Here is a 57,040-nt window from a genome sequence, read left to right as displayed (position 1 = left end):
CGCCGCCCGAAGACCCAGACCGGAACGATGACGATCGGCAGTCCGGCCAGCACCAGCCCGGTGAGTCCGGGGCTGGTGATCGCCAGCATCAGCACGCCGCCGACGATCAGCAGTGTGGTGCGGATTGCCATCGCCAGGGTCGAGCCGACCACCACTTGCAGAATGGCCGTATCGCTGGTCAACCGCGAAATGACCTCGCCGGTGCGCGTGGTCTCGAAAAAGGCCACATCCAGTGCCAGCACCCGCTCGAAGACGGCCTGACGGATGTCGGCCACCACCCGCTCACCGAGCCAGTTGAGCAGATAGCTGCGCACCATCATCGCCGCCGCCGTGAGCACGACCACGAACAGAAACAGCAGCAGCGATCGATCGAGCGCCTCGACCGAGCCGGTGCCGAGTCCCGAATCGACCACCACCCGGATCACCTGACCGAAGGCGAGCACCGAACCGGCCGCGATCAGCAGCGCGACCAGCGCCAGCGCCAGCCGACGCCGATAGAGCCAGGCGAACTGGAGCAGCCGCTTGAGCGCGGCCAGATTGCGGGTGGCGGGTCGGTCGACGAGGTTGGCTTTGATGTCGCGCATGGATGGGTCGAGAGGTTCGCGGGTTGTTGGGTCAGGCTCCGGGCGGTCGACGGGAGATGGGGGCGACCGCCCGAAGGCTCAAAGCCACGCCCGACGCGCCTCGACCGTTTCGATGGTCTCGCGGTTGGTCCAGGAGCCGGTCAGCTCGGCGGCCTCGCGGGCCGGGAGCCAGCGGTATTCGAGATGCTCGCGCGGGTTGAGCCGCACCAGCCGCCGCGAGTCCAGCACCAGGGCGAAGCGATATTCGCGGTTGAAGCAGACGTTGGGCGCATAGCGATGACGCCAGGCGGGGATGATCGGAAACAGCACCGACTGACGCAGATCGATCAGCGCCCCGCCGGCACGCAGTCCGGTCTCTTCCCAGACCTCGCGCACGGCCGCGTGCCGGGGTGTCTCGCCGGGCGCGAGACTGCCCGTGACCGACTGCCAGAACCCGACCGGGCGCGTGCGGCGCATCAGCAGGAAGTCGCCGCCACGGGTGCAGACGACGACCAGCGCCGACTGCGCCCGCTTGCGTTCGGTGCGGCTCAAGCGCGTGTCCGCAGCCGCAGCGACAGTTCCTTGAGCTGGGCCTCGTCGACGGTCGAGGGGGCGTCGGTGAGCAGACAGGCCGCCGTCTGGGTCTTGGGGAAGGCCATGACGTCACGGATGGAGCTGGCGCCCGTCATCAGCATCACCAGCCGGTCCAGACCGAAGGCCAGACCACCGTGCGGCGGGCAGCCGAAGCGCAGCGCCTTGAGCAGGAAGCCGAAGCGTTCCTCGGCCTGTTCGTCGCTGATGTTCAGGAGCTTGAACACCTGACGCTGCACCGCATCGCGATGGATACGGATCGAGCCGCCGCCCAGCTCGGTGCCGTTGAGCACCATGTCATAGGCGCGCGAGAGACAGGCGCCCGGATCGCTCTCCAGCAGGCCGAGGTGCTCGTCCTTGGGCGCGGTGAAGGGATGATGCAGCGCCACCCAGCGCCCGTTGGCCGGGTCGTGCTCGAACATCGGGAAATCGACCACCCACAGCGGACGCCACTCGCCTTCCAGCAAGCCGCGATCCTGGCCGAGCTTGACGCGCAGCGCGCCGATCGACTCGTTGACCACACGCGCCTTGTCGGCGCCGAAGAAGATCAGGTCGCCGTCCACGGCCCCGGTGCGTTCCATGATGCCCTGCAGCGCGCTGTCGGGCAGGTTTTTGACGATCGGCGATTGCAGCCCCTCGCGCCCCTTCGCCGCCCACTCGTTGACCTTGATATAGGCCAGACCCTTGGCCCCATAGATGCCGACGAACTGAGTGTAGCCGTCGATCTCCTTGCGCGAGAGTTCGCCGCCCTTGGGCAGACGCAGCGCGACCACGCGCCCCTCGGGATCCTTGGCCGGACCGGCGAAGACCTGGAAATCGACCTCGTCCATCAGATCCGCGACATCGATCAGTTCCAGCGGCACGCGCAGATCGGGCCGGTCGGAACCGAAGCGGCGCATGGCCTCGGCATAGGTCAGACGCGGGAAGGGATCGGGCAGTTCGACGCCGATCACCTCACTGAACAGGCTACGGATCATGCCCTCCATCAGCTCCATCAGCTCATCTTCGCTCATGAACGAGACTTCGATGTCGAGCTGAGTGAACTCGGGCTGACGGTCGGCGCGCAGATCCTCGTCGCGGAAGCAGCGCGCGATCTGATAGTAACGGTCCAGGCCCGACATCATCAGCAGCTGCTTGAAGAGCTGGGGCGACTGGGGCAGGGCGAAGAACTCGCCGGGATGGGTGCGGCTGGGCACCAGATAGTCGCGCGCGCCCTCGGGCGTGGACTTGGTCAGAATGGGCGTCTCGATGTCGAGGAAGCCGCGCTCGTCGAGAAAGCGGCGCATCGCCTGGGTGACGCGACTGCGGGTGCGCAGACGCGCCTGCATCTCGGGACGGCGCAGATCCAGATAGCGATAGCGCAGACGCAGTTCCTCGGAGGCGTCCGCCGCATGGCTGTCGAGCTGGATCGGCGGGGTCTCGGCGGCGTTCAGGATCTCCAGGTCGAGTCCCAGGATCTCGATCTCGCCGGTCGGCAGATCCGGGTTGATGGTTCCCTCGGGACGCGGACGCACCCGGCCGGTGATCTTGAGCACGTATTCGCTGCGCACCTGTTCGGCGCGCGCAAACACCTCGGCGCGATCCGGGTCGAACACCACCTGAACCAGACCCTCGCGGTCGCGCAGGTCGATGAAGATGACCCCGCCGTGGTCGCGCCGGCGCTGCACCCAGCCGCAGAGGACGACCTCCTGGCCTGTATGCTGGCTGTTCAAATCCCCACAATACTGCGTGCGCATCGCTCTATCGCCCCGTCTTGTTCAAGGTGGACGGACCCGGCGCAAACAGGGCCGGAACCATCATGAAAAAGCGTGAAAGATTACTGGTCGCAACGGTTTAGCGCAAGGGCGGACCGGAATCGATCACCTGTATGGGATCATGAACGCATGAAGTCATCGAACCAACTGGATCTGTTCGCGGGCACGCCGGACGCGGCACCCGAGTCGGTATCCGTCGAGCCGGCGCGCGACGCCTGGACCCAGGCGCGCGAACTCGCCTGTGCCCTACCCGACCGGCTGAGGCTCGGCACCTCGTCCTGGTCGTTTCCGGGCTGGCTCGGCCTGATCTATGCGCCGACGGCCAATCCGCGCGCTCTGTCGCGGCATGGATTGAGTGCCTATGCCCAGCATCCGTTGCTGCGCACCGTCGGCGTCGACAGCGCCTACCACGCGCCGGCGCCGACCGAACGTCTGCGCGCCTATGCCGAGCAGGTTCCGGAGGATTTCCGTTTTCTGGTCAAGATGCCGGCGGCGATCACCGATGCGGTCATACGAGCCGGCGGCGGGCGTCCGGTCGAAGCGAATCCCGGTTTTCTCGACCCTGGGCGGGCGACCGAGCAGTCGGTCCGGCCCTTCGTCGAGGGGCTGGGGATGCGTGGTGGTGTGCTGCTGCTCCAGTTTCCGCCGCTCGGCGAGACGATCACCGCCAACCCACGCCGCTTTGCCGAGGATCTGTACCGCTTCCTACGTCGCTTGCCGACCGGACCCTGTTATGCCGTCGAGGTGCGCGATCGCGAGCTGCTGACGCGCGATCTGGTGGAGGCTCTGCGCCACGGCGGCGCCCAGGCCGCGCTCAGCCTGCACCCGCGCCTGCCCGCGCTCGATCGTCAGCAGGCGCTGTTCGCCGATCTTCCGCCCGGCCCGTTGGTGCTGCGCTGGATGCTGCGCGCCAATCGCGGCTACACCGAGGCCCGGAATCTCTATCAGCCCTTCGACCGACTGCGCGAGCCGGACGCGACCGCACGCGATCAGATTGCCCGGCTCGTCTCCGAAGCGCTGAGCGCCGGACGCGAGGTCTATGTCATCGCCAACAACAAGGCCGAGGGCTGTGCGCCGCTGAGCCTGATCGGGCTGGCCGGAACCCTGAGCGAACAGCGTGACTGAGTACGTTCGGCAATTGGTTTCAAGCAGCCCAAAGCCGCTCACATGCCGGCGTTGACCGACAGAATCTCCAGACAGCTCAAATCGTGCCGCTCGATCAATGCCTCGATCGTGGCATGGTGATTGATGAGAGTCTCCAGGACCATCTGATTGCTGACATTCCCGAGTCGGAGCCAGATGACCTTTGGCGGACTGCCTCGGACCAGCGTCATTTCCTCGAAATCCGCGTCCTTGGTCACGATCGTGTAGCCATGCACCGAAGCGTAATCCCAGATCGCTGAGTCAGATGCACGATCCAGTCCCAGCAAGGCCACCTGACTGGAGCCTGGGTATTGAGCTTGCAAGCTCGGCACGATGCGCCGAGAGATATTCTGATCCAGCAGGAGCTTCATGCGACGCACAGATTCGCCACACGGTGCTCGCGGTCAGCGGCAAAGGCCAGACAGGCCAAAACATCTTTGCGCTCCAGCTCCGGGTACTCTTCCAGCACCTGTTCGATCGTCAGCCCACTGGCCAAAAAATCCAGCACGTCGTAGACCGTGATCCGCATGTGGCGAATACAGGGTTTACCGCCCCGTTTGCCTGGCTCGATGGTAATTCGCTGCCTGTCGATCATGCTCGTCTCCCGTACACATGTACTCACTGCACGCCCACTCTCCAAACGGCGCTTTGGCCAGCGCGTGGCGCCAAGGCTACTCAGGCGGCGCTCTTGGCCGCGCCGCTACCGCTGGAGCCGGAGGAACCCGCACTGTCCGTCTTGGCCGCCGACTCCTTCTTCTCGCCGCCGCCGTCGTGCAGATTCTTCTTTTTGTCGCCGGACTTCTTGAAGTCGGTCTCGTACCAGCCGCCGCCCTTGAGGCGGAAACCGGCCGCCGAGATCAGCTTCTTGAGGGCAGGCTGGCCGCACTCCGGGCAGTCGGTCAGCGGCGCGTCGCTGATCTTCTGCATCTTCTCCAGCTCATGACCACAGTGTTCGCAGCGATATTCGTAGATCGGCATCGTTTTTCCTCACAATTCGAAATGGATGATGACATGACGTTTGCGACGGCGCCCCAGATGTGGATTGCGCCATCGAAATCAAATCCGGTTGCGTGACGGGGCCGGATTGGCGTTAATGCCGACCCCAGGAGCCTCCAGCCGCACTCGACGCTCGGTCGCGCGCCGCACGGACGCCCGCCCGGTCCCTCGTCACTCAGGTTCAGACCTTTTTCAGATGCACGCGAACGCAACCACCAGCCCCAGTTCCATCCTCATCACCGGCTGCTCCAGCGGCATCGGCCACCACTGCGCGCATGAACTGGCACGGCGCGGCTGGCAGGTGATCGCTTCGGCGCGCCGTCCCGAGGACGTCGCCCGACTCGAAGCGGAGGGACTGAGCGCGGTGCGACTGGATCTGGACGATCCGGCGAGCATCGGCGCGGCGCTGGAACGCACGCTGGAGCTGACCGGCGGACGGCTCGATGCGCTCTTCAACAACGGCGCCTATGGTCAGCCGGGCGCGGTCGAGGATCTGAGCCGCGATGTGCTGCGCGCCCAGCTCGAAACCAACCTGCTCGGCTGGCACGACCTGACCTGTCGCGTCATCCCGCTCATGCGCCGCCAGGGGCGGGGACGAATCGTGCAGAACAGCTCCATCCTCGGTTTCATCCCCCTGCCCTATCGCGGCGCCTATGTCGCCAGCAAGTACGCGCTCGAAGGTCTGACCGACACCCTGCGGCTGGAACTGCGCGGTTCGGGGATCTCGGTCTCGCTGATCGAGCCGGGGCCGATCCTCAGCCGCTTCCGCGACAACGCGCATCGCGCCTTCCGCTCCAACATCGACCGCGAGTCGAGCGTCCATCGCGACGCCTACCGCCGGGCCGAATCGCGTCTGACCAAGGAGGGTCCGGCCCAGCCCTTCACCCTCGGGCCGGAGGCGGTCTGCGCCAAGCTCATCCATGCCCTGGAGAGCCCACGCCCGCGGGCGCGGTATTATGTCACCTTCCCCACCCATCTGCTCGGCACGCTCAAGCGTCTGCTGCCGACCAGCGGGCTGGACTGGTTCCTCGCGCGGGTGTCGCGCGGTGGAGAAGGCTGAACCAGGAACACCGGACCATGACACGCACGCAGAGATCCGAATCCACAGGCCCCACGCCCGAGATCGTCGCTGTCTTCGGTCAGCGCGCGGGCGTGGGCGCCACCACGACCGCCGTCAATCTCGCCATGGGACTGGCCGCCGCCGGACGCTCGGTGCTGCTGCTGGATCTCGACCCCGAGGGCGGCGCCAGTCGGGCCATGGGCGTGGCGGGACGGGAACGCGGCGGCACCGAGCGCGTGCTGCGCGAACGGGCCGTCACGCGCGACATGATCGCCGCCACCAAGATCCCGCAGTTCTATCTGGCCCCGGCCGACCCCGAGCTGGCGGCACTCGACACAGATCCCGCTGAGGACGAGGATTCGCTGACCTGTCTCTATCAGGCCCTGGCGACCCTGCCGGCGCTGTCGCTCGATTTCGATCATGTCATCCTCGACTGTCCGCCCTCGCTCGACGTCCTGACCGGCAATGCCCTGATCGCGGCGCACCGGATCCTGCTGCCGCTCGCCGCCGATGCCCCGGCGCTCGATACGCTGCCGCAGTTGCTCAAGCAGGTCAACGAGTTGCGCGCCGGTCGTCCGCAACCGCTCTACGGAGTCTCGCTGCTGATCGGCAGACGGGCCGCGACCGCGACCTCCAGGAATCTGAGCGCTCAGGCGCGACACGAGCATGGTCGCATGGCGCTCGCCACCGAGATCCCGTTCGACTCAAGGCTCACCAAGACCGAGACACCGACTCAGCCGCTGTTGATGTCCGCCCTGACCCGCGAGATCAGCCAGGCCTATCTGAGTCTGGCCGCCGAATGGTTGATGCTGGGCGAACGTGGCGATCGTCCGGACGGCGGCTGGCGCCCCAGTGCGCGCGCGGAGCGTCTGGAACACCATCGCGCCCGTCTGACCCAGGGCATCGAGAACTGGCGGCTCGACCCGCTCTCAAAACTCTACGACCCCGAGCAGGCCATGCGTCATCAGGATACCGAGGCGCTCGGCGCCCTGTTCGATGCCGCCGCGCCACGGCACCGTTTCTCGCTCGACCGGCGTCCGGGCCGCGCGACCTGGCTGACGCTGGTACTGATCCTGCTGGCCGGGGCGCTGTCGGTCTGGCTCCAGCCCTGGCGGATCGACGAACAGCGCCGTCTGGATCTGGCGGCGCGTCTCATCGGCTCCGAACGGCAGTGGGAGGCCGGCAGCCAACTCCTGGCGCGCGCCGACGAACGCGCCTATCGTGAACTGCTCCTGGCCGCGCGCCTGCTGGAGACCAATCGCGCGCGCCTGATCGAATGCGCCGGGCACGCCACGTCAAGCAGACCAGCCGAGTGCCTGGTCGTATTGCCATCGATGGAGGTCGACCCATGACACGCGACAACACACTGAGCCGAGGCGTCATTGGCAGTCTGGCACTGACCCTGACGTTCGGCGTCTCCCTGACATCGGTCTGGGCCGATGTGGTTCAGCCGCTCCCACGCCCGACAGCCGCATCCGCTGGCGATGAGGCGCGCTGGCTGGAGCGTCTGCCGCCGGCGACTCAGCCGCTGCCCCGCTCCATCGACGTGGCGCAGTCGGACGCCAGTTCGCTCCAGGAGGCGCTGAAGCTGCTGGAGTCGCGCGTCGAGTCGGGCGCCTTCGAATCCGCACCGCGCACCGCCAAGGACGACAAGACGCCGGCACGGGAGGTTGAGCCAGTCGAACCGAACGAGAAGACCGAGATCCCGATCTCGGCGCCTCAGCCTCCCGCCTTGCCCGCCCCGCCGGTCGCGCCGGCTCCACCAGCCATGCCCGTCGCGCCGGAGCCGATCGAGACACCGGCGGCCAATCCATCGCTGATCCCTGAAGCAGCCGAGAAGGCTTCGCCTCCGGCGCCGGAGACGCCACCCGCGACGTCCATGGAGCCAAGTCGCGATGGATCGAGTGAAGACGCGGGACGAGCGCCCCAGGAGACCGCGCCGGAAACGACAGCCGAACCCGTCGATGAACGGGTCGCCGACACGCCGGCCCCCATCGAACAGGCGGCGAACACCGGACGCTGGCAGGTGCAGCTCCTGGCCGGTCGCTCGCTGTCCAGGGTCGAGCGCGACCGCGACGACCTCCGGCGTTTCCATGGCGACAAGGTCTCAGGTCTGACCCTGACGATCAGCCAGGCGAGTCCCAACGGCCTCTATCGCCTGCGCGCGCTCGACTGGACGAGCCAGACGGAGGCCGGCGCCTGGTGCCAACGTCTGCGCGCGGCGACCGGACTGAAGTGCATGGTCGTGCGTGGCGACGAATCGCCGGCTCCAGGCGCCGCGTCCGTCGACGCACTCCCATCCTCAGCGACGAGATAGTCAAGCAGGCTCCATGCGTACCCTCTGTGTCACATCCGGCAAGGGCGGGGTCGGCAAGACCACGCTCTCGATCAATCTGGGCATCGCGCTCGCGCGCTCGGGCCGCAAGGTGCTGCTGCTCGACGGCGATCTGGGGCTGGCCAATCTCAACGTGATGCTGGGGATCATCCCCAAGCACACCATCCATGACGTCATCCGGGGCCACAAGACCCTGGCTCAGATCGTGATCCCGACGCCCTATGGTCTGGATCTCATCGCCGGAGCCAACGGCATCGCCGAACTGGCGGATCTGGGGGAACGCGAGCGCGTGCAGGTCATGCAGGATCTGGAGGCGCTCAATGGCTACGACTTCCTCATCATCGACACAGGGGCCGGTATCGGCGACAACGTCGTGCGCTTCGTGCTGGCGGCCGATGACGTGCTGGTCGTCACCACGCCGCATCCGACCTCACTGACCGATGCCTACGGCATCATCAAGACCATCCTGGCGCAGGAGTCCAAGCCGCTCAAGCTGCTGGTCAACTGCGCGCCCTCACCCGCCGATGCCAAGCGGGTCGCCACCCGGCTGGCGGGCGTGACCGATCGGTTCATGAACGGCACGCTCGAGTTCGTCGGGCACGTCCCGGTCGACAGCCTCATCGAGCGCAGCATCCTGGCGCAGAAACCACATCTGATCCTCAACCCCGGCTCGACGAGCGCCCGGTGCATCGAGCAGGCCGCGACCCGACTGGTCAACGGCCATACACCCAATCTCACCAGCAGCCTTGGACGCTTCCTGAAACGCCTGATCGGGCACTGAGGCCGGATCGGGCGCGGACTCAGACGTACTGGACTTCCAGGATCTCGAACTCGCGCAGCCCGCCGGGCGCCTGAAGCGAGGCGACGTCACCCTCGGCTTTGCCGATCAGACAGCGCGCCAGAGGCGAACCGACCGAGATCAGACCCTGCTTCAGATCCGCCTCGTCCTCGCCGACGATCTGGTAGCAGTGCTCCTCGTCGGTCTCCAGTTCGAGCACCTTGACCGTGGCCCCGAAGATCACCTTGCCGTTGTGCGGCATCGTGGTCACGTCGATGATGTGGGCGTGCGAGAGCTTGCCTTCGATGTCCTTGATGCGGCCCTCGACGAAGCCCTGCTGCTCACGTGCGGCGTGATATTCGGCGTTCTCCTTCAGATCGCCGTGCGCGCGCGCCTCGGCGATGGCTTCGATGATCCGTGGACGCTCGACACGCTTGAGCTGCTCCAACTCTTCACGCAATTTCTCGGCGCCTCTGGCGGTCAGAGGGACTTTGTTCATCATGGATTTCCTCTTCATGTGAAAGCGCCGCCGGGAAGAGACTTCCCAGGCGGCGCTGACCCCTTGCGGGCCTTTGAGCTTCACACCGCGCGTCAATGGCGCGGTGCGAGGCAGGTTCAGTAAAGATCTTGTAACCGATTGACGCTCAGGATGTCCAGTTGCTTGAGCGCCATGCAGGTGGCCTCGGCCCCGGCGATGGTGGTGGTATAGGGCACCTTGTGCTGGAGCGCAGCGCGACGGATGGCGGCCGAGTCGGCGATCGCCTTGGCCCCTTCAGTGGTGTTGACGATGAAGCTGGCCTCGTTGTTCTTGATCATGTCGACGATATGCGGGCGACCCTCGGCGACCTTGTTCACGCCGGTGCAGGGCAGTCCGGCAGCACGCACCGCCTCAGCCGTACCGTGAGTCGCATAGAGGGTGAAGCCGAATTCGAGCAGATCACGCGCAACTTGGACCAGACGCGCCTTGTCAGCCTCGCGCACGCTGAGCATGGCCTTGCCGCCCTTGCGCGGCAGCAGGCTTCCCGCGCCTTCCTGGGCCTTGGCATAGGCTTCGCCGAAGGTCTCGCCCACGCCCATCACCTCGCCGGTGGACTTCATCTCAGGCCCGAGCAGGGTGTCGACGCCGGGGAACTTGACGAAGGGGAACACGGCTTCCTTGACGAAATAGTGCTTGGGCCGGACTTCGCGCCGATGGCCCTGCTCCTCCAGCGAGCGCCCGGCCATGCAGCGCGCGGCGACCTTGGCCAGCGCCAGACCGATCGCCTTGGAGACGAAGGGCACGGTGCGCGAAGCGCGCGGGTTGACTTCGAGGATGAAGATCTCGTCGCCCTTGATCGCGAACTGGGCGTTCATCAGGCCGACCACGTTGAGCGCGCGCGCCATCTTGACCATCTGTTCGCGCATCCGGTCCTGGATCGCGGGTGACAGGGTGTAGGGCGGCAGCGAACAGGCCGAGTCGCCCGAGTGCACGCCGGCCTGCTCGATGTGTTCCATGATGCCGCCGATCAGCACCTCGCTGCCGTCGCAGATGGCGTCGACGTCGACCTCGATGGCGTCGTCGAGGAAGCGGTCGAGCAGCACCGGAGACTCATTGGAGACACGCACCGCCTCGCGCATGTAGCGCTTGAGATCGGTCTCATCGTAGACGATCTCCATCGCCCGTCCGCCGAGCACATAGGACGGACGCACCACCAGCGGATAACCGATGGCGGCGGCGCGCTCGACGGCCTCGTCCTCGCTGCGCGCGGTGGCGTTGGGCGGCTGACGCAGACCCAGCTCCTGGATGAGCTGCTGGAAGCGCTCGCGGTCCTCGGCCAGGTCGATGCTGTCGGGCGTGGTGCCGATGATGGGCACGCCGGCGGCTTCCAAGGCACGAGCGAGTTTCAACGGGGTCTGACCGCCGTACTGGACGATGACACCCTTCGGCTTTTCCTTCTCGACGATCTCCAGCACGTCTTCGAGCGTCAGCGGCTCGAAGTAGAGCCGATCCGAGGTGTCGTAGTCGGTCGAAACCGTCTCGGGGTTGCAGTTGACCATGATGGTCTCATAGCCGTCCTCGCGCATGGCGAAAGCGGCATGGACACAGCAGTAGTCGAACTCGATGCCCTGGCCGATGCGGTTGGGTCCGCCGCCCAGGACCATGATCTTCTCGCGGTCGCTCGGCTCGGCTTCGCACTCTTCCTCGTAGGTCGAATACATATAGGCGGTGCTGGAGGCGAACTCGGCCGCGCAGGTGTCGACCCGCTTGTAGACCGGATGCAGCCCCATCTCATGACGCAGGGCGCGGATCTCAGATTCCTGAGCGCCCACCAGACGCGCGATGCGCCGGTCGGCGAAGCCCTGGCGCTTGAGCGCACGCAGGCGCTCCAGGGTCAGTCCGGCGCGGCCGGCGGCGCGCGTCTCGGATTCAGCGTGGATCAGATCTTCGATCTGGGCGAGGAACCAGGGATCGATGCGGCTCAGTTCATGGATCTCGTCGAGACTCATGCCGGCGCGGAAGGCATCGGCGACATAGAACAGCCGCTCGGCGCCGGTCTGGCGCACTTCGAGCCGGATGGTGTCGAGCGCGTCCGGGTCGTTGAGGTCCACGATCTCGTCGAGTCCGTAACGGTCGATCTCCAGTCCGCGCAGCGCTTTCTGCAAGGACTCCTGGAAGGTGCGGCCGATGGCCATGACCTCGCCGACCGACTTCATCTGCGTCGTCAGACGCGCATCGGCCAGCGGGAACTTCTCGAAGGCGAAACGCGGGATCTTGGTGACGACATAGTCGATGGTCGGCTCGAACGAGGCCGGCGTCGCGCCGCCGGTGATGTCGTTCTTGAGCTCGTCGAGCGTGTAGCCGACGGCGAGCTTGGCCGCGACCTTGGCGATCGGGAAGCCGGTGGCCTTGGAGGCGAGCGCCGAGGAGCGCGAGACGCGCGGGTTCATCTCGATGACGATCATGCGCCCGTCGGCGGGATTGATCGCGAACTGCACGTTCGAGCCGCCGGTGTCGACGCCGATCTCGCGCAGTACGGCGATCGAAGCATTCCGCATGATCTGGTATTCGCGATCAGTGAGCGTCTGGGCCGGAGCGACCGTGATCGAGTCGCCGGTGTGCACCCCCATGGGGTCGAAGTTCTCGATCGAGCAGATGATGATGCAGTTGTCCGCATGGTCGCGGACCACCTCCATCTCGTACTCCTTCCAGCCGAGTACGGATTCTTCGATCAGCAGTTCCTTGGTCGGCGACAGATCCAGACCGCGCCGGCAGATCTCCTCAAACTCCTCCTGGTTGTAGGCGATGCCGCCGCCGCTGCCGCCCATGGTGAAGGATGGACGGATGATGGTCGGGAAGCCGATCGGCGCCTGGACCTGGATCGCCTCTTCCAGACTGTGGGCGATGGCCGAACGTGGCATGTCGAGCCCGATCTTGCGCATCGCCTGACGGAACAGGTCGCGGTCCTCGGCCTTGTCGATGGCCTCGCGCGAGGCGCCGATCAGCTCGACGCCGAACTTCTCCAGCACCCCTTCGCGCACCAGATCGAGCGCGCAGTTGAGCGCGGTCTGACCGCCCATGGTCGGCAAGAGCGCGTCCGGGCGCTCCTGCTCGATGATGGAAGCGACCGCGCGCCAGGTGACCGGCTCGATATAGGTCGCGTCGGCCATCTCCGGGTCGGTCATGATGGTGGCCGGGTTGGAGTTGACCAGGATGACCCGATAGCCCTCCTCGCGCAGCGCCTTGCAGGCCTGCGCGCCGGAGTAGTCGAATTCGCACGCTTGACCGATGACGATGGGGCCGGAGCCGATGATCAGGATGCTATGGATGTCGGTACGCTTGGGCATGGGGTCTCACGCGGGGTTCGGAAAGGTGGGCGATGTCGGGCACAGGGGCGGTCGGGCATTCGGGAGCGGGTCGACTCAGGGCTGTCGGTCGATGCCCTGAGCATTCGGGTACGCCTGAGTACTCTACGACTTGCGCTCCCGCATCAGGTCGATGAAATGGTCGAAGACGGGCGCCACGTCGTGCGGTCCCGGACTGGCCTCGGGATGCCCCTGGAAGCTGAAGGCCGGGCGCTGACGATGATGGAGACCCTGGAGCGAGCCGTCGAACAGCGAGCGATGGGTCGCCTCCAGCGTCTCGGGCAGGGTCGACTCGTCGACCGCAAAGCCGTGGTTCTGGCTGCTGATCATGACCGCGCCGGTCTTGAGATCCTGCACCGGATGGTTGGCGCCGTGATGGCCGAACTTCATCTTGAGCGTCCGGGCGCCGCAGGCCAGGCCGAGCAGCTGATGACCGAGACAGATGCCGAAGATCGGGATGTCGGTCTCCAGCAGCTCGCGGATGGCGGCGATGGCGTAATCGCACGGCTCCGGGTCGCCCGGCCCATTGGACAGAAACACGCCATCGGGTTCGAGCGCCAGCACGGTCGTCGCCGGCATGTGCGCCGGAACCACGGTGACATGACAGCCGCGATCGACCAGCATCCGCAGGATGTTGCGCTTGATGCCGTAGTCGTAGGCGACGACATGATAGGGCAGCTTGCCGTCGACCGGCTTGAGCGGCTCGGGCAGTCCGCCGTCGAGCGTCCAGGAGCCCTGGGTCCAGGGATAGGCTTCCTGGGTCGAGGCGTGCTGGGCCAGATCCATGCCCTTGAGTCCGGGGAAGGCGCGCGCCTCGGCGAGCGCGGCCGCCTCGTCGATGGCGTCTCCGGCCTGGATGCAGCCGTTCTGGGCGCCTTTCTCACGCAGGATACGGGTGAGACGGCGGGTGTCGATATCGGCGATCCCGACCACGTCGTGACGGGTCAGATAGGCGTCGAGCGACTCGGCCAGGCGGAAGTTGCTCGCCCGTGCCGGCAGATCGCGCACGATGAGTCCAGCCGCCTGGATGGCGCCCGACTCCTCGTCCTCAGGGTTGGCGCCGACGTTGCCGATGTGCGGATAGGTCAGGGTGACGAGCTGGCGCAGATAGGAGGGATCGGTCAGGATCTCCTGGTAGCCGGACATGGACGTATTGAAGACGACCTCGCCGACGCTGGAGCCGTCGGCGCCGATCGACGTTCCGCGAAAGACCGAGCCGTCTTCCAGAACCAAAATCGCGGGTTTTCTCAAGGGTGTCTCCGAAATCGGGGGCGAGGACGTGCGATCGTCCTGGATCGACGACACTGGCACGTTTCAAGGTCGCTTTGGCGGCGACGCGCTAAATCTTCGGTATTCTAGAGAACCGGCGCTGGGCTGTCCACGCGCGCGGCAGTTTCGCCGCCATGCAGTCAACATCCGCCCCATCACCCTCGTGAGGGTCGGCGCTCGTGGCATGTCGCTATCGCCCGAGAGACCGCCGCGCCCAAGCCTCGATGTTGGCCGCGTCCATGGCGCCCGCCTGACGGGCGACCTCGGTTCCGCCGTGGAAGAGGATCAGGGTCGGGATACTGCGAATCCCCAGGCGCCCGGCCAAGCCCTGCTCCTGCTCGGTATCGACCTTGATCAGACGCACGGCCGGCTCCAGACGCCCTGCCGCCGACTCGAAGGCCGGCGCCATCATCCGGCAGGGTCCGCACCAGGGCGCCCAGAAATCGACCAGGAGCGGCAGATCGCCGCGCGTGAGATGCCGCTCGAAACGCGCCGCATCGAGCGCCAGCGGATGGCCGGAAAACAGCGGCGCACGGCACTTGCCGCACTTGGGGTCGGACCCGAGACGTTCGGCGGGCAACCGATTGACGGCGTCACATTGTGGACAAACGACGTGCAGGGATTGGGACATGCTTCGACACTCCGGGCGATGCCGGACATCGCCCCGACAAATGGATTCTCCAGAAGACTGAAATCATCCCAGAGTGCGTGCCTCACCGGCAAGCCGCGCACTTGAATCGAACCGGGTCGATGGCTATGTTGAGCGTTCATAAGCGCGTTTCATGCCAGTCAACCTGAGCAAAGACGAGCCGGAGCGCGCGCTCCCAAGATCCGCTACTGACTCCCAAGTTCCAAGAATCCTTATGAGCCATTCACCGCACGTTGTCACCGTCACCGCCGCCAACTTTCACGCTGTCGTCATCGAGGGTTCCTACGAGCGCCCCGTGCTGGTCGACTTCTGGGCCGACTGGTGCGCACCCTGCCGGATGCTGATGCCGATGCTGGCCAAACTGGCTGAACAGTACGGGGGACGCTTCCTTCTGGCCAAGGTCGACACCGAGGCCGAGCAGGCGCTCGCCGCCCAGTTCGGCATCCGCAGCCTGCCAACGGTGCAGCTCTTTCGCCACGGTCAGGCCGTCGATCAGTTCATGGGCGCCCTGCCTGAACCTCAGGTGCGCGAATTCCTCGACCGTCACATCCCGCGCGCCTCCGATGGGCTGCTCCAGCAAGCCCAGACGGCCATGGCGGGCGGCGATCTGGCTGGCGCGCGCACGCTCATCGATCGAGCGCACGCCGAGGATCCGGACAACAAGCGTCTGCCGCTGATCGAGATCCAGCTCCTGGCCGGCTCGGGCGAGATCGCCAAGGCGCTGGAGGCGATCGACGGTCTGCCGCTCGAATTCATGAACGATCCCGAGGTCGCCGCGTTGCGCGGTCAATTGAGCTTCGCCGGCGCCATCGAGGGTGCGCCGGCTGAGCCCGAGCTGAGCGCGCGCCTCGACGCCGATCCGCGCGACAGCGAGGCACGCTATCAGCTCGCGGCTCATCGCGTCCTGCGCGGCGATTATGAGAGCGCACTCGAACATCTGCTCGAACTCATGAAGCGTGATCGCGCCTATGGCGAGGACGCCGGTCGTAAGGGGATGCTGGCCGTGTTCGACCTGCTCGGCGGCGGCAACGACCTGGTTGCACGCTATCGGGCCAGGATGATGAATGCCCTGTATTGATCCATCAGGTCAGTGGCCGTCGTCGGACTGGCCTTTGCAAACACCCTCGGCAGCGCCGCAAACCTCAGTCCTGACACCAACCCGAACGATCCAGTCTCGCTGGTCGCCGATCCGGCCTATCGGGCGTCGGTCAAGGCCATCTCCGATGTCACCGAGGAGATGGCCACACGGGTTCGATACCCAGCCTTCTATCGAGGATATCAATGCGCGATGAGCACGTTCAGCGCTTCTTGGCAGGCCGCTTCCAGCCTGGAATCGTGACCTGACGCGCGCGCGCGACTGTGAGCTGTTCGGCCGGCGCCTCGCGCGTGACGACCGAGCCGGCGCCGATGGTCGCGCCCGCGCCGACCTCGACCGGCGCAACCAAAGCCGTATTGGAACCGATGAAGGCTCCATCGCCGATCCGGGTCTCGAATTTGTTGACGCCGTCATAGTTGCAGGTGATGGCGCCGGCGCCGACATTGACCCCGGCTCCGATCTCGGCGTCACCCAGATAGGTCAGATGATTGATCTTGCTGCCGCGTCCGACCTGCGTCTTCTTGATCTCGACGAAGTTGCCGACATGGGTGTCGTCGGCCAGCCGCGCCTCGGGGCGCAGACGGGCGAAGGGACCGATGCGCGCATTGGCGCCGACCTCGGCCGACTCGATGACACAGTTGGCCTGGATCTGGGTGTCCGGGCCGATGACGCAATCCTTGAGCACGCAGTTGGGACCGACGCTCACGCCTGAACCTAGACGCACCTCGCCCTCAATGACGACATTGACGTCGATGAAGACGTCCGGCTCCGCGTCGAGCCGCCCGCGCAGGTCGAAACGCACCGGATCGGCCAGCGTCACACCCGATCGCATCAGCGACTCGGCCTGCCGGCGTTGATGAATCCGCTCCAGTTCGGCGAGCTGGACACGATCGTTCACACCAGCGACCTCGTGCAAGTCCTCCGGTTGCGTGGTCGCGATCGACACACCTTCACGCGCCGCCAGTTCGATGACATCGGTCAGATAGTATTCGGCCTGAGCGTTGTCGTCGTCGATCCGGTCCAGCCAGGAAACCAGGCGCGCATGATCGGCGACCAGGAAGCCGGTATTGATCTCGCGGATCGCGCGTTCGTCGGACGTGGCATCCTTGTCCTCGACGATACGGACCACCCGACCCTCGGCATCACGCAGGATGCGGCCATAGCCGTTCGGATCGTCCAGCTCGGCCGTCAGCACCGCCAGCGGCGTCGGACCCGCCAGCGCGACCAGTCGTTCCAGCGTCTCCGGCGTGATCAGCGGCACGTCGCCATAGAGCACCAGCACGCGATCCATGTCGGTCAGCGCCGGCATGGCCTGGATGACGGCATGCCCCGTCCCGCGCTGCTCGGCCTGCTCGACCCAAAGGCAATCCTCGTCGGCCAGTGCCGCGCGTACCAGCTCCCCGCCATGCCCATGCACCACGACGATCCGCGCCGGATCGAGCGCCCGCGCCGCCGCCAGCACATGCGCCAGCAGCGGACGTCCCGCCAGTGGATGCAACACCTTGGGCCGACGCGAACGCATCCGCTTGCCCTGCCCCGCCGCCAGGATCACGACACCTGTCTTCATCGCTCAGACTCCATAAAAAAACGCCCCCGTCATCACTGATCGGGGGCGTCTGTTCGGATCGAATCGCCTCAGCGCGGACCGCTGAACCGATCAGCCACGCTTCATCTTGCGCAGCTTCTCGATCGCCCGCAGTTGCGCCACGGCCTCGGCCAGCTCGGCCTGCGCCTTGGCGTACTCGAACTCGGCCTTCTGACCGGAGAGCGCATCCTCGGCACGCCGCTTGGCTTCCAGCGCGGCGGCCTCGTCGAGATCGCGCGCGCGGATGGCGGTATCGGCCAGCACCGTCACCTTGTGCGGCTGGACTTCGAGCATGCCGCCGGAGACATAGAAATGCTCCTGCTCGCCCTGCTCGTTCTCCACCCGCACGTCGCCCGGACGCAGACGGCTGATGAAGGCGGTGTGCCGTGGCGCGATACCGACTTCACCCATCTCGGCCGTGGCATAGACCATGGCCGCCTGACCTGAGTGGATGGCGCCTTCGGCACTGACGATATCGACGTGGACTGTCATTGCCATTGGGAAAAGTCCCCCTTAGTTGGCCATCTTCTTGGCTTTCTCGACCGCTTCCTCGATGCCGCCGACCATGTAGAACGCCTGCTCGGGCAGGTGGTCGTACTCGCCGTTGACGATGGCCTTGAAGTCCTTGATGGTGTCCTTGACCGACACGAACTTTCCGGGGGCGCCGGTGAAGACTTCGGCGACGAAGAACGGCTGCGACAGGAAGCGCTGGATCTTACGCGCGCGGTTGACGGTGAGCTTGTCTTCTTCCGACAGCTCGTCCATGCCCAGGATCGCGATGATGTCCTTGAGCTCCTTGTAGCGCTGGAGCGTCCCCTGCACGGCGCGCGCGGTCTCGTAGTGCTCGACGCCGACGACATTGGGGTCGAGGATACGGCTGGTGGAGTCGAGCGGATCCACGGCGGGATAGATACCCAGCTCGGCGATCTGACGCGACAGTACCAGGGTCGCGTCCAAGTGCGCGAAGGTCGTGGCCGGCGAGGGGTCGGTCAGGTCGTCGGCAGGCACGTAGACGGCCTGGAACGAGGTGATCGAACCGGTGCGGGTCGAGGTGATGCGCTCCTGCAGGGCGCCCATCTCGGAGGCCAGGGTCGGCTGATAACCCACGGCGGACGGCATACGGCCGAGCAGCGCGGACACCTCGGTACCGGCCAGGGTGTAACGGTAGATGTTGTCGATGAACATCAGCACGTCACGACCTTCGTCACGGAAGTACTCGGCCATGGTCAGGCCGGTCAGGGCCACGCGCAGACGGTTGCCCGGCGGCTCGTTCATCTGGCCGTAGACCAGGGCCACCTTGTCGAGAACGCCGCCGTCCTTCATCTCGTGATAGAAGTCGTTACCCTCACGAGTACGCTCACCGACACCCGCGAACACCGAGAAACCCGAGTGCTCGACGGCGATGTTACGGATCAGCTCCATCAGGGTCACGGTCTTGCCAACGCCGGCGCCGCCGAACAGACCGACCTTACCGCCCTTGGCGATCGGCATGATCAGGTCGATGACCTTGATGCCGGTCTCCAGAATCTCGGTCGAAGCGGCCTGATCTTCCAGCTTGGGCGCCTGACGGTGGATCGACCAGCGCGCTTCGCTGTTGACATCGCCCTGCTCGTCGATGGGATTGCCCAGCACATCCATGATGCGGCCCAGGGTCGCCTGACCGACCGGCACCTGAATGGGCGCGCCCGTGGCGGTCACGTCGACGCCGCGCTGCAGACCGTCGGTCGAACCCATGGCGATGGTACGCACCACGCCGTCGCCGAGCTGCTGCTGGACTTCCAGCGTCAGACCCGTCGACTCGATCTTGAGCGCGTCATAGACCTTGGGCATCTCGCCGCGCGGGAACTGCACGTCCACCACGGCGCCGATGATTTCCACCACGTTACCGGAACTCATAGTCTTTATCCTCTTTGGCCTCACAGCCACTTAAGCGATTCTGTTTGGATCCCGTGCCCCGCCCGGAGCGATCACGGATCGAGCGCGCGGCCAGCCGGTCGGTTAGACGGCGGCGGCGCCGCTGACGATCTCGGAGATCTCCTGGGTGATGGCGGCCTGACGCGCCTTGTTGTAGACGAGCTGCAACTCACCGATCAGGTTGCCGGCGTTGTCCGAGGCGGCCTTCATCGCGACCATGCGCGCGGCCTGCTCACAGGCGCTGTTCTCGACCACGGCCTGATAGACCAGGGATTCGATGTAGCGCGTCAACAGGGCATCCAGGACCGTCTTGGCGTCCGGCTCGTAGATGTAATCCCAGTGATAGGGCATGGCCTCGCGCTCGCCCGGAACCAGCGGCACCAGCTGACGGATCACCGGACGCTGGGTCATGGTGTTGACGAACTCGTTGCCGACCACATAGATGGCGTCGATCTCGCCGGCCTCGAAGGCATCGAGCATGACCTTGACCGTGCCGACCAGATCCTCGACGTGCGGCTTGTCGCCCAGATGGGTCGCCTGCGCCTTGACCTCGCCGCCGAAGCGCTTGAAGAAGCCGAGCGCCTTGCTGCCGATGGTGCAGAACACCGGCTCGATGCCGGCGGCGCGCTGCTCCTTGATCTCGGCGATCAGACGGCGGAACAGGTTGCTGTTGAGACCGCCGCACAGTCCGCGATCGGACGAGACGACGATGTAACCGACGCGCTTGCGCGGACGCTCCATCGCCATGAACGAGTGCCGATACTCGGGCGTGGCGTTGGCCAGATGACTGATGACCTGGAGCATCTTCTCCGCGTAGGGACGGGAGGCGGCCATGCGGTCCTGGGCCTTGCGCATCTTGGAGGCCGCGACCATCTGCATGGCCTTGGTGATCTTCTGCGTGCTCTTGATGCTCGCGATCTTGGTGCGGATTTCTTTGGCGCCTGCCATTCTTTAGCTCCCAGCCTCCAGCTTCCAGCCGCCAGCCAGTTGGCCGGTGGGTCGAGGAGGTTCGATACTTGTCAAAACGCACCACGCCAGCCCACCGGCCTCCGGCTGGAGGCGGCGGCTGGTCGCTGGCGGCTGTTTACCAGGTGTTGTTGGCCTTGAAGTCCTTGATCGCGGCGTGCATGGCCTGGGCGATTTCGTCGTTGAAGTCGCCGGTCGAGTCGATCTTGGCCAGCAGCTCCGCACGGGCGGACTTCACATAGCTCTGGAGCGCGCGCTCGAAGTCGACGACCTTCTTGACGTCGACGTCGTCGAGGTAGCCCTCGTTGGCCGCGAACAGCGAGATGGCCATCTGACCGACGCTCATCGGCGAGTACTGGAACTGCTTCATGAGTTCGGTGACACGCTCGCCGCGCTGGAGCTGCTTGCGGGTCGCCTCGTCCAGATCGGAGGCGAACTGCGAGAAGGCCGCCAGCTCGCGGTACTGAGCCAGTGCCAGACGGATACCGCCGCCGAGCTTCTTGATGATCTTGGTCTGAGCCGCACCACCGACACGTGAGACCGACAGACCGGCGTTGATGGCCGGACGGATACCCGCGTTGAAGAGGTCGGTCTCGAGGAAGATCTGACCGTCGGTGATCGAGATCACGTTGGTCGGAACGAAGGCGGACACGTCGCCGGCCTGGGTCTCGATGATCGGCAGTGCGGTCAGCGAGCCGGTCTGGCCCTTGACCTTGCCGTCGGTCATCTTCTCGACGTAATCGGCGTTGACGCGCGCGGCGCGCTCCAGCAGACGCGAGTGCAGATAGAAGACGTCACCCGGATAGGCTTCACGGCCCGGCGGACGGCGCAGCAGCAGCGACACCTGACGGTAGGCCCAGGCCTGCTTGGTCAGGTCGTCATAGACGATCAGCGCATCCTCGCCCTTGTCGCGGAAGTACTCGCCCATGGTGCAGCCGGCATAGGGAGCCAGGAACTGCATGGCGGCCGAATCAGCGGCAGGCGCGGCGACGATGATGGTGTGATCCATGGCGCCGTGCTCTTCGAGCTTGCGCACGATGGCGGCGATCGAGGAGTTCTTCTGGCCGACGGCGACGTAGATACACTTAACGCCGGTGCCTTTCTGGTTGATGATGGCGTCGATGGCCACCGCGGTCTTGCCGGTCTGGCGGTCGCCGATGATCAGCTCACGCTGACCGCGACCGACCGGCACCATGGCGTCGATGGCCTTGAGGCCGGTCTGCACCGGCTGGTCGACCGACTTGCGCTCGATGACGCCCGGCGCGACCTTTTCGATCGGCGAGGTGCCTTCGGCTTCGATCGGACCCTTGCCGTCGATGGGGTTGCCCAGCGCATCGACGACGCGGCCCAGCAGACCCGCGCCGACCGGCACTTCCAGGACGCGCCCCGTGCAACGGACCCAATCGCCCTCGGACAGATGGGTGTAGTCGCCCAGGACCACCGCGCCCACCGAGTCACGCTCCAGGTTCAGCGCCAATCCGTAGGTGTTTCCCGGGAATTCGAGCATCTCATAGTACTGAGCGTCGGACAGCCCGTGGATGCGCACGATGCCGTCGGTCAGGCTGACCACGGTGCCTTCGGTGCGGGCCTCGGACTGAAGCTCGAATTTCTCGATCTTCTGCTTGATGAGATCGCTGATCTCGGATGGATTCAGTTGCATGGCGGTGTCCAGTTCAGAATTGCAGAGCGTGGGCCAGTTGCTTGATCTTGCCGCGCACGGAGTGGTCGATGACGAAGTCGCCGGCACGGATCTCGAGTCCGCCGAGCAGGGCGGTATCGATCTCGAAGCTCAGATCGACCTGAGCGCCCAGGCGCTTCGCGAGCGCGTCGGCCAAGGCCGAGCGCTGCGCGTCTTCGACTTCGAACGCACTGCGCACCAGGACGTGACGCACGCCTTGATCGGCGACGCGACGCTCCTCGAAGAGACGCGCGATCTCGGGAATGGCCGCGAGCCGCGCGTTGTCCGCGAGCAGACGCACCAGATTGGCCGGACCCGCCGCCAGCGCGTCGCCACAGATTTCGAGCAGCAGGTCGCGGATCCGCTCGCGCGGCACGGTCGGATTGCCGATCTGCGCGGCCATGTGCGGATCCGAGGTCACTGTCGCCAGCAGCGTCAGCGCGTCGGCCCAGGCGTCGATTCGCCCGGATTCCTTGGCGTGCGCGAAGGCGGCCTCGGCATAAGGGCGCGCGATGGTGGTGAGTTCTCCGGCCATGGTGTTCCCTTAGAGCTGCTTGGCGAAATCGTCGACGATCGAGCGATGGGCCGCGACGTCGATCTCTTTCTGGAGGATCTTCTCGGCGGCGGCGATGGCCAGCGTAGCGACCTTCTCGCGCAGCTCTTCGCGCGCGCGATTGGTCTCACGCTCGATCTCCGCCTTGGCGGCGGCGACCAGTCGCTCACCCTCGGAACGCGCGTCGGACTTCGCCTCTTCGACGATGTCGGTCGCACGCTTCTGGGCCTGACCGACGATCTCGGCCGCGTTGGTCTTGGCCTCTTTCATCAGTTCCAGCGCGCGCTGCTCGCCGAGCGCCTTCTCCTGGTGACCACGCTCCGCGGCGGCGAGACCCTCGGCGATCTTGGCCTTGCGCTCCGCCAACGCTTTCACGATGGGCGGCCAGATGTACTTCATGCAGAACCCGACGAACACCGCGAAGGTGATCATCTGGGCGAACAGGGTCAGATTGATGTTCATAGCGTTGCCTCGTGCCTTTGCCTCGGACCTAGTCAGGGTGACAGGCGAGTGTCCTCGACCCGGCCGGAGCCGGATGCATGTTTAGGCAGCGAACATCAGGTACAGACCCATGGCGATCGCGATGACCGGCAGGGCGTCGACCAGACCCATGACGATGAAGAACTGGGTGCGCAGCATCGGGATCAGTTCCGGCTGACGTGCGGCGCCTTCCAGGAAGCGACCGCCCAGGACACCGATGCCCACGCCGGCGCCGACCGCGCCCAGACCGAGCATGAGGCCCGCGCCGATGAACTTGATGGCCATTGCGAATGCTTGTGCGACTTCGAGTTCCATGAGATCCCCCAGGGGTTTGAGTAAAAAAGACGAACTGTTGGTTGACGAAAACAGGCCGGGCGTCGCGCCATCAGCGGCGCGACGCCCTGGCGGACGATCAGTGATGCTCCTGATGCGCCATGTCCAGATAGACGATGGTCAGCACCATGAAGATGAAGGCTTGCAGCGTGATGATCAGGATGTGGAACACCGCCCAGACGAATTGCAGCACACCGGCTGTTCCGGCCAGGATCATGCCGCCGCCATAGAGCAGCGCGATCAGGATGAAGATCATCTCACCGGCGTACATGTTGCCGAAGAGTCGCAGGGCGAGCGAGACCGGCTTGGACAGCAGACTGATGCCTTCCAGGATCAGGTTCGCCGGCATGCCCCACTTGCCGAAGGGTTGCAGGGTCAGCTCGCCGAGGAAACCGCCAAGCCCCTTCATCTTGATGCTGTAGTAAAGCACCATGATGAACACCATGAGCGCCATGCCGAAGGTGGCGTTCGGGTCGGTGGTCGGCACGACCTTGAGATAGACGTGATGCGGATCGGCGCCCAGGGTGGCGAACAACTGCGCGAACAGGTGCGGGATCAGATCAACCGGCACCAGGTCCATGAGGTTCATCAGGAACACCCAAGCGAAGATGGTCAGGGCCAGGGGGGCGACCATGTCGTTCTTGTGGCTGAAGGAGCCGCGCACGTTCTCTTCGACGAAATCGACGATCCATTCGACGAAGTTCTGCGCGCCGTTGGGCACACCGGCGGTCACGCGCTCGGCCACGCCCTTGAAGAACCACAGGAAGATCGATCCGAGCAGGATCGAGAAGAACATGGTGTCGACGTTGATGGCCCAGAACCCCATCTCGGCAGCCTCTGCGCTGGTGTGCGCGAAGCTCAGCCCATGCTCGGGATGCCAGCCGAGCGTCAGGTTGGTGAGATGGTGCTGGATGTATCCTTGGGAGGTGAGGGTTTCAGAAGAAGCCATCGATCATCTCTCACTTACTGGGTTCGGCTGCCCGTTCGAGCGGCAATCAGGGTCGGAATCACTTGGACCAGGAAGTAGGCGCCAAGCAAGGCCGGCATGTTCAAGTCGTCATAGATCACGAACGCAGCCCCGAAGAGCACGAGGATCAGGGCGATCTTCGCGACCTCGGCGCTGTAAAAACGCAAAACCAGCCTCTCCAGTGCCTGGGCGCGATAGGCGCGAAAGACCCAGGCTACCAGTAAGGCGTTAGCCAGCCAGCAAGTTCCGGCCCCGATCAGGACTGAAATCGCAACTGGACTGCCGAACGGCAGGGCGATGATGGTCAGGATCAAGCCGAAGATCGACTGGATTTTCAGGATCTTTCTGGCTTGAAGCGCGTTCGGCTGTTGCATCGGATCGACGTGAGTGGAGCAGGCTCGGCACTCACAAGCCCGCAATTATAAGTATTCGTGAACACAGGGTCAATGTCTGTGAGCGTCGTTCGTCCGGAAACGGGTTGTCGGAACTTCACTGAATGCGCGACAGGATGCCGTCGAGTTCGTCCAGGGTGTTGTAGGCGATCACCAGCTTGCCCGAACCACGCTGGCCATGCTGGATCCGGACGTGCGCGCCGAGACGATCAGTCAGGTCGTTCTGGAGCTGGCGGATGTTGGGATCGTCCGCCGAAGATGGCTGGGCGGTTGTACGCGACGGCTCGTCGGTCTGCTGGAGTCGGCGTACCAGACGTTCGGTCTCGCGCACCGAGAGTCCGGCAGCGACCACTTGATGCGCGGTCCGACTCTGGATCTCACCCTTGAGTCCGAGCAGGGCGCGCGCATGGCCCATCTCAAGCCGGGACTGTGCCACCAGCTCCTTGACGTCCGCATTGAGTTCCAGCAGGCGCAGCAGGTTGCTGACCGTGGCGCGCGACTTGCCGACCGCCTCGGCGACGTCCTGATGGGTCAGATCGAACTCGGTGATCAGGCGTTCGAGCGCGCCCGCCTCTTCCAGCGGGTTGAGGTCGGCGCGCTGGATGTTCTCGATCAGGGCGATGGCCAGAGCGGTGCGCTCGTCGACCTCGCGCACGACCACCGGGATCTCGGCCAGTCCCGCCTGCTGCGAGGCACGCCAGCGACGCTCGCCGGCGATGATCTCATAACGCGCGCCGGTCGCGCCCGGCTCGGCGAGCGGACGCACCACGATCGGCTGGATCACGCCCTGGGCGCGGATGGAGTCGGCTAGCTCGCGTAGCGCCTCAGGATCGAAGTCGCGTCGCGGCTGATAGCGACCGCGCTGAATGTATTCCAGCGGCAGACGGCGGATTGCTTCGACGGGCGTCAGGCTCGGGTTCGGATTCGGATTCGCGCCGGCACCTGAGGTCGTCGTCGGGGTTTCACCACTGGTCGGATCGAGGCGTGATGCCGGCGGGCGGGCCGCGCCCAACAGGGCGTCGAGTCCGCGTCCGAGCCCTTTCTTGCGCGGCATGCTCTTCTGTTCGCTCGTGTCCATGCGTCTTGGGATCGATTGAGCCGGATCAGGCCGCTTCGGCCTGGCGGCGTTTTTCTTGACGGCGCAGCACCTCGCTGGCGAGCGCCAGATAGGCGAGCGCCCCACGCGATTGCGGGTCGTAAACCAGCGCCGACTGACCGTGACTGGGCGCCTCGGCCACGCGGACGTTGCGCGGGATGATGGTGCGGTAGACCTGATCCTTGAAATGGGTGACGAGCTGGGTCGAGACCTGATTGGCCAGGTTGTTGCGCGGGTCGTGCATGGTGCGCAGGATGCCCTCGATACGCAGACCGGCATTGCGGCTCTCGCGCACCTGTTCGATGGTGTCGAGCAGCGAGGACAGCCCTTCGAGCGCGTAATACTCGCACTGGATCGGGATCAGCACGCCGTGCGCCGCGACCAGCGCATTGAGCGTGAGCATGTTGAGCGAGGGCGGGCAGTCGATGATGACCAGCTCATAGGCGCCGACCGCCGTGGCCAGTACCCGGCTCAAGCGCTGCTCGCGGTCGGACGAATCGAGCAGACCGACCTCGGCGGCGGTCAGATCGGCGTTGGACGGCAGCAGGTCGAATCCGGGCGCGGGTTCGGTGACGCGCTGGAGACAATCAGCGATGGGCACATCGGTCAGCAGCAGATCACAGGTCGTATGCTCGACCTGATGCTTGTCGACCCCGCAGCCCATGGTCGCGTTGCCCTGCGGATCGAGATCGATCAACAGCACACGACGGCGCATGAACGCCAGCGCAGCGGCGAGATTGACCGCCGTGGTGGTCTTGCCGACCCCGCCCTTCTGGTTGGCGATCGCGATGATGTTGACCATGGTCGACTCAGTCACTCCGGAGTTCGATCAGATGACGTGGGGCATCGAGAAAGGGAATCGTCAGCCGATGGATGATCGGCTTCAGCGCGGCCCAGGCCGTCTCGTCGGCGGCTTCGTCCGCGCGCCCCTTCATGAGCAGCAAACGGCCCGGTCGATCGCAGAGATCGGCGGCCAATACCGGCAAGACGGATTCGGCGGCCACCGCGCGGCTGACTATGGTACTGAATTTTCGTCCCGGTCGGTACGCTTCGATGCGCGACTGCACCGGCTCGACGTTGGTCAGGCCGAGTTCGAGCACCGCCTGGCGGACGAAGCGCACCTTTTTGTTGTTGCTGTCGAGCAGTTGGAAGCGGCGTTCGGGCGCGAGGATGGCCAGCGGCAGCCCCGGCAGACCGGCGCCCGTGCCGACATCGAGTACCGTCTCGCCGAACAGAAAGGGCGCGATCGCCAGACTGTCGAGCAGATGCTTGGCGACCATCTCCAGCGGATCGCGCACGGCGGTCAGGTTGTAGGCCTGGTTCCAGCGCGCGAGCAGGCCGAGGAAGGCGACCAGACGTGCCTGTTGCTCGGGCGTCGGCGTCAGTCCGAGCGCGGCACAGCCTTGCGACAGCCGCGCTTCGATGATCGGCCATTGGGTGGCCTCTGGAGAATGTACAGCCTGCTTCATCAGTCCTCACTTCATGATCGATTATTCAGCTTGAGACCCGGAGGTTCAGCGTCCATTCGGCACCGACAACCATGTGTCCACCACGCCGTAGAGCGTCTCGGGCATCACCGGCTTGGTGAGAAAGTCGTTCATGCCCGCCTCCAGACAGCGCGCCCGGTCCTCGGCGAAGGCATTGGCCGTCATCGCCACGATCGGCGTGTCGGCCCCGCGTCGACCCTGACGGATGCGGCGGGTTGCCTCCAGTCCATCCATGTTCGGCATCTGCATGTCCATCAGGATCAGGGCATAGTCGTTCTCCGTGCTCAAGCGCACAGCCTCGACGCCATCGTCAGCGGTATCGACGCTCAACCCGGCCTCCTCCAGCAGCTCACGCGCGATCTCCTGGTTGATCGGCTCGTCCTCGACCAGCAGGACACGACAGCCGGCATGGTCGTGCTTGACACGATCTTCGGCCCCGCCGGTGGGAAGTGGCTCGGTGCTCGACGCAAATACTGTCGGATCGGCCTTGCTCAGACGCGCACTGAACCAGAAGCGACTGCCGACGCCGGGCGTACTGTCGGCGCCGGCCTCACCCCCCATGAGCTGAGCCAGACGCCGGGTGATCGCCAGTCCCAGACCGGTTCCGCCATGCCGACGGGTGATGGAGTTGTCGCCCTGCTCGAAGACACTGAACAATCGGGATAGAACCTCGGACTCGATCCCGGTCCCGGTGTCCTCGACCTCGAAGCGCACCAGGGCGCTGGTTGCGTCCTCCTCGGCCAGTGTCACCCTGAGCCTGATCCGACCCTGCTCAGTGAATTTGATGGCGTTACCGGCATAGTTGATCAGGGCCTGTTGCAGCCGTGTCGCATCTCCGAGCAGACAGGGCGGTAGCGGGTCGACCTCGCTGTCGATCCGCAACCCCTTGGCCTCGGCGCGCTCGTGCAACATCGACAGCACCCGTTCGACTAGCTCATCGATGCGTAGCGGCGCCTCTTCGAGCCTCAGCTTGCCGGCCTCGATCTTGGAGAACTCCAGGATGGCGTTGATGAGATTGAGCAGATGCGTGCTGGCCGCCTCCAGCTTGTCGAGTCGCGCGGTCTGATCGGGCGAGAGACCGGCTTGACGCATCAGATGCGCCATGCCGCTGATGGCGTTGAGCGGGGTGCGGATCTCGTGGCTCATGTTGGCCAGGAACTCGCTCTTGGCCCGATTGGCCGCCTCGGCGGCGTCGCGGGCGGCGGCGAGTTCAGCCGTGCGCGCCTCGACCAGCGCCTCCAGATGATCCCGACGCTGTTGCAGTTCGGCCTTGGCCTGGCGCAGTGCCTTCTCGTCGTCGACGCGCCGCTCTTGGGACTGGAGCAACAGACCCAGCACGACCATGAGCAGCGGCAACACGGTGAGATAGGGGACGACGATCTGCTCCAGGACACTCTGACGCCAGTCGCTGGGCAGCAGCGGTATCCAGGCCAGGGCCAACACATGGACCAGCAGCCCGAAGAGCGCCAGCGTCCAGACATCGACCCGCACGCGATCGGTCCGGCGCAGGGCGTAGAACAGACTGCCCAGCACAGCGGCGGTCAGGATGGTTCCGACACCCATGTAGACGCCTGGACCGCCCATCCAGATCCGATAGGCCGCCGCGATCGATGCGGCCACGGCAGCGGATGGAGCGCCGCCGAAAAGTCCGGCCAGCCCCACAACCACAGTGCGCCCATCGAAGATCAGCTCGGGTCTCAGGGTCAGCGGATAAAGCATGCCGACCAGGGCGACGAGGCCGAAGATCAGTCCATTGAGGAGCCGAACGGCCAGATGCTCGCGCGGCAGCCGGACGATGAAGAGGCTGTAGGCCGCCACCAGCGCCAGCAGCAGCGTGGCATTGTGGATCAATCCAGCCAGAACGCTCATGGATGAATACTCTCAATCCCCTTAGCTTTCCAGAAGGCGACCGAGCCAAGGCCAGTCGCGCTCCCAGGCAAATCCGGACCACAGAAGTTGAAAGCTTAGTCCGGTCTCGTCGCGCCGGCCATGACAAGCCGTCACCCCGGCGATTGCGATGAGCCGTTCTCCCTGGAAGATCAGGGGCACATGACCTCTGAGCCAGGCCGGGACACCTGACTCCTGGAACAACTTTTTCAGGGTGCGATGCGGTCGGTTCATGCCGGCCCGACAGCTGTGACCGAAATCACCGAAGCGAACCTGGAGTTCGATCACATTCGCGTCCCCCTTGGGTGGCGGCGAGGTGTCGAGTGCTCGCGCCTGGATAGAGTGGACGTCCGGCGCATCTGCGTCAGGGTGTCGCCGCCACTCCAGACGCCCGAATCCATCCGGCAACTCCAGGACGCCATGCTCTCCGCTGATACGCCAAAGGAAGTGCATCTCGCTCGCCGGCGGTGGCGGTAGCGGACGAAAAGCCAGCAGCTCGCCACGATAGCGCCGCACCTCACACCCCTTCCAGACGACGCCTGGATTGGCATCGGCGCGGGCGGCTGGCAGTTCGTCGAGCAGACGGTCGAGATGCCGGGTGTCCGGCGGTCTGAAACCTCGTTCGATCAGCCAGTGCCGCACCACGGCCTTGCGCAATGGCCGATCGAGACGCCCGAGCGCGGCCAGTGACAGCGCGCCCGGTTGGACCCCACGGGCTTGGATGAGCGTTCGAGCAGCATACTGGTCGACCAGTTCGGCCGCCTCGGCGCAATGGCGCGCACTGCGTGCCAGGGTCGCGTCCGCCGACGGCCAGCGCGCGCGCAGCCGCGGCAGCACGCGGTGGCGCAGATAGTTGCGGTCGAACGCGGTGTAGTCGTTGCTGGGATCCTCGATCCAGTCGAGCCCCCGACGGTGCGCATAGTCGGCGAGCGAGCGGCGGCTGACATCAAGCAGCGGTCTGACGAGCCGTCCGGCGCCGAGCGGAGCGCTGAACGGCATGGCGGCCAGCCCATGCGGACCGCTGCCACGCAGCAGCGCCAACAGCAGGGTCTCGGCCTGATCGTCGCGATGCTGGGCGGTGAGCAGGAGGTCGCCCGGTGCGAGCAGACGACGAAAGATGGCGTAACGCACCTCGCGCGCCCAGGCTTCCAGGCTTTCACGGGTTCGAGGGGATGAGGCTGGACGTTCGATCCGCAACGGGATGTTCAGCGCGGCACAGCGTGCGACACAGTGTTCGGCCCAGTCGGCCGAGGCCGCTTGCAGCCCATGATCGACATGCACAGCCATGAGCCGGTCGTGCGAGTCTGCACCTGGCAGCCGCGCGCGGATCGCCGTGAGGGACTCCAGCAGGACGCTGGAATCCAGCCCGCCGCTGTAGGCGATCCAGTAGCGCGGAACCACACCGAAAGGAACGAGCCGTTCCAGCAGCGCGTCGGGCGAAAACTCGGTCGTCACATGGACGCCGCCGTTCGGCTCAGGCTTCCTTGAAACGCCCGAAGCCCATCAAACGCTTGTAACGCGCCGCGATCAGTGCATCCATGTCGATCTTGTCGAGCGTCTCCAGACGCGCCAGCAGCGCCTGCTTGAGTGTCTTGGACATGGCGTCCGGGTTGCGGTGAGCGCCGCCCAGCGGCTCCTCGATGACCTCGTCGACCAGTCCCTGTTCCATCAGCTTGTCGGAGGTGATGGCCATGGCCTCAGCGGCCAGTTGCGCCTTGTCGGCGCTCTTCCACAGGATCGAGGCGCAGCCCTCGGGCGAGATCACCGAGTAGGTGCCGAACTGCAACATGCCGAGCCAGTCGCCGACGCCGATGGCCAGCGCGCCGCCCGAACCGCCCTCCCCGACCACAGTGCTGAGAATGGGCGTGCGCAGACGCGACATCTCGCGCAGATTGCGTGCGATCGCCTCGCTCTGGCCGCGTTCCTCGGCACCAACGCCCGGATAGGCGCCCGGCGTGTCGATGAAGGTCAGGATCGGCATCCGGAAGCGCTCGGCCATCTCCATCAGGCGCAAGGCCTTGCGATAGCCCTCGGGACGCGGCATCCCGAAGTTGCGCTGGATCTTCTCCTTGGTGTCGCGCCCCTTCTGATGCCCGATGACCATCACCGGACGCCCGTCGAGCCGGGCCAGTCCGCCGACGATGGCCGGATCGTCGGCAAAGGCGCGGTCGCCGTGCAGCTCGTGGAACTCGTCGAAGATCCGCCGCACATAGTCGAGCAGATAGGGACGCTGCGGATGGCGCGACAGCTGCGAGATCTGCCAGGGCGTCAGCGAGGAGAAGATCGACTCGGTCAGCGTCCGGCACTTGGCCTGCAAGCGCTCGATCTCCTCCTGGATGTTGAGTGCATTGTCGTGCCCGACCAGCCGAAGCTCTTCGATCTTCGCCTCGAGTTCCGCGATGGGTTGTTCAAAATCGAGAAAATTGAGATCCATGGGTTCCGAGATCGTTTGTCTGAACCGCGCCTGCTGTAGGCTCTTGATGCCGTCGTCGGCTCGCGACCGAGCATCGCGAGACAAAGGCTCGATAATCTAGCGCACCCCGGCTCCCGAGTACAGCGCGACGCACCATCGGTCAGCCGCGCGCCGCCTGTATGGGAAACTGCCGGCTCAGCTGCGTCCACCACGCGTTCAAATGCCCGGCGGCCCACTGCATACCGTCGCGCAGCCAGATCTCCAGCCCGGCCAGGGTCGCCTGCGGGTCGAGATCGAACCGCTCCAGCACGGTCTGTACGGGCGGAGCTATCGAGATCAGACCGGCGAGCACAGCGGCCATGCCCAGGGTGCTCCAGGGATATTTCAGGCTGATCGGCTTGAGTGCGGTGCCGAAGGAGCGCTTGACCTTGGCGTTGAACAGATCGACGCTCGAAAACTCGTCGAGCACCAGATGGGTCAGATAGCCGAGGCCGACCATCAGACCAGCGATCCAGGCACGCTCGGCCGAGTGCTCCCACACCCAGTAGGCGAGATTGGTCGTCGCCATCGACACGGCGGCGACGGCCAGCCAGGAGTGCCAGACCCCGCGATGGACGGTGAAGCTCGAAAAGACCTTCAGCACGCCATAGCGCACCGCCAGAAAGACCGTGCCCCAGATCGCCGCCAGCACCAGCGGCTGAAAACGCACCGTCAGCGGCAGAGTGACGGCGAAGGCCAGCACGACCCCCAGGACGTTGAACAGCAGTCCGGTCGGCCTGGAGCGCTCCAGGTCGATGTCCGGCAGCAGACTGCCGGCCACGCCGAGTGCGAACAGGACCGGCATCTGCGACTGCTCGATGAAGCCGGCCACATGCAGCGAGAGCGTGGCGGCGGCACTGACGAGGATGCCGATATTGAGATGTGTCTGAAAATTGGCCATGTGTCTCGCGCCCCATACAAACGTCGCTCACCGGCCAACCTCAGCCTGCGCCCGCTCTTGTAGACCACCGAACTGTTCGGCGCGATGTTATAAACAAGGCTCGGCTCCGAATCAAAACATTCCGAGTTTCGGCCCCGCCCCCTGGCGATCGGCGGATAATGGGCGTCAGGTTCACTTGGAGGTTCGACACCATGCCCCGTTCGTCACTGACACTCGCGCTCGTCCAGCAATCCGACCAGGGCAGTACCGCCGCCAATCTGGAGGACTGCGAGGCCGCCATCCGCGCCGCCTCGATCCGCGGCTGCGAGCTGGTGCTGCTCCAGGAGCTGCACAATGGTCCCTATTTCTGCCAGACCGAGAACCCGGATCTGTTCGATCTGGCCGAGTCCATCCCCGGATCGACCACCGAGCATCTGAGCGCGCTCGCGCGCGAGCTGCAACTGGTGATCGTCGGCTCGGTGTTCGAGCAGCGCGCGCCCGGTCTCTATCACAGCACGGCCGTGGTCCTGGACGCCGATGGCGCGCTCGCGGGCATCTATCGCAAGATGCACGTCCCGGACATGCCCGGCTGTTACGAGAAGTTCTATTTCACACCCGGCGATCTGGGCTTCAATCCGATCGACACCGCCGTGGGACGCCTGGGCGTGCTCATCGGCTGGGATCAGTGGTTTCCGGAAGCGGCGCGCGCCATGGCGCTCGGCGGCGCCCAGATCCTGCTCGCACCGAGCGGTATCGGCGCCAATCCCAACGACATGCCCGAAGAACAACAACGTCGGATCCAGTCCTGGATCACCGTCCAGCGCGGGCACGCCATCGCCAATGGTCTGAGTCTGGCCGCCTGCAACCGGGTCGGTTACGAGTCCGACCCCAGCGGTCTGACGCCGGGGACGCGCTTCTGGGGCAGCTCCTTCGTCTGCGGCCCCCTGGGTGAGATCCTCGCCCAGGCCGACGACCAAGCGCCCAAGCTCCTGGTCGCCGAGGTCGATCTGACGCTCACCGAGCCGGTGCGGCGGCTCTGGCCCTTTCTGCGCGACCGGCGCATCGACGCCTATGACGACCTGGAGCGGCGCTTCCGCGATTGAGCATTGAGAATGCCGCCTGAACGCTCGATATGGTTTGCTTCGAGTGAACCAACGACGACAGTCACACTCCCTGGAGGACAACCCAATGACCCAGACCGATGACCCCAAGACCCTGATGCGCTCGATCATCCAGCGCATCGCTACCGGCCCCGAACTCTCCAAGGACATTTCGCTCGACGAGGCGCGCGCCGGAATGCGCGCCATCCTCGACAATGCGGTCGATCCGGTCCAGGCCGGCATCTTCCTGATCGCGCTACGCATGAAGCGCGAGACCGACGACGAGATGAAGGGCGTGCTGGATGCCATCCGCGAGGCCACCGGCCATGTGGTCGCCGGGGTCGACGAGGTGGTCGACATCGCCGATCCCTATGACGGCTACAACCGCTGTCTGCCGGCCGCGCCCTTCCTGATGCCGGTGCTGGCCGAGTGCGGCGTGACGAGCATCAGCCATGGCGCGCACGCCGTCGGACCCAAGTTCGGCGTCACCCATCGGCATGTGCTGGAGGCTGCCGGGGCGCCGGTCGATCTGACCCCGGTCGAAGCCGCCGAACGCCTCGCCGACCCCGAACTCGGCTGGAGCTATGTCGACCAGCGCGCCTTCTGCGCCCCGCTGCACCATCTGGTCGGCCTGCGCTCGACCATCGTCAAGCGTCAGGTCATCACGACGACTGAGGTGCTGGCGCGCCCCATCCACGGGCGCAAGCACACCCATCTGGTGACGGGCTATGTCCACAAGCCCTATCCGCGCATCTATGCCATGCTCGCGCGTCATGCCGGGTTCGACTCGGCGCTGCTGATCCGGGGCGTCGAGGGCGGCGTCATCCCCTCGCTGCGGCAGCAGGGCGTCTGTTTCAGCTATCAGCATCATTCCGAGGAGCAGTCCTTCGAGATCGACCCGACCGCGCTCGGCATCGAACAGACGGTGCGCTCGGCACCCCTGCCCGAGGATCTGCCCCAGACCACTCGGCCGGGCGACGAGATCGCGGTGGCGGTCGATATCGAGGCCACGGCTCAGGCGGCGGCTGAGGCCGGACTGGCGGCGCTCGATGGGGCCAAGGGACCGACCTACGACAGTCTGGTCTGCACCGGCGCACTCATCCTCTGGCATCTGGGACGCGAGCGTTCGCTGGAAGTGGCCGCCGATCGCGTCCGCGACGTGCTCGACTCGGGCCGCGCGGCGCGGAGGGTGCGCTGATGTCGGATGCTTTCGTCGCCGTCGCCGCCTGCGATACCATTCCCGAAGGTAAATTCATCAAGGTCAGGGTCGCGGGACGCGATGTCATCCTCGCCCATGTCGACGGGCGTTATCATGCCGTCGAAGACAATTGCAGCCACGAGGATTATCCGTTGTCGTTCGGCTGTCTCGACGGCAACCGGATCAAGTGCTCGCTGCACGGCAGCCGCTTCAGTCTGGAGACCGGCGAGCCGCTCGACGAGCCGGCCGACTGCCCGATCCGAGTCTTTCCGGTGAAGGTCATGGACGGACGGGTGTGGATCGATCCGACCGCTTGAGCCTGGCACATCCGACACCGAACATGGGTTCGCATCGTGCCTCTGCCTCGGAATGCGGTAGTCTGCGCCCTGGATAGGCTCTAGAATCGCGCGGCGGGTGCGTTGTGAATCCCGGCCTTCAGGACGGGAGGATGTCAAACAACAGGGGATACAGGCGGCATGAGGAGAGGGCTGGACCGAGACCGGATCGGCCATTCGACACCGATGACAGGGACAGGACGCACCGTATCGACTCGGATTGACTTCAGCCTCGTTCGCGGCACACTCCTGTGTCTTGCCCTCTGTATTTCGGTGCTGCTCGCCCCCCTGGACGCACTGGGCAATCCTCAGACCCTGTGGCGCGAGGACGAGCAGCGGATGCAGCTGGGCCTGAAGCTCTTCCCGGTCAGCATTGGTGCGGTGGAGTCGCTCGAGACCGCGCTCGGTCCGGACGGACGGCTACTGGTGCTGGTGGTCCACGAGGGCGCCAAGCCCCCCGCGCTCCAGCTCCCCGCACAGCTCGAGTCCGCGAAGGTCCGCGGTCACGGACTCAGGGCCAAGGTACTCTCGGCAGCAGAGCTGGACGCCTATTCAGGCCCGCGTCCAGGCGGCATCTTCATCGCGAGCGTCGGCCTGTCCCCCGATCGCCTGCGCGCCTGGTCCGAGCGTCAACGCGCGCTCGTCTTCTCTCCGTTCGATGGCGCCGTCGAGGCCGGCGCCGTGGTCGGTCTCCATGTGGCCGATCGCGTTCTGCCCATCGTCAACCTGACCCAGGCCGAACGCTCGGGCATCCGGTTCAGGCCCTACTTCCTGGAAGAGGCGCGTCACTACGAACCCTTCGACGAGATCGACCGGCGCGCTGACTTTCTGCGCAACTTCGCCTTCTTCATCCAGTGGCCCGCCGCCGCGTTCGACTCGGCCTCCGCACCGCTGCGCTACTGCGTGCTCGGCAACCCGCAGCTGTCCTCCAGTCTGCGGCGGATGCTGACCGGCGAGCAGGTCGCGGGCCGGCCGTTGCAGCTCGCCAGCCCCCAGGAGCAGACGCCCTGGCGCCGCTGTCATGTGCTCTATCTCGACCGGCGGGCGACCGAATCCATGTCCAGCGTGCTCGCCGAGGTCGCGGGGGCGCCCGTGCTCACCGTCGGTGATACGGAGCGACTGGTGCACGCGGGCGGCATGGTGTCCCTGGTGCGCGAGGACGGGCGACTGCACGCCATGATCGATCACGAGGCCGCCACGCGCACAGGCATCCGGATCAGCTCCAAGTTGCTGCGCCTGTCGACCCTGGTTCCGAAATCACGGACGCGCTAGCGCCAATGATAGGAGAACTGAACCCACCAGAGGCGCTCTTCCAGCCGCGGATAATCATCCATGTAGGTATAGGCGGCGGCGGGCGACTTGATCTGCTGCCCCAGAAGATTGTCGACGCCTGCGCGCAGAGTCAGTCCGGGCGTGCCAACGTCGAACCAGCTCAGGGTCAATGACACATCCTGATAACCAGGGAGCCGGTCGCGCCTTGGATCGTCCGCCGAGCGATGGCGGTCGCCGACATACCGCCAGTGGCCACTCAGCAGGATGTCGGAACGCGGACGATAGAACAGACCCAGGTTGCCCAGCCAGTCGGCCGCGCCGGTCAGCGGAGCACCGGCCTCCTCGTCCTGGGTGTCGCTGTAACTGAGGTTGGCCGTCAGTTTCCAGGTCGCACTCAGTCGCTGCTCCCATTCGGTCTCGACGCCCTGGAGCCTCACCCGTCCACGGTTGTCATAGCGATCGTTCGCGAGAACGATCAGATCCCTGACCCGGGAGTGATAGAGCGTGGCGCGCGCGACTGCGGCGCCACGCCGGAAGATGTATCCGAGTTCGGTGGTGGACACGGTCTCGGGATCGAGAGAAAAAGTGCTGCGCACGCCGCTTCTGGCGTTGCCGTAGAGCTGATACAGGGTCGGCGGAAAGAAGGCCTCGGCATACTGCGCCTTGATGAGGTGTTCGTCGCTGAGGGTCCAGACGGCCGCCAGACGCGGTGAGAGATTGTCGCCGGCGTCGCTGTAGCTGTCATAGCGCAGACCGGCCGTCAGGGCCAAGGGCTCCAGGAGCTGGAACTGATCCTGCACGGCGATGCTGTAGGTCGAGCGCCGCGCCCCCTCTTTCATGAAGTTCTGGTCGCCGCTGTAGCGACGCACGATCGGGAGCGGCTCCAGCGTCTCGGCATCGCCGTTGAAGGCCCACCAGGCGTCATCGATGCGTGCCTCGGAGGCCGAGAGGCTCAGTTGCCAGCGATGCCCGCTCCAGCCGCGCCAGTCGAAATCGAGTTCGGCCTCCTGGCGAGTGATACGCACATAGTCCTCCAGGAAGACGCCGTCGGGATAGACGTTCTGCGACCCCAGCGGGAAGGCCACACCCGAGGGCAGTATGTCCACGGCCCAGTTGCCGATGAACTCTGACCAGCTGAGCTTGAACTCGGCGCTGAGTGTGGGCAACGGGTCGAAAGCCTGACGCACCTGGACCAGACTCTGTTCGGCCTGGGAGGCGTTCGCGCCCGTGTTTGGCTCGGGCAGTACGTTCAATGGTCCGAAAAAGGTTCCGCCCTGATTGCGACTGTACTGCGCGAGCACGGAGAGTTTCTTGTAATCCAGCGCAAAGACGGCCAGCCGGTGGTTCTCGGCATTGTTGATGCGGCCCGGCGCTTGGGAGAGTTCGCTCTGACCCAGGACATAGAGCCGGTCGGGTCCGGCGGTGATCTCTGTGCCCTGCCGGTCCCAGCCCGAGGCATTCAGATTGAGACGCCAGTCGCCATCGGGCGATCGTGCCGACAGCACGGCGCCCGTCCCATAGGCTTCGCCGCTTCCAGCCTCGACATAGACGCGATTCTCGTTCTGGCGGGTGATGACGTTGATGACGCCCGCGAAGGCGAACTCGCCATGCACCGCCGAGCCGGGGCCGCGAATCACCTCGATGCGTTCCACCTGCTCGATCGGAATGTAGAGGATGTTCGAATAGCCGCCGAAGGCATTGTTCATCGCCACCGAATTGAGCAGCAGCTTGACGTTGCCGTTGCTGTGCTGAAAGCCGCGGATCGCCACACGCAGCCCACCATTGTTGTTGCGGTCGATCTGCACGCCGGGAACCAGCTCCAGGGCTTCCCAGACGGTCCGCGCCCCGAGCGCGATGAGTTCGTCGCCGTACAGGATGCTCAGGATGCCGGGGACATAGTCAGCGTTCAGGCGGGTCTTGGTTGCCAGGGCCGACACGTCACCGAGCACCGACAACAGATCCGCCCTCGCGGCCTGATCGCCCTCGATGGCCTGCCGTTCAGAGCCGGCCGTTGTGCTCAGCGGCCCGGAGGCCGCCAGCGGCGAGCCGATGACCGTGGCCATCAGAATGGAACCGATCAGCAAGCGCTGCGCCGTTGCCATGCATGCGCCCCCACGTCAAAAACCCACACTGCAACCTGTCACGGGTCGTCGAGGTCGAGATCCGGGTCGATCCTGAACCTTGGCCCGTCATCGAGCGCTGGTGACTTCGTGAGTTCGATCTCCAGCCCTGGCACGGATTGGGCCGGCGGCGCCGAGGCGGACAGGGCCTCACGGACCCGCGACTCGACCTCGGCGATGGCATAATGCGGCTGCTCGATCAGGCGCACCAGAGGCAACCCGACGGCCTTGCAGAGCCGATCCAGCCCATCCGTTCCAGGCGTCTTGCGCCAGAGCCGGCGCGGCGCCAGATTCACGGCGCAGCGCGGGATCAGGGTCTCGCGCTCGCAGATCAGGACGTCGAAGCGATAGCGTTCCAGCCGATCGGCGGCCCGCTCACGTTGGCGCCGTCTCAGACGCGGCGCGATGTCCAGCACCTCGGAGGCGCGCACCCGGACCAGCAGGCGGTAGTCCGCGCCCAGGATGTGCTCCAGGACCGCCAGCAGGGCACGCTCGGGCACGTCCAGCAGCGGCGTGCGCAAGATATAGGGTCGCGGACGACGCCAGCCAAGCGCCCGCGCCAGCTCGATCAGCACGGCCAGCAGGACGATCCCGCCGAGACCGATCAAGACATGGAAGTGTCCCATTCATCCCACCCGTGGAGCATCACTTGGCCAGCGGCACACGGTTCTTGTGATACCAGGCCCGGTCCAATGACCAGACTACCGAGTCCACGTCCGGCTGGCTGATCATCACCTTGATCGCCTGCATCTCGATGGCGCGGAAGCGGCGCTCGGCCTCGACCACCTCGGGGGCGTCGGCGGGCTTGTCGGCCAGCGACGGATCGATCCGGTTCAGGAAGGGCCGCAGCGGGGCCTCCGAGGCCTGGGGGCTGGTCAGGGTGACGACGCCGTTGAGAAAGAGCAGCACCTTGAAGTCATAGGGATATTCCGCGAGCATCGGATCCTGCTCCAGCACCTCGTTGAGCTGCCAGACGCGCGGACGCAACTCGTCGTTGTGCCAGGTCAGGGTCACGATCAGAAAGATCAGGAACGCGGCGGAAGCGATGATGGAAGTCAGTGTCAGTCGATCCATTGGAAATGGCGGCCTCTGGGTGCGTTACGAAGCCCGACATGATGCGTGCGAGACACGGGGCGACGCAAGCGACCTTGAACCAAAGCGATCGAGAGCGACCAAAGGACCGACCCCAGCGAAGGCGGTTACACTATCCACCTCGAATCCGTCGTATCCATCGAGAGACCGACCACGATGACCCTGGAGAGCCGGGCCGACCATCCCTTCACCGCGCGGCGGGTGTGGGATCATGTGCGTCTGAAACCCTATGGCGACAGCCTGCTGACGCCCGCCGCGCGGGTGTGGCTGGGCTTCGCCTGGACCATCATCCTGCTGATGGCCACCCTGGAGGGACTCGTCTGGGGTCTGGTCGGGGCGAGCATCGTGCCCCAGGACAGCGCCTGGCTGAAACCCTTCGCCGGACTGCTGCTGTTCGTGCTGATCTTCTCGGTCGTCTGGATCATCGATGCCTCGCTGGTGATGTCCGAGCGCCCGATGGCGCGCGCGCGTCGCTGGAATCCGGGCGCCAATCAGGGCTTCTTCGCCCTAGTGCGCTGGCTGTTCGGCTTTCTCGCCCGGCTGGCCATCGTCGCGCTCTCGCTCTATGTCACCGCGCCCTTCCTCGGCAAGCTCATCCGTGCCGACGACATCGCCGGCTATCACCAGCGCCAGGTCGAACAGTACTACGCCGAGCGCGACGCCCGACTCGAGGCCCAGGTCGCCGAGCGCACGGCCCAGATCGAGGAGAACCACCGTGCGCGCGTCGAGTCGCTGGCGCGCGAGATCGAGCGCCTGACCGAGTCGATCGCGCGCGAGCGTCAACGCCGCACCGAGATTGAGGCCGAGTTCGCGCCCGAACTGGAGCTGCTGCGCCGTGATCTGGTCGCGGCCCAGCAGCGTGTCGGTGACGAGATCCTGGGCCGCGATGGTCGCCCCGAGGGACGTGGACCCGAGGCGCGCAAATGGGAAGCCAACGCTCAGTTGCTCGCCGGCCAACTGGAGGCCAAACAGTCCGAGCTGGATGCGCGCGTGAGCGAAATCGATCAACGTCTCGGCGAGTGGGAGCGCACACTGCGCGAACGCACCGAGACCCTGCAACGCCTCGGCGAGGAGCACCAGCAGCGCATCGACGGCATCACCGCCGAACTCGCCGCCCAGCAGCTCGAACCCAATCCGCCGCGTCTGACCTTCGCCACCCGCTCCAAGGCGCTTCAGGCCCTCCAGGACAGTCCGGAGGAACAGGGCGTGCCCCACTTCGAGACGGTCGAGGGCTTCGCCCAGGCCACGCTCGGCGTGCTCTTCCTGTCGCTGATCGCGCTCAAGCTGTTCGAGCCGGGTTCGGTGCGCGCCTATTACAGCGAGACCATCCAGATGCAGTACCGCAAATATCTGGACGGCGGCCTCGACGACATCCCCGGATTCGCGCCGCTCGACGACAGTGGACACAGACTCAACCCGGTCGAGTTCACCCGTCTCTGGCTGGCCTATGAAAAAGACCCCACGGCCTTTTTCGCCGAGCGTCAGGCCATCATCGAGGTGCGCGAGCCGTTGTTGCGCTATCTGGCCGAGCGCGAGCTGGAGCGCGATCGTTTCGCCCACCGGCGCGAGAACCTGGAGGACGAGCTGCTGTTCGCGCGCCGACGGCGCGAGCGCGAGCTGGCGGCCTTCGAGCGCGAACTGGAGGTGCGCACCAATCAGCTCCAGGCGCAACTATCGACCGAGACCAAGGCGCTCAAGGACCAGAGGCGTATCCAGCTCGCCGTCGAACTCCAGAAGGCGCGTCAGGACTGGAACCTGCGCCGATTGCACGAGGAGGAGGAACTGCAACGCGAGCGCGAACGTCTGGATCACGCGCATCAGCAGGCGCTCGAAGCCATCCGTCTGCGCGAGCAGGAGATCGAGCATGTGCGTGAGCGCAGTCAGGCGCGCGTGCGTCAGGCCGAGGTCGCCGAGCAACTGGCCCATCAGCGCAAGCTCGCCGAACTCGAACAGCGCCGCCGGCACGAGAACCGCAAGACCCTGATGAGTGCCGCGCGTGAGGAACTCGCGCGTCTGCGCACGCTCGAGACCAAACAGCGTGCCGAGCGTCAGGGTCTGCGCGAAAGCGGACGCAAGCTGGAGGACGAACTCGCCGCGACGCGCTCGGGCATCGCCGTCTGCGAGGTCGAGTTGGCCGAGCTGAGTCAGAGAGCCGCGACGCTGCGCGAGCAGTTGGTCTGGCGTCAGGCCGAGGAGGCCAAGGCCGAGGAGACGCGCAAGCGTAGCTTCTGGTCACGCTCGGGACGCGCCGCCGAGGGCCAGTCCGCCCGCGAGATCGAGCGCGAACTCAAGGCCGTGGAGAAGTCCGAACGGGCCGAGGCCGAGCGACTGGTCAGGCTCAAGGACGAACGGCGCCTGCTCGAACGGCGGCTGGAGGCCGGTGCAGGCGAGCGGCGCGAGGCCGAGATGCGACTGGCCGCAACCGAAGCACGCATCCAGTTCCACGAGGACAGCCTGACCACCCTGCTCGCGCCCAAGCCCGTCACCGAGACCTGAGTCTGAGACCGCTCGCGCCGCGTCGCCTCGGTCGTTCGGGCGTCGCGGTCGAAGACGGCACGCCCTTCAACAATGCGACATCAAGCCTCGCCGCCGCGCGTGGCGATATAGCTGTTACGTCCCGCATAATTCCCCGTCTCAATATGAATCGACAGGGGCTGGAGGGTTCGCCAACACGACATCCTCATAGACATCGTCCAGGGTCAGGCGCGGATGCAGCGGCGGGCAATCGAACACGATCTCGCTGCCATTCTCATAGACCTGATGCCGCCAGTCGCCCGCTTCGTCCCGGCTGTAGACCTCGACCCGGCGGCAATCCTGAGCGACCAGGATGTAATAGCGCAGCGACGCCAGAACGCGATAGGCGATGAGCTTTTCACGCCGATCGGTCAGTTCAGTGCTCGGCGAGAGCACCTCGGCGATCAGACAGGGCGCAGTTTTATAGAATGGCTCGGCATCCTCTGACGCGCAGGTCAAGAGAACGTCCGGATAATAGAAGGCATCGTGCGCGGCGACCCGGACTTTCATATCGCCGATGAAGACGCCACAGGGCATACCACGCGCGGCGGCACGCAAATGAAAAAACAGATTGCCGGCAATACGATTGTGCGTCTCGCTGGCGCCGGCCATGGCAAAGACCTGACCGGCGATATATTCGTGACGTATGTCGCTCTGCTGTTCGCCGACGAGATACTCATCGACATCGATCGTTAGGACGGCGGCGGCGGCTGGCATGATGACGCTCCTGTTCAACTCGCAACACACCCAAAGCATGCCAGTCCACAGACGCTTTGCACAAGCCTTGCAGACCGCCGCCGCACACGCCGCGAATCCGTCACGGCGCAGCGCTCATCAAGCCTCGCCACCGCGCGCGGCGATATAGCCCAGCGCTTTGTCGATGCGACGCAGTGTCGCCTCCTTGCCGACCAGCATCAGCGTCTCCTCGATACCGGGAGACGCCGCGCGCCCGACGATGGCCACACGCAGCGGCTGGGCAACCTTGCCCAGATTGAGCTGCAATTCCTCGGCCACGCCCTCGACCACATGCTTCAACTGCTCGGGCGTCCAGTCCTCGAACGCCATCAGCTCGAAGCCGGCGCGCAGTTTCTCCAGCGGCTCGCGTGCGACCAGACGCAGATGCTTCTTGGCCGAACCTTCGTCGAACTCCTCGAAATCGCGATAGCAGAAGGCGCTGATCTCGGCCAGCTCGACCAGCGTCTTGGCACGCGCGGCCTGCGCCTTGACCACATCGACCAGATCCGGCCCGGTCGAGGGATCGATGTCGATCCGGCCCATGTGCGGACTGAGCAAGCGCGCCACGCGCGCCGGCTCGGCCTGTTGCAGATACTGCTGATTGAGCCAGTCGAGCTTGCTGGTGTTGAAGCTGGAAGCGGCCTTGTTGACGTCCGAGATATCGAACAGCTCGATCATCTGCTCGATCGAGAAGATCTCCTGATCGCCGTGCGACCAGCCCAGACGCACCAGATAGTTCAGCAGCGCCTCGGGCAGATAGCCCATGTCGCGATAGGAAATGACGCTCACCGCGCCGTGACGCTTCGACAGCCGCGCCCCGTCGTCGCCGAGGATCATGGGCACGTGCGCATACCGTGGCGGCTCGAAACCGAGCGCACGCAGGATGTTGATCTGACGCGGGGTGTTGTTGATATGGTCATCGCCCCGGATGACATGGGTGATCTCCATGTCGGCGTCATCGACCACCACGCTCAGGTTGTAGGTCGGAGTGCCGTCGCTGCGACGGATGATGAGATCGTCGAGTTCCTCGTTGGCGAACGGCATCCGGCCACGGATGAGGTCGTCGACGATCACCACGCCATCGGCGGGATTCTTGAAGCGGATGACGTGCGGCTGACTCGGATCGACCTGCTTGTGGCGGCAGCAGCCGTCATAGCGCGGCTTCTGCTTGCGCGCCATCTGATCGACGCGCAGCTTCTCCAGACGCTCCTTCGGGCAATCGCAGCGGTAGGCCAGCCCCTTGTCGAGCAGCTCATCGATGATCTGGTTGTAGCGGTCGAAACGCTGGGTCTGATAGAACGGCCCCTCGTCATAGTCCAGCCCGAGCCAGGTCATGCCCTCCAGGATGGCGTTGACCGACTCGGCCGTCGAGCGCTCCAGATCCGTGTCCTCGATGCGCAGGACGAACTGACCGCCGTGCTTGCGGGCATAGAGATAGCAGAAGAGCGCGGTACGGGCGCCGCCGACGTGCAGATAGCCGGTCGGCGAGGGAGCGAAGCGAGTGCGGACGGTCATGATGTTCCTGTGAGGCTCGGATGGATGAGAGGCCCGAATTCTACACGCCGACGCCCGACGAATGACAACCGCGCCGCCCTTCCCCGTCCCATCCTGGAACGCGAAGCGCTAAACTCGGTCGCTGGTTTGGCTATTTGGGGGGCGAGCGATGAAATTTTCCGAAGCAGACGCTGGCGGCGGCTATCTGGTCGAGGGCTACAGTGCCGATTGGATCAGCATCTCAGGACGCCGCTACACGCGCAGCCTGATCCTGACGCCCTCGGACATCATCGAGCCCTGGGGGCCGACACAGGCGGCGGACCTGAACCGCCTGCACCTGACGGCCATCTCGCATCTGTCGCCACGGGTGGTCCTGATCGGCACCGGCGAGCGATCGGCCTTCATCGATCCGGTGCTCTATCTGAACCTGATCGAACGCGGCATCGGGGTCGAAGTCATGACGACGGGCGCGGCCTGTCGAACCTACAACATCCTGATGGCCGAGGGACGTGAGGTCGTGGCCGGACTCATCCTCGAAACGAACGGTTGAGCGAGGCGGGCTGAATTCATGGATCGTTCCATCGTGCTCTCCATTCTCGGTGCCGCCGTGCTGGGTTTCGTCGGGATGCTGCTTCTGATGCCTGACCCCATCGAGGACGAGATCGTGCGTCTCCCCTGGCTGATCGAGCAGGACGCCGGCGGACGTACCCAGGTCTTCGGGTTCACGCTGGGCAAAACGACGCTGGCTGAAGTCCGCCGGGTCTTTCGCGAGGACGGCGAGATCAACCTGTTCCGCGCGACTGGTTCGTCCGGGACGCTCGCGACCGAGGTCTATTTCGAGCAGATCCATCTGGAGCGTCTGCGGGCCGATTTCGTGCTGACCCTGGACGTGGACCAGACGACCCTGGCCACCATGTACGAGCGCGGACTGCGCATCAGCCAGACCGGCAGCGGCAGCCAGAAGGTCAAGCTCGACCCGAGCGATGCCGAGCGTCTGGCCGAGCGGCCCATCCGCGCCATCGTCTATCTGCCCAAGGCGCGGCTCGACGCGGCACTGATCGAGCAGCGTTTCGGCACACCGAGCCGGCGGCTCACCGAGTCCGAGACCGGCATCGTCCACTGGCTTTATCCCGAGCGCGGACTCGACATCGGGCGCGATCCCAATGGGCGCGTGGTCATGCAGTATGTGAATCCGGCCGATTTCGGCGCCATCCTCGAACCGCTCACGACGAGCCTGGACTGAAAGCGCCCACGAAAAGCCCCGCCGAAGCGGGGCTTTTTCTGGCGTCGAGCCGGGACGCGAACGTCCCGGAGCGCTCGGGCTTACATCATGCCCATGCCGCCCATGTCGCCCATGCCGCCGCCCGGCATCGCCGGGGCGTCGTCCTTCGGCTCGTCGGCGATCATGGCTTCGGTGGTGATCATCAGACCGGCGACCGAGCAGGCGTTCTGCAGAGCCGAACGGGTGACCTTGGTCGGGTCCAGGATGCCCATCTCGACCATGTCGCCGTACTCGCCGTTGGCGGCGTTGTAACCGAAGTTACCCGAGCCCTCAGCGACCTTGTGCAGGATGACCGACGGCTCTTCACCGGCGTTGGCGACGATCTGACGCAGCGGCTCTTCCATCGCGCGACGGGCGATGGCGATACCGACGTCCTGATCGTGGTTGGAGCCCTTGAGATCCTTGACGGCTGCGATGGCGCGAACCAGCGCGACACCACCACCGGGGACGATGCCTTCTTCGACCGCCGCACGGGTGGCGTGCAGAGCGTCTTCGACGCGCGCCTTCTTCTCCTTCATCTCGATCTCGGTGGCGGCGCCGACCTTGATCACGGCCACACCACCGGCCAGCTTGGCCAGACGCTCCTGGAGCTTCTCACGATCGTAGTCGGAGCTGGTCTCCTCGACCTGAGCGCGGATCTGCTCGCAACGGGCCTTGATGTCGATCTCGGAACCGGCGCCGTCGATGATGGTGGTCTCGTCCTTGCCGACCTGGACGCGCTTGGCGGTACCCAGATCGTTCAGGGTCGCCTTCTCCAGCGACAGACCGACTTCTTCCGAAATCACGGTCGCGCCGGTCAGGATGGCGATGTCCTGAAGCATGGCCTTGCGACGATCACCGAAGCCCGGAGCCTTGACGGCGCAGACCTTGACGATGCCGCGGATGGTGTTGACGACCAGGGTCGCCAGGGCTTCGCCCTCGACGTCTTCGGCGATGATCAGCAGCGGCTTGCCGGCCTTGGCCACACCTTCCAGCACGGGCAGCAGATCACGGATGTTCGAGATCTTCTTGTCGTGCAGCAGGATGTAAGGTGCGTCGAGCTCGGCGCTCTGGCTCTGCTGGTTGTTGATGAAGTAGGGCGACAGGTAGCCGCGATCGAACTGCATGCCCTCGACCACGTCCAGCTCGTTCTGCAGCGAGGTGCCGTCTTCGACGGTGATGACGCCTTCCTTGCCGACCTTCTCCATCGCCTCGGCGATGATGGTGCCGATCGAGTCGTCGGAGTTGGCCGAGATGGTGCCGACCTGAGCGATGGCCTTGGTCTCGGTGCAGGGCTTGGAGAGCTTCTTGAGCTCTTCGGTGGCGGCCTCGACGGCCTTGTCCATGCCGCGCTTCAGATCCATCGGGTTCATGCCGGCGGCGACCGCCTTCAGACCCTCACGGACCATGGCCTGAGCCAGAACGGTCGCGGTGGTGGTGCCGTCACCGGCGATGTCGGAGGTCTTGGAAGCGACTTCCTTGACCATCTGCGCGCCCATGTTCTCGAACTTGTCCTTGAGCTCGATCTCCTTGGCCACGGAGACGCCGTCCTTGGTGACGGTCGGGGCGCCGAAGGACTTCTCCAGCACCACGTTGCGGCCCTTCGGACCCAGCGTGACCTTGACGGCGTTGGCGAGGATGTTGACACCCTCCATCATGCGGACACGGGCATCACCGCCGAACTTCACGTCTTTTGCGCTCATGCTTCTAAATTCCTCGAATGAATCGGTTTCTGTCTTGATTGGGAAAAGCTTGGAGACTCAGGGGGCGGAAGGCCGATCAGCCCTCGACGACCGCCATGATGTCTTCTTCGCGCATCACCAGGAATTCCTTGCCGTCGAGCTTGACCTCGGTGCCGGAATATTTGCCGAACAGCACGCGGTCGCCGACCTTGACGTCGAGCGGACGCGCCTGGCCGTTGTCGAGGATCTTGCCGTTGCCGACGGCGATGATCTCGCCCTGGATCGGCTTCTCGGTGGCGGAATCCGGGATCACGATGCCGCCGGCGGTCGTGCGCTCCTCTTCCATGCGACGGACGACGACGCGGTCATGCAGGGGACGGATGTTCATGGATGGCTCCTCGATACAGGTTGAGAAGTGGGTGGGTCGAGTCGCCGCGAGACCGACGCCGGGCCGGCCTGTTAGCACTCACTTGTAACGAGTGCTAATGGTAGAGCGAAATCGTCGGCTGTCAAGTTCCAAAGCGCGTTCTGGGGGGATGGCGGGTCGTGGAGCGGGAGACGGGAAACCGCGCTGAAGCGGAAAGATCGAGACCGTAGGGCACGCCCGTGCGCGCCCTACCTTGGATCACATCATCGTAGCGCTCACAGAGCGCTCAGTTGTTCTTGGCGCCCTGGGTGATCCAGGCCTCGACCACGGCGATCTCGGCAGCGGGCAGCGGGCAGCGGATCCTTGCCGTGCGGCATGCGGATGGACTCATCGACCTCGCCGGCCACCAGGCGATAGAGGCTGCTCGACAGGGCATCTCCAGGAACCACCACGGGTCCGAACTTGGTGCCCTTCATCAGGGTGTCATAGGATTCGACCAGGAAGCCACTGGCGGCATGACCTTGGCCATTGGGCAGATGGCACTCGACACAATGCTTCTTGAGAATGGGCTGTACGTCCTGCGCAAAGCTCACCTCGGGGGATCGATTGCAGCCAGTCAGGGCGACCAGGATCAGAGGCAGTCCAACGGTAGCGAAACGGGACAGGTTTTTGTTCATCTCATCGATCTCGTTATTAGGGTTGGAGACAACTCGCCTTGCAAGCCGATCCTTGCTCGACTCAGTCGACAGCACGGCCGCATTCCGATGCCCACAGGATCTGTGCGGAAAACGACTGGCTGACGACTCAAACATAGACCCGATCGGGTCTATGAAACCATGATCCAGGCCAAGATTTCGTGCGACTCCGTCCCGGATCGATACGTTTTTTTTCAGCCAGCCCGCCGCCAGGTCGTTCCTTGAGGACCGTCTTCCAGCACGATGCCGGCGGCGGTGAGCGCCTCGCGCAAACGGTCGGCCTCGGCCCAGTCCCTGTTGGCGCGCGCGGCGCGGCGCTGCGCGATCATGGCGTCGATCTCGGCATCGCTCGGACCGTCGGCGTCCGCGCCGCCGCGCAGATAGCGCTCGGGATCGTCCTGGAGCAGACCCAATGCGGCGCCCAGTTCGCGTAGCAGGGCGCCATGCGCCGCCGCTTGGTCCGAGCCATCGGACCTGAGCCGATTGATCTCGCGCGCCAGCTCGAAGAGCACGGCCAACGCCTCGGGCGTGTTGAAATCGTCGTCCATCGCCGTCTGGAAGCGGGCGCGAAAGGATTCGTCCTCAGCGGGCGCGGCCTCGGGCAGTCCGCGCAGCGCGGTATAGAGCCGGGTCAGGGCCGCGCGCGCCTGCTGGAGCGCGCTGTCGTCGTAGTTGAGCGGACTGCGGTAGTGGCTGGTGAGGATGAAATAACGCACCTCCTCCGGCCGGTAGAGACGCAGGATCTCGCGCACGGTGAAGAAGTTGCCCAGCGACTTGGACATCTTCTCCTCGTTGACGCGCACGAAGCCGTTGTGCATCCAGACGTTGACGAAGGGTTCGCCCGTGGCGCCCTCGGACTGAGCGATCTCGTTTTCGTGATGCGGAAACTGAAGGTCGGCCCCGCCGCCGTGGATGTCGAAATGGTTGCCCAGACAGCAGGTGCTCATGGCCGAGCACTCGATGTGCCAGCCGGGGCGCCCCGGTCCCCAGGGCGAATCCCAGGCCGGCTCGCCGGGCTTGGCCGACTTCCAGAGCGCGAAGTCGAGCGGATCACGCTTGGACTCGCCGATCTCGACCCGCGACCCGGCGCGCAGATCGGCCGGATCCTTGCCCGAGAGCTTGCCGTAGTCGGGGAAGCGGCTGACGGCGTAGTAGACATCGCCATTGTCGGCGACATAGGCCAGCCCCTTGTCGATCAGGGTCCGGACCATGGCCAGGATCTCGCCGATGTGCGCCGTGGCGCGCGGCTCGTCGGTCGGCGGCAGCACGCCGAGCGCCTCGCTGTCCTCGCGCATGGCCTGGATGAAACGCTCGGTCAACGCCTGGAAGGGTTCGCCGTTCTCATTGGCGCGGCGGATGATCTTGTCGTCGATATCCGTGATGTTGCGGATATAGGTCACGTCATAGCCGAGCGCACGCAGATAGCGATAGACCACGTCGAACACCACCAGCACCCGCGCATGACCGAGATGACAGTAGTCGTAGACCGTCATGCCGCAGACATACATGCGGACCTTGCCGGGTTCGATGGGTTGGAAGGGAGCTTTCTGGCGGGTCAGGCTGTTGTGGATCTGTAGCATCGCGGTGGCTTGGGTTTGAAATGACCAACATCGAGACCCCATGGTAACAAAGGCGCGGGTTCGCGACGCGATCGATCTTCGTCGGCAGCGATTGGCCGGATGCGATCGATTGGGCAGCCCGGCGACGATTGCACTAAGATACCCCGCCTTGTCACACGATAGCCGCCAGAGACCATGCCACATCGCACCCTGACCGATTCCGGCGTCGGCGCGCACCGACGTCCCCTCTTGGACTCGATCGACAGTCCGGCCGACCTGCGCGCCCTGTCCGAGAGCCAGCTTCCCGAACTCGCCAGCGAGCTGCGTTCCTTTTTGATCGAATGCGTCTCCAAGACCGGCGGACATCTGGCGGCCGGACTCGGCGTGGTGGAGCTGACGCTCGGTCTGCACTATGTCTTCGACACGCCGCACGACCGGCTGGTGTGGGACGTCGGTCATCAGGCTTATCCGCACAAGATCCTCACCGGGCGACGCGACCGCATGTGCACGCTGCGCCAGAAAGACGGCATCTCGGGATTCCCCAAGCGCGGTGAGAGCGAATACGACACCTTCGGCGTCGGCCACTCCAGCACCTCGATCAGCGCCGCGCTCGGCATGGCGCTCGCCGCCAAGCAGAGAGGCGAACGGCGCACCGTGATCGCCATCATCGGCGACGGGGCGCTCAGTGCCGGTATGGCGTTCGAGGCGCTCAACCATGCCGGCTCGATGGACATCGATCTGGTGGTCATCCTCAATGACAACGAGATGTCGATCTCGCCGCCGGTCGGCGCCATCAGCAACCATCTGGCGCGTCTGCTCTCGGGCAAGCTCTACACCAGCGTGCGCGAAGGCAGCAAGCACGCCCTGGCCGGGATGCCGCAGTTGCGCCATCTGGTCGGGCGCTGGGAAGAGCACATGAAGGGCATGCTGATGCCCAGCACGCTGTTCGAGGAGCTGGGTTTCAACTACATCGGCCCGGTCGACGGGCACGACATGGACGGACTGCTGCGCACCCTGCGCAATATCAAGGACATGCCCGGCCAGCGCCTGCTGCACATCGTGACCAAGAAGGGACGCGGCTTCGAGCCGGCCGAGGGTCAGCCGGTGATCTACCATGGCGTCACGCCCTTCGATCGCCAGACCGGACAACTGCTCAAGGCCAAGGGCGCGGGACCGACCTATACCCAGATCTTCGGCGGCTGGCTCCATGACACCGCCGCCGCCGATCCGCGTCTGGTCGGCATCACGCCCGCCATGTGCGAAGGCTCGGGTCTGACGGCCTTTTCCAAGCGCTTCCCCGAGCGCTATTTCGACGTCGGCATCGCCGAGCAGCACGCGGTGACGCTGGCCGCCGGACTCGCCTGCGAGGGGCTGAAGCCGGTCGTGGCCATCTATTCGAGCTTCCTGCAACGCGCCTATGACCAGCTCGTGCATGACGTGGCGCTCCAGAACCTGGACGTGACCTTTGCCGTCGATCGCGGCGGACTGGTCGGGCCGGACGGTGCGACCCATGCCGGCAGCTTCGATCTGAGCTTCTGCCGCCCGATCCCGAACCTGGTCATCATGACCCCATCGAACGAGAACGAATGCCGGCGGATGCTCAGGGCGGCCTATGAATACGAAGGCCCGGCGCTGGTGCGCTATCCGCGCGGCGGCGGTCCGGGTGTGGCCATCAATCCGAATGCTCCGGCACTGCCGATCGGCCGGGGCGAGATCGTGCGCGAAGGGTCGCGGATCGCCCTGCTCGCTTTCGGTCCGCTGGTCAAGACCGCGCTGGAGGCCGCAGAGGTCTTCGATGCCACGGTCGCCGACATGCGCTTCGTCAAACCGCTCGACGCGGCGCTGATCCTGGATCTGGCCGCGCGTCACGAGATCCTGGTGACGCTGGAGGAGAACGCGATCGCCGGCGGCGCGGGCAGTGGCGTGGCCGAGCTGCTGTCGGAGCAGGGCGTGGTCAGGCGCTGTCTGCATCTGGGTCTGCCCGACCGCTATGTCGATCATGCCGAGCACCATGAACAGCTCGCCGATGTGGGACTGGATGCGCCGGGCATCATCGCCAGTCTCCAGGCCGAACTTGCGCGGCACGAACACGGGGGCTGAAACCATGCTCGACGTCCAGCCGATTCCAGCCTTCGAGGACAACTACATCTGGCTGCTGACCGAAGGGGCCGGCCACACGGTCGTGGTCGATCCGGGTGATGCAGAACCCGTGCTGGAGCGGTTGAGCGCCGAGCGGCTGACCCTGACGGCGGTGCTGATCACGCATCATCACTATGATCACACCGGCGGGCTGGATGAGTTGCTCGCGGCCTTCCCAGGACTGGAGATCAACGGCCCGGACGACGATCGCATCCGTGCTCTCACTCACCGTCGGCGCGAGGGCGAGACCTTCGTTCCGGCTGGATTGACGACGCCCTTCCAGGTGCTGGAGGTTCCGGGTCACACCTCAAGCCATATCGCCTATCTGGGCGCCGGCCGGCTGTTCTGCGGCGACACGCTGTTTGCGGCCGGGTGCGGACGGGTCTTCGACGGCACCTTCGAGCAACTCGCCCATTCACTGGAACGGATCACCACTCTGCCCGCCGACACGCTCTGCTATTGCGCGCACGAATACACTCAGGCCAATCTCGGTTTCGCCGAGTGGGTCGAGCCGGACAGTCCGGCGCTGGCCGAGCGCGTGCGTCAGACCCAACTGCTGCGCTCCAGCGGACAGCCGACCGTTCCCTCACGCCTGGATCTGGAACGCGCCACCAATCCCTTTCTGCGCACCCGCGAACCGAACGTCATCGCCGCCGCCGAGCGTCAGGCCGGGCACAGGGTGGCCACGAGCGCCGAGGTCTTCACCGCCCTCAGACGCTGGAAGGACGAGCGCTACGATTGATGCTCAGTCCGTGAAAACCAATACTGGAGGGTGGCCAGGAGCTGCTGGGGCTCGACCGGCTTGGTGAGAAAATCGTTCATGCCAGCCTCCAGGCATTGTGTCTGGTTATCGGCAAAGGCATTGGCGGTCATGGCCACGATGGGAGGCTGGGTGTCCATCGGAAGTCGGCGAATCCGACGTGTGGCTTCCAGCCCGCCCATGACAGGCATCTGCATGTCCATCAAGATGAGGTCATAGCGGTGTCGTTGTACGCACTCCAGCGCCTCGGCCCCGTTCTCGGCGGTGTCGGTGTGCAGCCCCAGATCGGCGATCAGTTCGAGTGTCACCTCGCGGTTGATCGGTTCGTCCTCGACGAGCAGAAGACGGCATCCGGCGCAGACCTGCATGAGTTCGTCCATCTCGATGGGCGCCGGCTCCGGCACGGACGCTATAGACGGAGTTCCACGCTTCAGGCGCACGGTGAACCAGAAGGTACTGCCAACCCCTAGCGTGCTCTCGACCCCGGCCTCACCGCCCATCAGCCGGGCGAGCTGCTGGGTCAAGGCCAGCCCGAGTCCGGTTCCACCATACTGACGGGTGATCGAGGTGTCCAATTGCTCGAACTCGTTGAACAGACGGGATAGATGCTCGGCTGCGATCCCGATACCTGTGTCTTCGACCTCGAAACGCCCCAGGACGCTGTCACCCAGGTCCGCTTCGGGGAAGGCGCGCAGTGTGACGGAACCGTACTGGGTGAATTTGATGGCATTGCTTGCATAGTTCAGCAATGCCTGCTGGAGACGGGCTGAATCACCGAGCAGATGCGACGGCCAAGCCTGGAGTTTGACGCAGAGCTTCAAGCCTTTTTCCGCCGCCTGATCGGAGAGCATGGCCACGAGATTGCGCATGATCGCTTCGATACGGACCTCTGATTCCTCCAGCGTCAGCTTACCGTCTTCGATCTTGGAGAGATCGAGGATGTTGTTGATGAGATCGAGCAGATGACGCCCCGCCACCTCGATCTTGTCCAACCGCTCGGCCTGTGTCGGGATGAGGGCTTGCTGGCGCATGAGGCGCGCCATGCCGAGCACGGCATTGAGCGGGTTGCGGATCTCATGGCTCATGTTGGCGAGAAAGATCGACTTGGCCTGGGAGGCCGCCTCGGCCTGATGGCGCAGCTCGATATCGATGAGTGCGCCAAGCTCGGTTGCGGAGGCCAGCTCCTCATGCGCCCAGCGCCAACTGCGCAACCGCACCGTCTGCCGCCAGGCGGCGAATGACTGTCGCGGTCCGATGCGACCATCCGGCCCGATGCTGACCATCTTGTCCGGGTTGCCGGCCCAGGTCACATGCCGCACCTGTTCGGCCCGAAACCACAGTAGCCCGAGATCCCGAGCAGACGCCAGGCGCAGGAACATCAGCCCAGCCGCCGTTGGCCCCAGATCGACCGTCTCGGGCAGATGGTCACTCAGACAGTCGGTGGCGAACAGCGACGAATAGTCATCATTGATGTGCCGGCAGAGGTCGACAGCCAACTGGGAGATCCGTTCGGCCTCAGGCGTCGTGCCGGCCGTATAAACCTGGGAGCCGGCGATCAGGGCCATGCCTTCAGCACCGACCGCTCCAAGCAGGTCGGCTTGATGCGCGCCCGTCAGCAGGTTCTGGAGTCTCACCCCCTGACGCACCGCCGCCATCACCCGCTCGCGGCAGGTCTTCAGATGCTGCTCATACAGACGACGGCGCCGATCCTCGGCCACCTGGATCTGTGTCTCCAGATCCTGGGCCATCCAGTCCATGACCCGACGGATCTCGTCTGAAACCCAATAGGGAGAGAGATGATGGCAGGCGATCAAGCCCCACAGCCGGTCGTCGTGGAACAGGGACAGCGTCAGGGTGGCACGGACCCCCATGTTGCGGAGGTATTCCACATGCACCGGGGAGACGCTGCGCAGCAGACTGCGCGAGAGATCGAGCGGCCGGCCCGTGATGGGGTTCGGTTCCGGCTCGATCGGCACCGGGACATAGTCGATATCGACGATCGCGCGGGTACGGTTGATCAGGTAGAGCCGTCGGGCCTGATCCGGAATATCGGACGCGGGATAGTGCAGTCCCAGGTAAGGCTCCAGGTCGGGACGCCGCGCCTCGGCGACGACCTCGCCGTGCCAGTCGACCGGATCGAAGCGGTAGACCATCACGCGATCATAGCCGGTGAGGTCGCGCAGCAAGGTTGCCGCCTGCTGGAGTTTCAGCGGTAGATCCGCTTGGGCGCGGACCCCGACGAGTCCGCGCACGGCGCGGGCGAGCAGGTCGTCGGAGGCGCCGGGAGGTGACGGCGCCGGCTCCAGTTCAAGGATCACCAATGCCTCGGATTCATGCACATAACCGGTGAAGGCGACGCCATCCAGCGGCGAGCACCAAGCGAACGAGACCGGGGCGCTGGGTTGTTCGCGGTACGTCGCCAAACCGGCTTGGGCGGCTGTCAGCAGTTCCACTCCCAGTACGCTGTCCAGCTCACGCTCCAGCAGAGCCGCCGGCGCGATTCCGAGCCGATCCTTGCAGTTTGCAGTCGCCTGGACGATGCGCCACGGCGACTCATGGAGGGCGAGCAAGACGCCGTGCGGTTGGATCGCACCCGCCAGATGAATCGGCTCGGACGCGCACTGATCGAGGTCGGGGAGATCGTTTGGCATCCCTGGAGGTTCCGCCATAATCGACTTGAAGAGACCGGGTTCCCACGATCAAGCACAGCAGGATCGAGTGAAGGGATTCTGTGCGGCCGCCCAGGCTCCGTCAATACCGGCGTGCGCACACCAGTAGCACTGAGCGGTCTGGGATCATGGCCTTTTGGGGCTCGCTTAGACCATTCCGCCCATCTTCATCAGCGCGCCGATGATGAGCGTGGTCTGAAGGAATCCCGCCCCGACGACCCAGCGGATGAGTTCGGCCTTACTCTCGGCAATTCGGGCGTTCGTCTCCGCGATGTCTCGCTTCATCTCCAGGCGCAGTGCCTCGATGTCGCGCCGCAGGTTGTTCTCGTGGGCCTCGACCTCGGCCTTGGTCGACATCTGCCGGTCAATGATCTCGGCCAGGGCGCGGGCCTGTGTCGCGGCTTGCTGTTCGTTGAATCCACCGGCCTTGAGCGTTTCGGCATAGGCCAGGGTGTCGAGCACAAAGGTGGTCATGGGGTATCCCTCTCGGGGTGTCGGTGTCTCGAATGTGAGTGTGAACCATCCGTGGGTCAATAGCGATCAGGCGGCTTTCCTCTCGGCGTGCAGCCGCGCTAGGCCGTCGCCGACTCGCCCCGCCCCCTTCACGTTTACCCACTCAAACGAGAGCGGCCGACTTGTTGCGCCGGTCAACTAACGCACCGCTGCGAGCACATTGCCCTTGACGCCAGACCTAGGGAAAGCACAGAATTTCCATTCACTTATCTATTCACTTATCTATTCATCTCATGTCTCGCCACGCTGACCCCATCCGCCTTCAGCTCTCCAGAGGGCCGCTGGCCAGCAGACAACTTTTTGAAAAAATAGGAATTAGTCAGCCGACTGGGTCGCGCGCCCTAAAAGCCCTTGGCAGCGAAGTTGTTCGGTTCGGCTCGGGACGAGCTATTCACTATGCCCTGCGCGACGAGGCACGAGGGCTACCTGACATCGCAATCTACCGTGTCGACGTCGAAGGGCAAATTCGGCGGCTCGGAATGCTCATCCCGGTGCGCCCTGAGGGGTTCGTCATGCGTCAGGAGAACGGCGCTGCTCACCATAGCGACGGACTTCCGTGGTGGTTACTCGACATGCGTCCACAAGGTTATCTAGGGCGAGCCTATGCGGTACGCTACGGGGCCGAACTAGGGTTACCTGGCAGCCTTTCTGACTGGACGGACACTCACGCCCTACGGGCCTTGCTGGTGCACGGCCATGACGTCGTAGGCAATCTCCTTCTTGGGGAGATGGCTCGTGAGCGCTTCCTGTCTGCCCCGCCCCCGACACCCGTGCCTATGGCTGAGAAG

Annotated in this window: 55 protein-coding genes (2 of these 55 running past the window's edge); 17 read left to right on the top strand and 38 right to left on the bottom strand. The window is 65.0% G+C overall.

The features are described from left to right. From HW932_RS00535 to aspS, 3 genes are all read right to left on the bottom strand, one after another. On the bottom strand, positions 1-584 hold the 5' end (the start) of the coding sequence (locus tag HW932_RS00535) for an ABC transporter transmembrane domain-containing protein (protein ID WP_176974551.1). 1,207 nt of this gene lie to the left of the window's left edge; 584 of the gene's 1,791 nt are visible here — the first part of the coding sequence; its start codon is at positions 582-584; its stop codon lies off the left edge, out of view. 78 nt (positions 585-662) lie between these two features. Further along, positions 663-1,115 carry a dihydroneopterin triphosphate diphosphatase gene (gene nudB, locus HW932_RS00530; protein ID WP_176974550.1) on the bottom strand — a complete coding sequence of 151 codons (453 nt, stop codon included), beginning with the start codon at positions 1,113-1,115 and terminating at the stop codon, positions 663-665. Further along, on the bottom strand, positions 1,112-2,890 hold the full coding sequence (gene aspS, locus HW932_RS00525) for an aspartate--tRNA ligase (protein WP_176974549.1): 1,779 nt from the start codon (positions 2,888-2,890) through the stop codon (positions 1,112-1,114). The genes nudB and aspS overlap by 4 nt, the downstream gene beginning before the upstream one ends. 147 nt (positions 2,891-3,037) lie before the next feature. Between aspS and HW932_RS00520 the strand changes: the two genes are divergently transcribed. Beyond that, positions 3,038-4,033, top strand: a complete 996-nt coding sequence (locus tag HW932_RS00520) for a DUF72 domain-containing protein (protein ID WP_176974548.1) — start codon at positions 3,038-3,040, stop codon at positions 4,031-4,033. A 38-nt stretch (positions 4,034-4,071) separates the two neighbouring features. On the opposite strand, the gene HW932_RS00515 is transcribed toward HW932_RS00520, so the two are convergent. From HW932_RS00515 to HW932_RS00505, 3 genes are all read right to left on the bottom strand, one after another. Beyond that, complete coding sequence (locus HW932_RS00515; protein ID WP_176974547.1) at positions 4,072-4,422, bottom strand: DUF5615 family PIN-like protein; 351 nt, start codon at positions 4,420-4,422, stop codon at positions 4,072-4,074. After that, a complete protein-coding gene (locus HW932_RS00510; RefSeq protein WP_176974546.1) occupies positions 4,419-4,646 on the bottom strand; it encodes a DUF433 domain-containing protein in 228 nt (75 codons plus the stop codon). The genes HW932_RS00515 and HW932_RS00510 overlap by 4 nt, the downstream gene beginning before the upstream one ends. A gap of 80 nt (positions 4,647-4,726) precedes the next feature. Continuing rightward, complete coding sequence (locus tag HW932_RS00505) at positions 4,727-5,029, bottom strand: FmdB family zinc ribbon protein (protein ID WP_176974545.1); 303 nt, start codon at positions 5,027-5,029, stop codon at positions 4,727-4,729. 214 nt (positions 5,030-5,243) lie between these two features. Between HW932_RS00505 and HW932_RS00500 the strand changes: the two genes are divergently transcribed. From HW932_RS00500 to HW932_RS00485, 4 genes are read left to right on the top strand one after another with little or no spacing between them, the layout of a single operon-like run. Next, positions 5,244-6,107: an SDR family oxidoreductase gene (locus HW932_RS00500; protein ID WP_176974544.1), complete on the top strand. Its 864-nt coding sequence runs from the start codon at positions 5,244-5,246 to the stop codon at positions 6,105-6,107. Between the two features lie 17 nt (positions 6,108-6,124). Further along, positions 6,125-7,459: a ParA family protein gene (locus tag HW932_RS00495; protein ID WP_176974543.1), complete on the top strand. Its 1,335-nt coding sequence runs from the start codon at positions 6,125-6,127 to the stop codon at positions 7,457-7,459. Beyond that, the gene (locus HW932_RS00490; protein WP_176974542.1) at positions 7,456-8,424 is read left to right on the top strand and encodes an SPOR domain-containing protein; all 969 of its coding nucleotides are present in this window, start codon (positions 7,456-7,458) and stop codon (positions 8,422-8,424) included. Before HW932_RS00495 ends, HW932_RS00490 begins: the two co-directional genes overlap by 4 nt. Positions 8,425-8,437: 13 nt before the next feature. Continuing rightward, the gene (locus HW932_RS00485; RefSeq protein ID WP_176974541.1) at positions 8,438-9,223 is read left to right on the top strand and encodes a MinD/ParA family protein; all 786 of its coding nucleotides are present in this window, start codon (positions 8,438-8,440) and stop codon (positions 9,221-9,223) included. Between the two features lie 19 nt (positions 9,224-9,242). Here HW932_RS00485 and greA read toward each other — a convergent pair whose 3' ends face one another. The 4 genes from greA to trxC all read right to left on the bottom strand — a co-directional run bounded on the left by greA (position 9,243) and on the right by trxC (position 14,963). Beyond that, positions 9,243-9,719 carry a transcription elongation factor GreA gene (gene greA / locus HW932_RS00480; RefSeq protein ID WP_176974540.1) on the bottom strand — a complete coding sequence of 159 codons (477 nt, stop codon included), beginning with the start codon at positions 9,717-9,719 and terminating at the stop codon, positions 9,243-9,245. A 116-nt stretch (positions 9,720-9,835) separates the two neighbouring features. Continuing rightward, positions 9,836-13,045 (bottom strand): carbamoyl-phosphate synthase large subunit, encoded by a 3,210-nt coding sequence (carB, locus tag HW932_RS00475; RefSeq protein ID WP_176974539.1) that lies wholly within the window; start codon positions 13,043-13,045, stop codon positions 9,836-9,838. A gap of 123 nt (positions 13,046-13,168) precedes the next feature. Then, entirely contained in the window at positions 13,169-14,314 is a 1,146-nt protein-coding gene (gene carA / locus HW932_RS00470) for a glutamine-hydrolyzing carbamoyl-phosphate synthase small subunit (RefSeq protein WP_176974538.1), read from the bottom strand. 208 nt (positions 14,315-14,522) lie between these two features. Then, positions 14,523-14,963 carry a thioredoxin TrxC gene (trxC, locus tag HW932_RS00465; RefSeq protein WP_176974537.1) on the bottom strand — a complete coding sequence of 147 codons (441 nt, stop codon included), beginning with the start codon at positions 14,961-14,963 and terminating at the stop codon, positions 14,523-14,525. Positions 14,964-15,195: 232 nt separating this feature from the next. On the opposite strand from trxC, the gene trxA reads away from it, so the two are divergent. After that, complete coding sequence (gene trxA, locus HW932_RS00460; RefSeq protein WP_176974536.1) at positions 15,196-16,059, top strand: thioredoxin; 864 nt, start codon at positions 15,196-15,198, stop codon at positions 16,057-16,059. A 12-nt stretch (positions 16,060-16,071) separates the two neighbouring features. After that, on the top strand, positions 16,072-16,320 hold the full coding sequence (locus HW932_RS00455) for a hypothetical protein (RefSeq protein WP_176974535.1): 249 nt from the start codon (positions 16,072-16,074) through the stop codon (positions 16,318-16,320). Here the strand turns inward: HW932_RS00455 and glmU are convergent. The 17 genes from glmU to HW932_RS00370 form a co-directional block, all read right to left on the bottom strand. Next, positions 16,280-17,644, bottom strand: coding sequence for a bifunctional UDP-N-acetylglucosamine diphosphorylase/glucosamine-1-phosphate N-acetyltransferase GlmU (gene glmU / locus HW932_RS00450; protein ID WP_176974534.1), 1,365 nt, complete (start codon positions 17,642-17,644; stop codon positions 16,280-16,282). The genes HW932_RS00455 and glmU overlap by 41 nt on opposite strands. Before the next feature lie 90 nt (positions 17,645-17,734). Beyond that, positions 17,735-18,160 (bottom strand): F0F1 ATP synthase subunit epsilon, encoded by a 426-nt coding sequence (locus HW932_RS00445; protein WP_012969295.1) that lies wholly within the window; start codon positions 18,158-18,160, stop codon positions 17,735-17,737. Between the two features lie 15 nt (positions 18,161-18,175). Beyond that, positions 18,176-19,558: a F0F1 ATP synthase subunit beta gene (gene atpD / locus HW932_RS00440; protein ID WP_176974533.1), complete on the bottom strand. Its 1,383-nt coding sequence runs from the start codon at positions 19,556-19,558 to the stop codon at positions 18,176-18,178. A 102-nt stretch (positions 19,559-19,660) separates the two neighbouring features. After that, entirely contained in the window at positions 19,661-20,524 is an 864-nt protein-coding gene (gene atpG, locus HW932_RS00435; protein WP_012969293.1) for a F0F1 ATP synthase subunit gamma, read from the bottom strand. Positions 20,525-20,660: 136 nt separating this feature from the next. Further along, positions 20,661-22,202, bottom strand: a complete 1,542-nt coding sequence (gene atpA / locus HW932_RS00430; protein WP_176974532.1) for a F0F1 ATP synthase subunit alpha — start codon at positions 22,200-22,202, stop codon at positions 20,661-20,663. A gap of 13 nt (positions 22,203-22,215) precedes the next feature. Next, positions 22,216-22,755, bottom strand: coding sequence for a F0F1 ATP synthase subunit delta (locus HW932_RS00425; protein WP_012969291.1), 540 nt, complete (start codon positions 22,753-22,755; stop codon positions 22,216-22,218). A 9-nt stretch (positions 22,756-22,764) separates the two neighbouring features. Beyond that, entirely contained in the window at positions 22,765-23,235 is a 471-nt protein-coding gene (locus HW932_RS00420) for a F0F1 ATP synthase subunit B (RefSeq protein WP_176974531.1), read from the bottom strand. Positions 23,236-23,316: 81 nt separating this feature from the next. Next, positions 23,317-23,568 (bottom strand): F0F1 ATP synthase subunit C, encoded by a 252-nt coding sequence (gene atpE / locus HW932_RS00415; RefSeq protein WP_012969289.1) that lies wholly within the window; start codon positions 23,566-23,568, stop codon positions 23,317-23,319. Positions 23,569-23,665: 97 nt separating this feature from the next. After that, positions 23,666-24,535 (bottom strand): F0F1 ATP synthase subunit A, encoded by an 870-nt coding sequence (atpB, locus tag HW932_RS00410; RefSeq protein WP_176974530.1) that lies wholly within the window; start codon positions 24,533-24,535, stop codon positions 23,666-23,668. 14 nt (positions 24,536-24,549) lie between these two features. Continuing rightward, positions 24,550-24,927, bottom strand: coding sequence for an ATP synthase subunit I (locus HW932_RS00405; RefSeq protein ID WP_176974529.1), 378 nt, complete (start codon positions 24,925-24,927; stop codon positions 24,550-24,552). Positions 24,928-25,042: 115 nt separating this feature from the next. Next, positions 25,043-26,023: a ParB/RepB/Spo0J family partition protein gene (locus HW932_RS00400; RefSeq protein ID WP_176974528.1), complete on the bottom strand. Its 981-nt coding sequence runs from the start codon at positions 26,021-26,023 to the stop codon at positions 25,043-25,045. Positions 26,024-26,048: 25 nt separating this feature from the next. Then, complete coding sequence (locus HW932_RS00395) at positions 26,049-26,843, bottom strand: ParA family protein (protein ID WP_176974527.1); 795 nt, start codon at positions 26,841-26,843, stop codon at positions 26,049-26,051. Positions 26,844-26,850: 7 nt separating this feature from the next. Continuing rightward, positions 26,851-27,510 (bottom strand): 16S rRNA (guanine(527)-N(7))-methyltransferase RsmG, encoded by a 660-nt coding sequence (gene rsmG, locus HW932_RS00390; protein WP_176974526.1) that lies wholly within the window; start codon positions 27,508-27,510, stop codon positions 26,851-26,853. 45 nt (positions 27,511-27,555) lie between these two features. Continuing rightward, positions 27,556-29,397, bottom strand: coding sequence for a response regulator (locus HW932_RS00385; RefSeq protein WP_176974525.1), 1,842 nt, complete (start codon positions 29,395-29,397; stop codon positions 27,556-27,558). Between the two features lie 21 nt (positions 29,398-29,418). Beyond that, entirely contained in the window at positions 29,419-30,870 is a 1,452-nt protein-coding gene (tilS, locus tag HW932_RS00380; protein ID WP_176974524.1) for a tRNA lysidine(34) synthetase TilS, read from the bottom strand. Between the two features lie 19 nt (positions 30,871-30,889). Further along, complete coding sequence (locus tag HW932_RS00375) at positions 30,890-31,849, bottom strand: acetyl-CoA carboxylase carboxyltransferase subunit alpha (protein ID WP_176974523.1); 960 nt, start codon at positions 31,847-31,849, stop codon at positions 30,890-30,892. Between the two features lie 139 nt (positions 31,850-31,988). Further along, a complete protein-coding gene (locus tag HW932_RS00370) occupies positions 31,989-32,768 on the bottom strand; it encodes a metal-dependent hydrolase (protein WP_176974522.1) in 780 nt (259 codons plus the stop codon). Positions 32,769-32,959: 191 nt separating this feature from the next. Here HW932_RS00370 and HW932_RS00365 point away from each other — a divergent pair, with 191 nt between their 5' ends. The 4 genes from HW932_RS00365 (at position 32,960) to HW932_RS00350 (ending at position 36,652) form a co-directional block, all read left to right on the top strand. Continuing rightward, positions 32,960-33,850 carry a carbon-nitrogen hydrolase gene (locus tag HW932_RS00365; RefSeq protein ID WP_176974521.1) on the top strand — a complete coding sequence of 297 codons (891 nt, stop codon included), beginning with the start codon at positions 32,960-32,962 and terminating at the stop codon, positions 33,848-33,850. Between the two features lie 85 nt (positions 33,851-33,935). Beyond that, positions 33,936-35,045, top strand: a complete 1,110-nt coding sequence (locus HW932_RS00360) for an anthranilate phosphoribosyltransferase (RefSeq protein WP_176974520.1) — start codon at positions 33,936-33,938, stop codon at positions 35,043-35,045. Further along, positions 35,045-35,362: a Rieske (2Fe-2S) protein gene (locus HW932_RS00355; RefSeq protein ID WP_176974519.1), complete on the top strand. Its 318-nt coding sequence runs from the start codon at positions 35,045-35,047 to the stop codon at positions 35,360-35,362. Before HW932_RS00360 ends, HW932_RS00355 begins: the two co-directional genes overlap by 1 nt. 291 nt (positions 35,363-35,653) lie before the next feature. After that, complete coding sequence (locus HW932_RS00350) at positions 35,654-36,652, top strand: YfiR/HmsC family protein (protein ID WP_176974518.1); 999 nt, start codon at positions 35,654-35,656, stop codon at positions 36,650-36,652. Here HW932_RS00350 and HW932_RS00345 read toward each other — a convergent pair. Genes HW932_RS00345 through HW932_RS00335 form a run of 3 tightly spaced genes read right to left on the bottom strand, consistent with a single transcriptional unit; the run spans position 36,649 to position 39,846 of the window. Next, complete coding sequence (locus HW932_RS00345) at positions 36,649-38,754, bottom strand: TonB-dependent receptor plug domain-containing protein (protein ID WP_176974517.1); 2,106 nt, start codon at positions 38,752-38,754, stop codon at positions 36,649-36,651. The two genes, HW932_RS00350 and HW932_RS00345, sit on opposite strands and share 4 nt — an antisense overlap. A 38-nt stretch (positions 38,755-38,792) precedes the next feature. Beyond that, a complete protein-coding gene (locus tag HW932_RS00340; protein WP_176974516.1) occupies positions 38,793-39,398 on the bottom strand; it encodes a DUF2726 domain-containing protein in 606 nt (201 codons plus the stop codon). Between the two features lie 19 nt (positions 39,399-39,417). Beyond that, positions 39,418-39,846 carry a hypothetical protein gene (locus HW932_RS00335; protein ID WP_176974515.1) on the bottom strand — a complete coding sequence of 143 codons (429 nt, stop codon included), beginning with the start codon at positions 39,844-39,846 and terminating at the stop codon, positions 39,418-39,420. A 174-nt stretch (positions 39,847-40,020) separates the two neighbouring features. Between HW932_RS00335 and HW932_RS00330 the strand changes: the two genes are divergently transcribed. Further along, positions 40,021-42,360 (top strand): coiled-coil domain-containing protein, encoded by a 2,340-nt coding sequence (locus HW932_RS00330; RefSeq protein WP_176974514.1) that lies wholly within the window; start codon positions 40,021-40,023, stop codon positions 42,358-42,360. Positions 42,361-42,498: 138 nt separating this feature from the next. Here HW932_RS00330 and HW932_RS00325 read toward each other — a convergent pair whose 3' ends face one another. Next, on the bottom strand, positions 42,499-43,095 hold the full coding sequence (locus tag HW932_RS00325; protein WP_176974513.1) for a Uma2 family endonuclease: 597 nt from the start codon (positions 43,093-43,095) through the stop codon (positions 42,499-42,501). Positions 43,096-43,212: 117 nt separating this feature from the next. Continuing rightward, a complete protein-coding gene (gene gltX / locus HW932_RS00320) occupies positions 43,213-44,628 on the bottom strand; it encodes a glutamate--tRNA ligase (RefSeq protein ID WP_176974512.1) in 1,416 nt (471 codons plus the stop codon). A gap of 148 nt (positions 44,629-44,776) precedes the next feature. Between gltX and HW932_RS00315 the strand changes: the two genes are divergently transcribed. Both HW932_RS00315 and HW932_RS00310 read left to right on the top strand, forming a co-directional pair. After that, positions 44,777-45,157, top strand: coding sequence for an Mth938-like domain-containing protein (locus tag HW932_RS00315; protein ID WP_176974511.1), 381 nt, complete (start codon positions 44,777-44,779; stop codon positions 45,155-45,157). Between the two features lie 18 nt (positions 45,158-45,175). Beyond that, positions 45,176-45,850: a hypothetical protein gene (locus tag HW932_RS00310; protein ID WP_176974510.1), complete on the top strand. Its 675-nt coding sequence runs from the start codon at positions 45,176-45,178 to the stop codon at positions 45,848-45,850. An 80-nt stretch (positions 45,851-45,930) separates the two neighbouring features. On the opposite strand, the gene groL is transcribed toward HW932_RS00310, so the two are convergent. From groL to cysS, 4 genes are all read right to left on the bottom strand, one after another. Beyond that, positions 45,931-47,571, bottom strand: coding sequence for a chaperonin GroEL (gene groL / locus HW932_RS00305; protein ID WP_176974509.1), 1,641 nt, complete (start codon positions 47,569-47,571; stop codon positions 45,931-45,933). A 76-nt stretch (positions 47,572-47,647) separates the two neighbouring features. Next, positions 47,648-47,938, bottom strand: a complete 291-nt coding sequence (groES, locus tag HW932_RS00300) for a co-chaperone GroES (RefSeq protein WP_176974508.1) — start codon at positions 47,936-47,938, stop codon at positions 47,648-47,650. A 254-nt stretch (positions 47,939-48,192) separates the two neighbouring features. Then, the gene (locus tag HW932_RS00295; RefSeq protein ID WP_246296587.1) at positions 48,193-48,594 is read right to left on the bottom strand and encodes a c-type cytochrome domain-containing protein; all 402 of its coding nucleotides are present in this window, start codon (positions 48,592-48,594) and stop codon (positions 48,193-48,195) included. Positions 48,595-48,806: 212 nt separating this feature from the next. Then, positions 48,807-50,192, bottom strand: a complete 1,386-nt coding sequence (gene cysS / locus HW932_RS00290) for a cysteine--tRNA ligase (protein WP_176974507.1) — start codon at positions 50,190-50,192, stop codon at positions 48,807-48,809. Between the two features lie 174 nt (positions 50,193-50,366). Between cysS and dxs the strand changes: the two genes are divergently transcribed. Next, positions 50,367-52,271: a 1-deoxy-D-xylulose-5-phosphate synthase gene (dxs, locus tag HW932_RS00285; protein WP_176974506.1), complete on the top strand. Its 1,905-nt coding sequence runs from the start codon at positions 50,367-50,369 to the stop codon at positions 52,269-52,271. Positions 52,272-52,275: 4 nt separating this feature from the next. Next, on the top strand, positions 52,276-53,052 hold the full coding sequence (gene gloB / locus HW932_RS00280; protein WP_176974505.1) for a hydroxyacylglutathione hydrolase: 777 nt from the start codon (positions 52,276-52,278) through the stop codon (positions 53,050-53,052). On the opposite strand, the gene HW932_RS00275 is transcribed toward gloB, so the two are convergent. Beyond that, complete coding sequence (locus tag HW932_RS00275; RefSeq protein WP_176974504.1) at positions 53,043-55,721, bottom strand: response regulator; 2,679 nt, start codon at positions 55,719-55,721, stop codon at positions 53,043-53,045. The genes gloB and HW932_RS00275 overlap by 10 nt on opposite strands. Before the next feature lie 165 nt (positions 55,722-55,886). After that, the gene (locus tag HW932_RS00270; protein WP_176974503.1) at positions 55,887-56,213 is read right to left on the bottom strand and encodes a CCDC90 family protein; all 327 of its coding nucleotides are present in this window, start codon (positions 56,211-56,213) and stop codon (positions 55,887-55,889) included. Between the two features lie 272 nt (positions 56,214-56,485). Here HW932_RS00270 and yjjJ point away from each other — a divergent pair, with 272 nt between their 5' ends. After that, positions 56,486-57,040: the 5' end (the start) of a type II toxin-antitoxin system HipA family toxin YjjJ gene (gene yjjJ / locus HW932_RS00265; protein WP_176974502.1), read on the top strand. 789 nt of this gene lie beyond the right edge of the window; 555 of the gene's 1,344 nt are visible here — the first part of the coding sequence; the start codon lies at positions 56,486-56,488; its stop codon lies beyond the right edge, outside the window.

Origin of the sequence: Allochromatium humboldtianum, from assembly GCF_013385175.1 — a bacterium.
GTDB classification, from domain to species: domain Bacteria; phylum Pseudomonadota; class Gammaproteobacteria; order Chromatiales; family Chromatiaceae; genus Thermochromatium; species Thermochromatium humboldtianum.
The sequence above is the reverse complement of the archived record's forward strand: the minus strand, read 5'-3'. Positions and strand labels throughout refer to the sequence as shown.

Coding starts and splice junctions, on each gene's coding strand:
- HW932_RS00490 (WP_176974542.1), top strand. CDS start 7,456: ATGACACGCGACAACACACTGAGCCGAGGCGTCATTGGCAGTCTGGCA.
- atpE (WP_012969289.1), bottom strand. CDS start 23,568: ATGGAACTCGAAGTCGCACAAGCATTCGCAATGGCCATCAAGTTCATC.
- atpG (WP_012969293.1), bottom strand. CDS start 20,524: ATGGCAGGCGCCAAAGAAATCCGCACCAAGATCGCGAGCATCAAGAGC.
- HW932_RS00510 (WP_176974546.1), bottom strand. CDS start 4,646: ATGATCGACAGGCAGCGAATTACCATCGAGCCAGGCAAACGGGGCGGT.
- groES (WP_176974508.1), bottom strand. CDS start 47,938: ATGAACATCCGTCCCCTGCATGACCGCGTCGTCGTCCGTCGCATGGAA.
- gltX (WP_176974512.1), bottom strand. CDS start 44,628: ATGACCGTCCGCACTCGCTTCGCTCCCTCGCCGACCGGCTATCTGCAC.
- HW932_RS00375 (WP_176974523.1), bottom strand. CDS start 31,849: ATGGATCTCAATTTTCTCGATTTTGAACAACCCATCGCGGAACTCGAG.
- cysS (WP_176974507.1), bottom strand. CDS start 50,192: ATGCTACAGATCCACAACAGCCTGACCCGCCAGAAAGCTCCCTTCCAA.
- HW932_RS00425 (WP_012969291.1), bottom strand. CDS start 22,755: ATGGCCGGAGAACTCACCACCATCGCGCGCCCTTATGCCGAGGCCGCC.
- HW932_RS00270 (WP_176974503.1), bottom strand. CDS start 56,213: ATGACCACCTTTGTGCTCGACACCCTGGCCTATGCCGAAACGCTCAAG.
- HW932_RS00445 (WP_012969295.1), bottom strand. CDS start 18,160: ATGGCAATGACAGTCCACGTCGATATCGTCAGTGCCGAAGGCGCCATC.
- HW932_RS00385 (WP_176974525.1), bottom strand. CDS start 29,397: ATGAGCGTTCTGGCTGGATTGATCCACAATGCCACGCTGCTGCTGGCG.
- HW932_RS00355 (WP_176974519.1), top strand. CDS start 35,045: ATGTCGGATGCTTTCGTCGCCGTCGCCGCCTGCGATACCATTCCCGAA.
- HW932_RS00360 (WP_176974520.1), top strand. CDS start 33,936: ATGACCCAGACCGATGACCCCAAGACCCTGATGCGCTCGATCATCCAG.
- atpA (WP_176974532.1), bottom strand. CDS start 22,202: ATGCAACTGAATCCATCCGAGATCAGCGATCTCATCAAGCAGAAGATC.
- glmU (WP_176974534.1), bottom strand. CDS start 17,644: ATGAAGACAGGTGTCGTGATCCTGGCGGCGGGGCAGGGCAAGCGGATG.
- groL (WP_176974509.1), bottom strand. CDS start 47,571: ATGAGCGCAAAAGACGTGAAGTTCGGCGGTGATGCCCGTGTCCGCATG.
- atpD (WP_176974533.1), bottom strand. CDS start 19,558: ATGAGTTCCGGTAACGTGGTGGAAATCATCGGCGCCGTGGTGGACGTG.
- HW932_RS00495 (WP_176974543.1), top strand. CDS start 6,125: ATGACACGCACGCAGAGATCCGAATCCACAGGCCCCACGCCCGAGATC.
- HW932_RS00275 (WP_176974504.1), bottom strand. CDS start 55,721: ATGCCAAACGATCTCCCCGACCTCGATCAGTGCGCGTCCGAGCCGATT.
- HW932_RS00500 (WP_176974544.1), top strand. CDS start 5,244: ATGCACGCGAACGCAACCACCAGCCCCAGTTCCATCCTCATCACCGGC.
- HW932_RS00405 (WP_176974529.1), bottom strand. CDS start 24,927: ATGCAACAGCCGAACGCGCTTCAAGCCAGAAAGATCCTGAAAATCCAG.
- atpB (WP_176974530.1), bottom strand. CDS start 24,535: ATGGCTTCTTCTGAAACCCTCACCTCCCAAGGATACATCCAGCACCAT.
- HW932_RS00310 (WP_176974510.1), top strand. CDS start 45,176: ATGGATCGTTCCATCGTGCTCTCCATTCTCGGTGCCGCCGTGCTGGGT.
- HW932_RS00365 (WP_176974521.1), top strand. CDS start 32,960: ATGCCCCGTTCGTCACTGACACTCGCGCTCGTCCAGCAATCCGACCAG.
- HW932_RS00370 (WP_176974522.1), bottom strand. CDS start 32,768: ATGGCCAATTTTCAGACACATCTCAATATCGGCATCCTCGTCAGTGCC.
- HW932_RS00330 (WP_176974514.1), top strand. CDS start 40,021: ATGACCCTGGAGAGCCGGGCCGACCATCCCTTCACCGCGCGGCGGGTG.
- HW932_RS00295 (WP_246296587.1), bottom strand. CDS start 48,594: ATGAACAAAAACCTGTCCCGTTTCGCTACCGTTGGACTGCCTCTGATC.
- HW932_RS00395 (WP_176974527.1), bottom strand. CDS start 26,843: ATGGTCAACATCATCGCGATCGCCAACCAGAAGGGCGGGGTCGGCAAG.
- greA (WP_176974540.1), bottom strand. CDS start 9,719: ATGAACAAAGTCCCTCTGACCGCCAGAGGCGCCGAGAAATTGCGTGAA.
- HW932_RS00345 (WP_176974517.1), bottom strand. CDS start 38,754: ATGGCAACGGCGCAGCGCTTGCTGATCGGTTCCATTCTGATGGCCACG.
- HW932_RS00515 (WP_176974547.1), bottom strand. CDS start 4,422: ATGAAGCTCCTGCTGGATCAGAATATCTCTCGGCGCATCGTGCCGAGC.
- HW932_RS00335 (WP_176974515.1), bottom strand. CDS start 39,846: ATGGATCGACTGACACTGACTTCCATCATCGCTTCCGCCGCGTTCCTG.
- dxs (WP_176974506.1), top strand. CDS start 50,367: ATGCCACATCGCACCCTGACCGATTCCGGCGTCGGCGCGCACCGACGT.
- HW932_RS00325 (WP_176974513.1), bottom strand. CDS start 43,095: ATGCCAGCCGCCGCCGCCGTCCTAACGATCGATGTCGATGAGTATCTC.
- aspS (WP_176974549.1), bottom strand. CDS start 2,890: ATGCGCACGCAGTATTGTGGGGATTTGAACAGCCAGCATACAGGCCAG.
- HW932_RS00340 (WP_176974516.1), bottom strand. CDS start 39,398: ATGGGACACTTCCATGTCTTGATCGGTCTCGGCGGGATCGTCCTGCTG.
- carB (WP_176974539.1), bottom strand. CDS start 13,045: ATGCCCAAGCGTACCGACATCCATAGCATCCTGATCATCGGCTCCGGC.
- HW932_RS00485 (WP_176974541.1), top strand. CDS start 8,438: ATGCGTACCCTCTGTGTCACATCCGGCAAGGGCGGGGTCGGCAAGACC.
- HW932_RS00315 (WP_176974511.1), top strand. CDS start 44,777: ATGAAATTTTCCGAAGCAGACGCTGGCGGCGGCTATCTGGTCGAGGGC.
- gloB (WP_176974505.1), top strand. CDS start 52,276: ATGCTCGACGTCCAGCCGATTCCAGCCTTCGAGGACAACTACATCTGG.
- HW932_RS00400 (WP_176974528.1), bottom strand. CDS start 26,023: ATGGACACGAGCGAACAGAAGAGCATGCCGCGCAAGAAAGGGCTCGGA.
- HW932_RS00420 (WP_176974531.1), bottom strand. CDS start 23,235: ATGAACATCAATCTGACCCTGTTCGCCCAGATGATCACCTTCGCGGTG.
- trxC (WP_176974537.1), bottom strand. CDS start 14,963: ATGTCCCAATCCCTGCACGTCGTTTGTCCACAATGTGACGCCGTCAAT.
- HW932_RS00505 (WP_176974545.1), bottom strand. CDS start 5,029: ATGCCGATCTACGAATATCGCTGCGAACACTGTGGTCATGAGCTGGAG.
- trxA (WP_176974536.1), top strand. CDS start 15,196: ATGAGCCATTCACCGCACGTTGTCACCGTCACCGCCGCCAACTTTCAC.
- rsmG (WP_176974526.1), bottom strand. CDS start 27,510: ATGAAGCAGGCTGTACATTCTCCAGAGGCCACCCAATGGCCGATCATC.
- HW932_RS00520 (WP_176974548.1), top strand. CDS start 3,038: ATGAAGTCATCGAACCAACTGGATCTGTTCGCGGGCACGCCGGACGCG.